At 58.1% G+C, this 55,664-nt stretch carries 58 protein-coding genes, 1 tRNA gene and 1 pseudogene (1 of these 60 running past the window's edge); 19 read left to right on the forward strand and 41 right to left on the reverse strand.

All coding sequences use genetic code 11. The features are described 5' to 3' along the window. Window positions 1-1,451: 1,451 nt before the first annotated feature. From rnhA to GC177_03435, 9 genes are read right to left on the reverse strand one after another with little or no spacing between them, the layout of a single operon-like run. Window positions 1,452-1,907, reverse strand: coding sequence for a ribonuclease HI (gene rnhA / locus GC177_03395; GenBank protein MBI1274999.1), 456 nt, complete (start codon window positions 1,905-1,907; stop codon window positions 1,452-1,454). Beyond that, window positions 1,894-2,841, reverse strand: a complete 948-nt coding sequence (thrB, locus tag GC177_03400) for a homoserine kinase (protein ID MBI1275000.1) — start codon at window positions 2,839-2,841, stop codon at window positions 1,894-1,896. Before thrB ends, rnhA begins: the two co-directional genes overlap by 14 nt. Window positions 2,842-2,860: 19 nt before the next feature. Beyond that, a complete protein-coding gene (locus tag GC177_03405) occupies window positions 2,861-3,595 on the reverse strand; it encodes an SDR family NAD(P)-dependent oxidoreductase (protein MBI1275001.1) in 735 nt (244 codons plus the stop codon). Next, window positions 3,513-5,006, reverse strand: coding sequence for an amidophosphoribosyltransferase (locus GC177_03410; protein ID MBI1275002.1), 1,494 nt, complete (start codon window positions 5,004-5,006; stop codon window positions 3,513-3,515). The genes GC177_03405 and GC177_03410 overlap by 83 nt, the downstream gene beginning before the upstream one ends. Further along, window positions 5,003-6,058 (reverse strand): hypothetical protein, encoded by a 1,056-nt coding sequence (locus GC177_03415; GenBank protein MBI1275003.1) that lies wholly within the window; start codon window positions 6,056-6,058, stop codon window positions 5,003-5,005. The genes GC177_03410 and GC177_03415 overlap by 4 nt, the downstream gene beginning before the upstream one ends. A 19-nt stretch (window positions 6,059-6,077) precedes the next feature. Continuing rightward, window positions 6,078-6,638, reverse strand: a complete 561-nt coding sequence (locus GC177_03420) for a hypothetical protein (GenBank protein MBI1275004.1) — start codon at window positions 6,636-6,638, stop codon at window positions 6,078-6,080. Window positions 6,639-6,672: 34 nt separating this feature from the next. Further along, window positions 6,673-7,665, reverse strand: coding sequence for a hypothetical protein (locus GC177_03425; protein ID MBI1275005.1), 993 nt, complete (start codon window positions 7,663-7,665; stop codon window positions 6,673-6,675). Between the two features lie 54 nt (window positions 7,666-7,719). After that, window positions 7,720-8,205: an outer membrane protein assembly factor BamE gene (bamE, locus tag GC177_03430; protein MBI1275006.1), complete on the reverse strand. Its 486-nt coding sequence runs from the start codon at window positions 8,203-8,205 to the stop codon at window positions 7,720-7,722. After that, the gene (locus GC177_03435) at window positions 8,186-9,331 is read right to left on the reverse strand and encodes a 2-dehydropantoate 2-reductase (GenBank protein ID MBI1275007.1); all 1,146 of its coding nucleotides are present in this window, start codon (window positions 9,329-9,331) and stop codon (window positions 8,186-8,188) included. The genes bamE and GC177_03435 overlap by 20 nt, the downstream gene beginning before the upstream one ends. Here GC177_03435 and GC177_03440 point away from each other — a divergent pair. The 3 genes from GC177_03440 to GC177_03450 all read left to right on the forward strand — a co-directional run bounded on the left by GC177_03440 (window position 9,304) and on the right by GC177_03450 (window position 11,619). Beyond that, window positions 9,304-9,380, forward strand: a tRNA-Arg gene (locus tag GC177_03440). The two genes, GC177_03435 and GC177_03440, sit on opposite strands and share 28 nt — an antisense overlap. Window positions 9,381-9,472: 92 nt before the next feature. After that, window positions 9,473-10,828, forward strand: coding sequence for an oxygen-independent coproporphyrinogen III oxidase (gene hemN / locus GC177_03445; protein MBI1275008.1), 1,356 nt, complete (start codon window positions 9,473-9,475; stop codon window positions 10,826-10,828). A gap of 59 nt (window positions 10,829-10,887) precedes the next feature. Next, on the forward strand, window positions 10,888-11,619 hold the full coding sequence (locus tag GC177_03450) for a cyclic nucleotide-binding domain-containing protein (GenBank protein MBI1275009.1): 732 nt from the start codon (window positions 10,888-10,890) through the stop codon (window positions 11,617-11,619). A 3-nt stretch (window positions 11,620-11,622) separates the two neighbouring features. Here GC177_03450 and GC177_03455 read toward each other — a convergent pair whose 3' ends face one another. The 4 genes from GC177_03455 to GC177_03470 all read right to left on the reverse strand — a co-directional run bounded on the left by GC177_03455 (window position 11,623) and on the right by GC177_03470 (window position 14,521). Continuing rightward, window positions 11,623-12,915: a hypothetical protein gene (locus tag GC177_03455; protein ID MBI1275010.1), complete on the reverse strand. Its 1,293-nt coding sequence runs from the start codon at window positions 12,913-12,915 to the stop codon at window positions 11,623-11,625. Then, a complete protein-coding gene (locus tag GC177_03460) occupies window positions 12,890-13,417 on the reverse strand; it encodes a PAS domain-containing protein (protein MBI1275011.1) in 528 nt (175 codons plus the stop codon). Before GC177_03460 ends, GC177_03455 begins: the two co-directional genes overlap by 26 nt. Window positions 13,418-13,467: 50 nt before the next feature. Continuing rightward, on the reverse strand, window positions 13,468-13,716 hold the full coding sequence (locus GC177_03465) for a hypothetical protein (GenBank protein ID MBI1275012.1): 249 nt from the start codon (window positions 13,714-13,716) through the stop codon (window positions 13,468-13,470). 196 nt (window positions 13,717-13,912) lie between these two features. Beyond that, a complete protein-coding gene (locus GC177_03470; protein MBI1275013.1) occupies window positions 13,913-14,521 on the reverse strand; it encodes an outer membrane beta-barrel protein in 609 nt (202 codons plus the stop codon). A gap of 123 nt (window positions 14,522-14,644) precedes the next feature. Between GC177_03470 and GC177_03475 the strand changes: the two genes are divergently transcribed. Beyond that, a complete protein-coding gene (locus tag GC177_03475) occupies window positions 14,645-14,887 on the forward strand; it encodes a DUF465 domain-containing protein (GenBank protein ID MBI1275014.1) in 243 nt (80 codons plus the stop codon). Window positions 14,888-14,911: 24 nt separating this feature from the next. Here GC177_03475 and ccoS read toward each other — a convergent pair whose 3' ends face one another. The 20 genes from ccoS to hisB all read right to left on the reverse strand — a co-directional run bounded on the left by ccoS (window position 14,912) and on the right by hisB (window position 28,991). Beyond that, complete coding sequence (ccoS, locus tag GC177_03480; protein MBI1275015.1) at window positions 14,912-15,085, reverse strand: cbb3-type cytochrome oxidase assembly protein CcoS; 174 nt, start codon at window positions 15,083-15,085, stop codon at window positions 14,912-14,914. Then, on the reverse strand, window positions 15,086-17,254 hold the full coding sequence (cadA, locus tag GC177_03485; protein MBI1275016.1) for a cadmium-translocating P-type ATPase: 2,169 nt from the start codon (window positions 17,252-17,254) through the stop codon (window positions 15,086-15,088). Then, window positions 17,251-17,745, reverse strand: a complete 495-nt coding sequence (locus GC177_03490; protein ID MBI1275017.1) for a hypothetical protein — start codon at window positions 17,743-17,745, stop codon at window positions 17,251-17,253. The genes cadA and GC177_03490 overlap by 4 nt, the downstream gene beginning before the upstream one ends. Before the next feature lie 3 nt (window positions 17,746-17,748). Beyond that, window positions 17,749-19,149: a cytochrome c oxidase accessory protein CcoG gene (ccoG, locus tag GC177_03495; GenBank protein MBI1275018.1), complete on the reverse strand. Its 1,401-nt coding sequence runs from the start codon at window positions 19,147-19,149 to the stop codon at window positions 17,749-17,751. Window positions 19,150-19,156: 7 nt separating this feature from the next. After that, window positions 19,157-20,092 carry a cytochrome-c oxidase, cbb3-type subunit III gene (gene ccoP / locus GC177_03500; GenBank protein ID MBI1275019.1) on the reverse strand — a complete coding sequence of 312 codons (936 nt, stop codon included), beginning with the start codon at window positions 20,090-20,092 and terminating at the stop codon, window positions 19,157-19,159. Beyond that, a complete protein-coding gene (locus GC177_03505; GenBank protein MBI1275020.1) occupies window positions 20,079-20,345 on the reverse strand; it encodes a CcoQ/FixQ family Cbb3-type cytochrome c oxidase assembly chaperone in 267 nt (88 codons plus the stop codon). The genes ccoP and GC177_03505 overlap by 14 nt, the downstream gene beginning before the upstream one ends. Then, a complete protein-coding gene (ccoO, locus tag GC177_03510; protein MBI1275021.1) occupies window positions 20,233-20,964 on the reverse strand; it encodes a cytochrome-c oxidase, cbb3-type subunit II in 732 nt (243 codons plus the stop codon). The genes GC177_03505 and ccoO overlap by 113 nt, the downstream gene beginning before the upstream one ends. Then, window positions 20,957-22,396, reverse strand: coding sequence for a cytochrome-c oxidase, cbb3-type subunit I (gene ccoN / locus GC177_03515; GenBank protein MBI1275022.1), 1,440 nt, complete (start codon window positions 22,394-22,396; stop codon window positions 20,957-20,959). Before ccoN ends, ccoO begins: the two co-directional genes overlap by 8 nt. Beyond that, entirely contained in the window at window positions 22,397-23,065 is a 669-nt protein-coding gene (locus GC177_03520) for a hypothetical protein (protein ID MBI1275023.1), read from the reverse strand. A gap of 71 nt (window positions 23,066-23,136) precedes the next feature. Next, window positions 23,137-24,057 (reverse strand): cation diffusion facilitator family transporter, encoded by a 921-nt coding sequence (locus tag GC177_03525; GenBank protein MBI1275024.1) that lies wholly within the window; start codon window positions 24,055-24,057, stop codon window positions 23,137-23,139. A 2-nt stretch (window positions 24,058-24,059) separates the two neighbouring features. Then, window positions 24,060-24,347 carry a hypothetical protein gene (locus tag GC177_03530; protein MBI1275025.1) on the reverse strand — a complete coding sequence of 96 codons (288 nt, stop codon included), beginning with the start codon at window positions 24,345-24,347 and terminating at the stop codon, window positions 24,060-24,062. A 22-nt stretch (window positions 24,348-24,369) separates the two neighbouring features. Beyond that, window positions 24,370-24,594 (reverse strand): hypothetical protein, encoded by a 225-nt coding sequence (locus GC177_03535; protein ID MBI1275026.1) that lies wholly within the window; start codon window positions 24,592-24,594, stop codon window positions 24,370-24,372. 16 nt (window positions 24,595-24,610) lie between these two features. Next, entirely contained in the window at window positions 24,611-24,982 is a 372-nt protein-coding gene (locus GC177_03540) for an HIT domain-containing protein (GenBank protein ID MBI1275027.1), read from the reverse strand. A gap of 3 nt (window positions 24,983-24,985) precedes the next feature. Then, window positions 24,986-25,303, reverse strand: coding sequence for a phosphoribosyl-ATP diphosphatase (locus GC177_03545; GenBank protein ID MBI1275028.1), 318 nt, complete (start codon window positions 25,301-25,303; stop codon window positions 24,986-24,988). 20 nt (window positions 25,304-25,323) lie between these two features. Further along, window positions 25,324-26,082, reverse strand: coding sequence for an imidazole glycerol phosphate synthase subunit HisF (hisF, locus tag GC177_03550; protein ID MBI1275029.1), 759 nt, complete (start codon window positions 26,080-26,082; stop codon window positions 25,324-25,326). Window position 26,083: 1 nt separating this feature from the next. Beyond that, window positions 26,084-26,815: a 1-(5-phosphoribosyl)-5-[(5-phosphoribosylamino)methylideneamino]imidazole-4-carboxamide isomerase gene (hisA, locus tag GC177_03555; protein ID MBI1275030.1), complete on the reverse strand. Its 732-nt coding sequence runs from the start codon at window positions 26,813-26,815 to the stop codon at window positions 26,084-26,086. Beyond that, complete coding sequence (locus GC177_03560; protein MBI1275031.1) at window positions 26,812-27,327, reverse strand: GNAT family N-acetyltransferase; 516 nt, start codon at window positions 27,325-27,327, stop codon at window positions 26,812-26,814. The genes hisA and GC177_03560 overlap by 4 nt, the downstream gene beginning before the upstream one ends. Window positions 27,328-27,340: 13 nt before the next feature. Further along, entirely contained in the window at window positions 27,341-27,979 is a 639-nt protein-coding gene (gene hisH / locus GC177_03565; protein ID MBI1275032.1) for an imidazole glycerol phosphate synthase subunit HisH, read from the reverse strand. A 2-nt stretch (window positions 27,980-27,981) separates the two neighbouring features. Next, a complete protein-coding gene (locus GC177_03570; GenBank protein ID MBI1275033.1) occupies window positions 27,982-28,404 on the reverse strand; it encodes a DUF2628 domain-containing protein in 423 nt (140 codons plus the stop codon). Next, entirely contained in the window at window positions 28,404-28,991 is a 588-nt protein-coding gene (gene hisB / locus GC177_03575; protein ID MBI1275034.1) for an imidazoleglycerol-phosphate dehydratase HisB, read from the reverse strand. The genes GC177_03570 and hisB overlap by 1 nt, the downstream gene beginning before the upstream one ends. 98 nt (window positions 28,992-29,089) lie before the next feature. Between hisB and hslV the strand changes: the two genes are divergently transcribed. Both hslV and hslU read left to right on the forward strand, forming a co-directional pair. Further along, entirely contained in the window at window positions 29,090-29,656 is a 567-nt protein-coding gene (hslV, locus tag GC177_03580; GenBank protein MBI1275035.1) for an ATP-dependent protease subunit HslV, read from the forward strand. An 11-nt stretch (window positions 29,657-29,667) separates the two neighbouring features. Continuing rightward, window positions 29,668-30,981 (forward strand): ATP-dependent protease ATPase subunit HslU, encoded by a 1,314-nt coding sequence (gene hslU / locus GC177_03585; GenBank protein MBI1275036.1) that lies wholly within the window; start codon window positions 29,668-29,670, stop codon window positions 30,979-30,981. Window positions 30,982-31,496: 515 nt separating this feature from the next. On the opposite strand, the pseudogene GC177_03590 reads toward hslU, so the two are convergent. Next, window positions 31,497-32,921, reverse strand: a pseudogene (locus GC177_03590) (amino acid permease). Between the two features lie 114 nt (window positions 32,922-33,035). Here GC177_03590 and yejB point away from each other — a divergent pair. The 6 genes from yejB to GC177_03620 all read left to right on the forward strand — a co-directional run bounded on the left by yejB (window position 33,036) and on the right by GC177_03620 (window position 38,550). Continuing rightward, window positions 33,036-34,127 carry a microcin C ABC transporter permease YejB gene (yejB, locus tag GC177_03595; GenBank protein MBI1275037.1) on the forward strand — a complete coding sequence of 364 codons (1,092 nt, stop codon included), beginning with the start codon at window positions 33,036-33,038 and terminating at the stop codon, window positions 34,125-34,127. Between the two features lie 2 nt (window positions 34,128-34,129). Further along, entirely contained in the window at window positions 34,130-35,155 is a 1,026-nt protein-coding gene (locus tag GC177_03600) for an ABC transporter permease subunit (GenBank protein ID MBI1275038.1), read from the forward strand. Window positions 35,156-35,157: 2 nt separating this feature from the next. Continuing rightward, on the forward strand, window positions 35,158-36,753 hold the full coding sequence (locus tag GC177_03605; protein ID MBI1275039.1) for a dipeptide ABC transporter ATP-binding protein: 1,596 nt from the start codon (window positions 35,158-35,160) through the stop codon (window positions 36,751-36,753). 49 nt (window positions 36,754-36,802) lie between these two features. Beyond that, window positions 36,803-37,570 (forward strand): hypothetical protein, encoded by a 768-nt coding sequence (locus GC177_03610; GenBank protein MBI1275040.1) that lies wholly within the window; start codon window positions 36,803-36,805, stop codon window positions 37,568-37,570. An 86-nt stretch (window positions 37,571-37,656) separates the two neighbouring features. Continuing rightward, a complete protein-coding gene (ssb, locus tag GC177_03615) occupies window positions 37,657-38,133 on the forward strand; it encodes a single-stranded DNA-binding protein (protein ID MBI1275041.1) in 477 nt (158 codons plus the stop codon). An 84-nt stretch (window positions 38,134-38,217) separates the two neighbouring features. Beyond that, window positions 38,218-38,550, forward strand: a complete 333-nt coding sequence (locus GC177_03620) for a divalent cation tolerance protein CutA (protein ID MBI1275042.1) — start codon at window positions 38,218-38,220, stop codon at window positions 38,548-38,550. Here GC177_03620 and GC177_03625 read toward each other — a convergent pair whose 3' ends face one another. After that, on the reverse strand, window positions 38,551-41,145 hold the full coding sequence (locus GC177_03625; protein ID MBI1275043.1) for a hypothetical protein: 2,595 nt from the start codon (window positions 41,143-41,145) through the stop codon (window positions 38,551-38,553). It abuts the gene before it with no gap. Between the two features lie 60 nt (window positions 41,146-41,205). Then, window positions 41,206-42,159: a tRNA (adenosine(37)-N6)-dimethylallyltransferase MiaA gene (miaA, locus tag GC177_03630; protein MBI1275044.1), complete on the reverse strand. Its 954-nt coding sequence runs from the start codon at window positions 42,157-42,159 to the stop codon at window positions 41,206-41,208. 20 nt (window positions 42,160-42,179) lie between these two features. On the opposite strand from miaA, the gene serB reads away from it, so the two are divergent. Further along, entirely contained in the window at window positions 42,180-43,091 is a 912-nt protein-coding gene (gene serB / locus GC177_03635) for a phosphoserine phosphatase SerB (GenBank protein MBI1275045.1), read from the forward strand. Here the strand turns inward: serB and GC177_03640 are convergent. Beyond that, window positions 43,088-44,308: an EAL domain-containing protein gene (locus GC177_03640; protein MBI1275046.1), complete on the reverse strand. Its 1,221-nt coding sequence runs from the start codon at window positions 44,306-44,308 to the stop codon at window positions 43,088-43,090. The genes serB and GC177_03640 overlap by 4 nt on opposite strands. A gap of 145 nt (window positions 44,309-44,453) precedes the next feature. Between GC177_03640 and GC177_03645 the strand changes: the two genes are divergently transcribed. Both GC177_03645 and GC177_03650 read left to right on the forward strand, forming a co-directional pair. Then, a complete protein-coding gene (locus tag GC177_03645) occupies window positions 44,454-45,203 on the forward strand; it encodes an electron transfer flavoprotein subunit beta/FixA family protein (GenBank protein MBI1275047.1) in 750 nt (249 codons plus the stop codon). 8 nt (window positions 45,204-45,211) lie between these two features. After that, entirely contained in the window at window positions 45,212-46,144 is a 933-nt protein-coding gene (locus tag GC177_03650; protein MBI1275048.1) for an electron transfer flavoprotein subunit alpha/FixB family protein, read from the forward strand. An 89-nt stretch (window positions 46,145-46,233) separates the two neighbouring features. Here the strand turns inward: GC177_03650 and GC177_03655 are convergent, their stop codons facing one another. Continuing rightward, window positions 46,234-46,890 (reverse strand): OmpA family protein, encoded by a 657-nt coding sequence (locus GC177_03655; GenBank protein ID MBI1275049.1) that lies wholly within the window; start codon window positions 46,888-46,890, stop codon window positions 46,234-46,236. Between the two features lie 93 nt (window positions 46,891-46,983). Here GC177_03655 and GC177_03660 point away from each other — a divergent pair, with 93 nt between their 5' ends. Together GC177_03660 and GC177_03665 are read left to right on the forward strand one after the other, a co-directional pair. Beyond that, window positions 46,984-48,645 (forward strand): NAD+ synthase, encoded by a 1,662-nt coding sequence (locus tag GC177_03660; GenBank protein ID MBI1275050.1) that lies wholly within the window; start codon window positions 46,984-46,986, stop codon window positions 48,643-48,645. A 31-nt stretch (window positions 48,646-48,676) separates the two neighbouring features. Beyond that, on the forward strand, window positions 48,677-50,011 hold the full coding sequence (locus GC177_03665) for a glutamate--tRNA ligase (GenBank protein MBI1275051.1): 1,335 nt from the start codon (window positions 48,677-48,679) through the stop codon (window positions 50,009-50,011). A 12-nt stretch (window positions 50,012-50,023) separates the two neighbouring features. Here GC177_03665 and GC177_03670 read toward each other — a convergent pair whose 3' ends face one another. The 3 genes from GC177_03670 to GC177_03680 all read right to left on the reverse strand — a co-directional run bounded on the left by GC177_03670 (window position 50,024) and on the right by GC177_03680 (window position 53,153). Then, window positions 50,024-52,039, reverse strand: a complete 2,016-nt coding sequence (locus GC177_03670) for a DnaJ domain-containing protein (GenBank protein MBI1275052.1) — start codon at window positions 52,037-52,039, stop codon at window positions 50,024-50,026. After that, window positions 51,999-52,469 (reverse strand): hypothetical protein, encoded by a 471-nt coding sequence (locus tag GC177_03675; protein MBI1275053.1) that lies wholly within the window; start codon window positions 52,467-52,469, stop codon window positions 51,999-52,001. Before GC177_03675 ends, GC177_03670 begins: the two co-directional genes overlap by 41 nt. A 123-nt stretch (window positions 52,470-52,592) precedes the next feature. After that, on the reverse strand, window positions 52,593-53,153 hold the full coding sequence (locus tag GC177_03680; protein ID MBI1275054.1) for an OmpA family protein: 561 nt from the start codon (window positions 53,151-53,153) through the stop codon (window positions 52,593-52,595). Between the two features lie 220 nt (window positions 53,154-53,373). On the opposite strand from GC177_03680, the gene GC177_03685 reads away from it, so the two are divergent. Continuing rightward, complete coding sequence (locus GC177_03685; protein MBI1275055.1) at window positions 53,374-54,891, forward strand: UDP-N-acetylmuramoyl-L-alanyl-D-glutamate--2,6-diaminopimelate ligase; 1,518 nt, start codon at window positions 53,374-53,376, stop codon at window positions 54,889-54,891. Continuing rightward, window positions 54,833-55,664: the 5' portion of a UDP-N-acetylmuramoyl-tripeptide--D-alanyl-D-alanine ligase gene (murF, locus tag GC177_03690; GenBank protein MBI1275056.1), read on the forward strand. The gene runs 629 nt beyond the window's last position; only the first 832 of its 1,461 coding nucleotides appear in the window; it begins with the start codon at window positions 54,833-54,835; its stop codon lies beyond the right edge, outside the window. Before GC177_03685 ends, murF begins: the two co-directional genes overlap by 59 nt.

A 55,664-nucleotide genomic window follows, 5' to 3' on the forward strand; every position in this document is an offset into this window, starting at 1 on the left:
GGCCGACATCATGCTACGCACCATGCAGACGGCGGATGCCGAGCGCGCCGATAGCGGCCTGCCGCCCGCCAGCTTCCAGATGCACGGCATGGAGAGTGTGTTCCATTATCTGCCGGAGAATGATCCGACCCGCCAGGCCATTCTGGCCTATGCCGAGCAGGGGCGTCTGATGTTCCAGGCGGAATATGCCGTTACGCCTCCTTATGACATCAACGGCCATATTACCGGCAACGGGTTGTCGTGGGATCAGGCCGTGTTTCCGGGCGATATCGCGACCAAGCCGCTGGTGGATGCCTCGCTGGATGCAGGTGTGCCGGTGAACATGCTGGTGCCGCCGCTCGAGTTTTATCAGGGCGCGAATGAAGAGGCTGCCTATGCGCAGTTTGCTGCCTATATGACGCAAGTGGCGCAATATGGTCTTTCGCACACTCCTCCGGTGGCCACCATTCCGACGCTGAACCCGAATGATCCGACGATTGATCATTCCACTTATCCGCTCAGCTATTTCCTGTTTGGCGACCAGATTGACAACGGCCTGACGGCTTCCGGTCGCGATGGCTGGTATGCCCGCTTCTGGCAGGAAAATGACGCCCTACGACAGCAGATGCTGAACACGCTGCCGGAGGGCTCGCTGCTGCGTGGCGATCTGCCGGCCAGCTATGCTGCCTCGCTGGATCAAAAGGTACAGCTGGATGCGGCGCTTGACCGTATGGGCATTCATCTGCGCGACCGCGTGTTCCTCGGCAATGATGGTATTTTTGCCCAAGTGGCAGACGGTCGCGTGGTGCCGACGACGGAAGCTGTGACGGCCTATTTCCAGGATCTGGCAAACCGTGGTTTCATTTCCATGGATAGCGACGCGGTGAAGCTTGCCATTCAGCTGCTGCCGGTCAATCCTTCGCTGGCTAGCGAATATACCGGCCGTGAAGCTGCGCCCGCAGCAGAGCCGGAAGTCGCTGCTGCCACGCTGGTGGCGCTGGATACAGATGCCAAACAGGCTGCGTTCAGTTGGCTTGCCTCCAATGTGAATTACATTCTTTCCGCCAGCGGCGTGAATGAGCGCTTGGCGCTGACCGCTGACGGCCAGGTGGATGTAACGGCGCTTGCCGCCATCTTGACGCATGACCCGATTGCCGGCCACAGCTATGCCCAGCAAATTGTGGACCATGTGAACGCCATTCAGCCGGGCTGGAGCTTGACCGATGGGCGTATCACCGCACCGGTTCAGGCGGCCAGTTATGAGCATGACCTTACGGTTTCCGTGTTCGGCCATGACATCACCATTCCCACGGGTACGGCTCTTTACGACGTTGCCAGCAACGTCTTCCAGACCGTGCCGGTTGTGGCACAAGCGTTGAACGTACAAACGGACGATATCCAACGCGCATAACAGCCTCTTTAGAGGTAAAGCCCTCCAGGCTTTTGGGGCGGTGCTTCGGCACCGCCCTTTTTTATTGGCTTTTTTTGCCGAAATCCTCGGCGGCGTTGGAGGCCAGCATGTCTGCCTCCTCGTTTTCTGGATGGCCGCTATGGCCTTTCACCCATTCCCAGGTGATGCGGTGACGTTTGGTTTCTTCCAGCAGTAATTGCCAGAGGTCGGCGTTTTTCACGGGTTTTTTGTCGGCGGTTCTCCAGCCGTTCTTCTGCCAGCCATGCACCCATTCGGTGATGCCCTTGCGTACGTACTGGCTGTCGGTCGTCAGGATGACAGTGCAGTCGCGTTTGAGGGCTTTCAAACCTTCGATGGCGGCCATGAGTTCCATGCGGTTGTTGGTGGTGTCCTTCTCGCCGCCACTCAGGGCTTTGCGATGCTCGCCAAAAACCAGCACAGCGCCCCAGCCGCCAGGGCCGGGATTGCCCTTGCAGGCGCCATCGGTGAAGATGTGGACGATGTCAGCGCTCTGCATAGTGTTTCCATTTCAGCCAGTATTCGATGGGGTCTTTTTTGGTGACCAGCACGCCTGCGGGCGTGTGCAGCCAGTCATAGGCGCGGGTAAGGAGGAAGCGCAGGGCCGCGCCGCGGCAAATGGTGTTGAAATGTTGCCATTCGGTTTCCGGCAAGGGGCCAGCGGCGCGGTAGGCCTGCATCAGCGCATCACCGCGCGCGGGCATGTAGCGGTGGTTGCCATCGAAGCACCAGGCGTTGAAAACGATTGCCAGATCGTAGAGGCAGCTGTCGCGGCAGGCAAAGTACCAGTCGATGATGCCGGAGATGCGGTTGCCCTGCCACAGGATGTTGTCGATGAACAGGTCGGCATGGATGATTGCGCTGGTGAGGTTTTGCGGCCAGTGCTGCTGCAGGAAAGAGAGTTCCAGCCGGAGCATGACGTTGAGGCCGGGGATGATGCTGTCGGCATGGGGTAGAAGGTTTTCGGCGAGTTGTTGCCAGCCGGAGAGGCTGAGGTCGTTCGCGCGGTTGAGTTGCGGGAGCTTCTGGCCTGCGAGGTGGAGCTTGGCGAGTGTGACGCCAAGCTCGGCCATGTGCGCGGGTGTAATATCGTCCAGGCTTTTGATATCGCTGCCTGGCAGGCAGTTGACGATGCAGGTGGCTTTGCCGTTGAGCTGATGGATGGGGGTGCCGTTGTCCGATTGTTCGGGGCGTGGCACCGGGAGGTTCTGGCCGGCGAAGCCCTGCATGACCTCCATGAAGAAGGGAAGTTCGGCGGGCTGGATGCGTTTCTCGAACAGGGTGAGGACGTAACGGCCGGTATCGGTGGTGAGGTAGAAATTGGAATTCTCGATGCCCTGGGCGATGTCCTCGATCAATTGCAAGCTGCCGATGGTATAGTGTTTCAGCAGGTGTTGGGCTTCGGCTTTGCTGACAGGGGTGTAGACGGCCATGAGGTATTCTCTCCAGCCGTTATGCTAGCGCTTCCAGGAATTTGGGTACAGCGCTGGATGGGTGGGGCAGGGTGTCCAGCCCGATGCCAGGGAAGGCGACTTGATGCAGGCCGGTGCCCAGGGGGCCGGGGTCGATGAGGGAGACTCGCAGCGGGTATTTCTCGGTTTCGGATGCATAGCTCATGGCCAGCGCTTCCAGGCCTTTTTTGCTGCTGGCGTAGGTGCCCCAGAAGGCATCGTCCCGCGCCAGGCTGCAGGTGACGAAGATGGCGCGGCCCGCTTCGGACTTGCGCAGAAGGGGATCAAGGCTGCGGATGAAGCGCATGTTGGCGGTGAGGTTGGTGTTCATCGTGCGTTCCCAATGCGCGGGCGGGATGTGGTGCGCAGGCGCCAAGGAGTGCATGCAGGCGGCGTTGGCGACGAAGCCGTCCAGCCTGCCGAAACGTTCAAACAACTGCGCGCCGAGCTGGTCGATCAGCGCGAACTGGGTGATGTCCATCGGCACCAGCGTGGCGGCTTCACCGCCTGCGGCCTGGATGGCATCGTCCAGTTTCTCCAGTTCCTTTTTGGTGCGGGCGATGGCCACTACATGCGCGCCCTGTTCGCCGCAGGCTTTGGCGATTTCAAAGCCCAGCCCACGCGAGGCGCCGGTGACGAGGATGATGCGGCCTTTAAGCACGTTTGGCCGCGCTGCGTTTGGCGATGACCTCGGGGGAGTCGCCGCAATTATTGCCGGCCAGGCCTTTTTCAAAATCGGTCAGGCGGATGGCGTAATCACCGGTGAAGCAGGCGTCGCAATATTGCGGGCCATCATTGTTGCGCTTCGCTTCGCCCATGGCGCGGTAGAGGCCGTCGATGGAGAGGAAGGCGAGCGAGTCCACGCCGATCATCTGGCGCATCTGTTCCACGGTGTAATTGGCAGCCATCAGCTCCTCGCGCGTGGGGGTGTTGACGCCATAGAAGCACGGGTGCGTCGTCGGCGGGCTGGCGATGCGCATGTGCACTTCCTTCGCACCGGCCTCGCGCACCATGGCGACGATCTTTTTGCTGGTGGTGCCGCGCACGATGGAATCATCCACCAATATCACCCGCTTGCCTGCGATGCTGGCGGGGTTGGCATTGTGCTTGAGCTTGACGCCAAGGTTGCGCACCTGCTGCGTGGGTTCGATGAAGGTGCGGCCGACATAGTGGTTACGGATGATGCCGAGATCGAACGGGATGCCGGAGGCATCGGCATAGCCGATGGCGGCGGGCACGCCGGAATCCGGCACAGGGACGACCACATCGGCATCGACGGGGTTTTCACGCGCCAGTTCCGCGCCGATCATCTTGCGGGATGCATAGACGCTTTTATCGTCCATCACCGAATCGGGGCGGGCGAAGTAGATGTATTCGAACACGCACTGGCGGGAGCCCACCTGCGTGAAAGGAAAGCTGGAATGCACGCCCTTGTCGTCGATGACGACCAGCTCACCCGGTTTGACATCACGGATCTTGCGCGCGCCGATGATGTCCAAACCGCATGTTTCGGATGACAGGATATAGGCGCCGTCCAGTTGACCGAGCACGAGGGGACGCACGCCGTGCGGGTCGCGCACGCCGATCATGGAGATGGGAGTGAGGCAGACGAGCGAATAAGCGCCTTCTACCTTGAGCAGGGTTTCGACCAGGCGGTCCTTCAGCGAGGTTTTCTTGCTGGTGGCAACCAGGTGAATGAGCACTTCGGAATCCATGGTGGACTGGAAGATGCTTCCCGTCTCAATCAATTGATTGCGCAGCAGGGTGCCGTTGGTAAGGTTGCCGTTATGGGCGATGGCAAAGCCGCCGAGGGCGAGTTCGGCATAGATGGGCTGCACGTTCCGGAGCACCGTTTCGCCGGTGGTGGAATAGCGCACATGGCCGATGGCGGCATCGCCGCGCAGCTGCGCCATCATGGATTCGTTAGTGAAATTATCGCCGACCAGACCAAGGGCCTTCAGGTTGGTGAATTTGCCCTCACGCGTGCAGGCCACGATGCCGGCAGCTTCCTGCCCGCGATGTTGAAGCGCGTGCAGGCCCAGCGCGACATGGGCGCTGGCGTCGTCGTGACGAAACACGCCGTAGACGCCGCATTCATCGCGAAAAGCGTCGGTCTCGTGCTGGATGTCTGGTTCGGTTTGCATCATTCGTTGGTGCCGGCAATGGGCGGAGGGGCGGAAACGGCAGGCGTTCCCTCGCTTGTCGCGGGCGATGTATGGCTGGTTTTGTTAAAAATGTAAATCAACTTTTCTTCCAGCTGGTTCAGCTCCGGCTCATCGGGCAGGGTGGGTTCCGCCGGGGCGGGGTTGTTGGGGTCCGGCTTGGTGGTAAGTTTCTTGTATTCCAGCTGCTTGTGCAGGCGTACGATGTTGATGAGGCGATTGGCGGCTTCCTGCGAGGGAAGGTTGGAAGGGCTGGTTTTATCGGTAACGGCGATGGGGGGCACATCGTCCATGATTTGACGCAGTTTCTTGCGGTCGGTATCGCTCAGGGCCGCGAAATCCGGCCGGATGAGAATGGCGGCGAGGAAATTCTGTTTATCCGACTTTGCTTTTTCCTCGGGATTGGTGGCGGCTTCCGGCGCTGGTTCGCCTTTTTTGCCCATGACGTCTTCTTTGACCTTCTGGCCGAGCTGCTGCATGTCCTCAGCAACGCTTGGGGCGCTGTCGGTCAGGATGCCTGCTGAGAGTTTCACCAGCCGTGCGGTGACGGCGTTTTTGATGGTATCGGGCTCATTGGCTTCCGACATGACGGTGGAAAACATCAGGTAAGCCAGGGCGACGAGGAACACGCCGCGAAAGGCGCCAAAGGCGACGCCCAGCGAGCGGTCCACCGAACCCAGATGCGTGGCGCGCACAAGGCGCACGATCAGCAGATTGAGAATGGAAAAGGAGATAAGGCTGACGATGAAGGTGCCGCCGATGGCCGCAGCCAGGGCCACGTTTTCGCTTTCCACGTTGGGGCGGATGATCTGGGCGACTTCCTTGTAGCAATAGAAGGTGATGATGGTGGATCCGATCCACCCTACCAGTGACAGAACCTCACGCACAAAACCCCGCAGCAGGCCGATGAGGGTGGAAAGTACGACCACCGTGATGACGGCGAAGTCAAAACCTGTGAATTGCAGCGCGGCTTCGGTAGCGGCAGGTTCCATGGCGAGCTCCGTTAGGAATATGCCCCCCCTCATACCGCCATGCATGGCTTGCGGCAAGGTGGAGCTACAGATTCTTATAGTCGCAATAGATGCAGTCTTCGCCGAAATGGTATTGTTTTATCATGTATTCCCGCAGGGTTTCCCTGGGCATGCCGTCTGCCCGGGCAAGGAGGAAGGCCAGGTGATCGGTGGGGTTAAAGCGGTTTTCGGTGGCGATTTGCTTCAAGATGCCGTCCATCCGGTCCATCATCACGCCGATATAGGCATAACGCGCGGGTGCGCCTGCCGGCTGGCTGGAAATGAAGAAACAGCAGGAGATTTCCTTGAGGTTGAGCTTGTCGGCGGCGGAGAGACTGTCGCGTTCCGCAAGGATGCGTTCATTGGTGTGGCGGTCGATGACCTCGTGCCGCTCCATGCGGGAATCATAGGGTTTGTTGACAATGGCGCCGTAGTTGGCCAGGGTTTTGCGGCAGGCGATCAGGCGTTCAAGATTTGAAACATAGATATGCGCAGACCCCAGCCGGACGAAATCAATGCCGACCATCGGGTAATCATGGCCCTGCTTGTATTCGTCCAGCTTGAAGGGTTCATGTTGGGATGGGTTGAGATTGTCCTGCCAAGCCATGATAGGGTTTTAGGCGGATTTGCTTAACTATTGGTTAGGCAGCTTTTCCGAGACCCTTCTCCAGGTCTTTTGTCGCGCCTTTGATAATCTCCAGTTCCGGCATTTCCGGTGTGACCTTGGCTTCTTGGGGTTTGGCGTCTTCTGGCTTGTTTTGAGGTTTTTGTTTTTCTTCTTCCGGGGAAAGGATTTTCGCAACGGCAACGAATGTGCCCAATGCTGCGGTAAGCGCCGTCAGCCCCGCCGCCACGGCATGAAGTCCCTTGGCACCTTTTGCCTGTTCAAGTGCCGCTAACGCCTTGGTGGTGCCCTGCAGGCCCGTTTGAAGGGCGGAGACGCCGACAGAGAATCCTTCTATCAATTGCTTGCCGGTGATGCGCTGGCGTTCCTTTTTTTCACTGGTATCGTGGTCTGTGGCCGTGGCTTCCGCTTCTGCTTCCGGTTCGACATCCATATCCGCCAGCAGGCGTTGCAGTTTGGACGAGAGGGAAGGCGGTTTGGGCGGATGGTTTATGCGGTCTTCACGAAAGGGTTGCAACAGCGAGTCAAACTGCTCATTGGTTTGCGATGCCGTTTGGCAATCTTTTCCAAATTTTCTGGTGTAGGCCACCAGATCGTGAATGGGCTCGATGGATTGCCCGTCCTGGCTCACCAGATAGGCTTGGCCTTGATCCACCAGAACCGTTTCCATGTACTGGTTATTGCCAATCAGGAATTCCACGTTGGAAGTGTTACCGAGGAGAGAAAAAGCGATTTCCGGCGGCATGCGGAAATTCATTTCCAGCTCCTGGCGGACCGAGGCATCCATGGGAGGTTGAGAACCCGGTTTATCCGCCCCGGTCTGCACCCATTGCATCAATGCGGGGATGGCCGTTACCAACCCACAGGGCTGGCCGGTGCCGGCGGCTTCGCCGATTGCTTCGAAAACAATGTTAAGGATTTGGCGCGATTGTTCCGTCGGGCAATGGCTCAATACTTCCAGAAAGGCCGAGCTAAGTGTATCCGCAATCGGTGATGTATTATTTACCATAATATGCCCTGCAATTTGACAGAGCATAGTTTAATTTATTAACTTTTCGGTTAATTAACGGCCGCCGGTCGGGATGCTGGAGCTGGCGGAGGCGGCATCCTTACCATCCTTGTTAAAGCGGCCGAAATTGCCGATGAGTTGCTCCATGGCGCTGAAGCGGTTGCCTTCGGACGGGGTTTCGCGTTTGACGACATCGATGTCGTTCATGTCGCTCAGGTTGCGTTTTTCGATTTTGCCGACCTTGCCCTCGCCGTCAAATTCCACGGTTACGACTTCGTGCTCTTCCACGGTTGGGTCCAACACGCTGACTTTGCGCGCTTTCTGGCCGATATAGTGCCAGCGCTCCACTTCAAAGTCCGAGCGAAGGGAGGGGCTGCCTAGAGTTTGCAGCACATCCGCCTGGGTGGATTCGCCCTGCTTGATTTTGCCGAGGGTGGCGTCATTGAAGATATAGCCGCGCTGGACCTCCTCGCCCGAGCAGGCGGCAAGGCACAGGCTGGCGATGAGGGCAATTCCGTATTTACGCATGGGCCATGGCATGATCCTGCTCCTTCGCTTCCTGACGGATGTCGATTTTCTGGCGCATGAGACCGTATAGCATATCCAGGCGGGGGGTGGCCAGCCTGTGACGTTTGGCCAGCTCCACCACGGCGCCGAGAATGGTTTCCAGCTCAAGGGTGGCGTCCTTTTCCCAGTCCTGCAGCATGGAGGTTTTGTGCGCGCCGAGCTTTTCAGCCACGCTCAGGCGCTCTTCCAGGTTGGTGAGGGCTGTAATGCCCATGCTTTCGGCCACCAGGCGGATCTCTTCCATGATACCGATGATGATGGGGCGGGTATTCGGGTCGGTCGCAATGCGGTTCATGGGGGCGCGGGTGATGACGCTGACGGGGTTGTAGGCGGCATTTCCCCACACTTTATGCCATACTTCGGCGCGAATATCGGCTTTCGCCTGCGCATCGATACCGGCGGCGGTCATGGCGTTCACCAGGGTTTCCAGCCGTGCGGAGGTGGGGGCAGCTGGTTCGCCAAACCGGTACCAGGACTCGAACCCCACATGGATGTGGCCGGGCCGTTCGATGCTGGAGGCAATGTTGGTCACGCAGCCGATGGCGCGTTCCGGCCCAAGTGTTTTCCAGATGCGCCCGCCTGGGTCCACGCTGTCCAGCCAGGGCTGGTTCCATGCGGGTTGCACACCGTAACCGTACCACCAAGGAATGCCGTTGACGATGCTGGAGACGGCGGTATCGGGCTTGAAAAGCGGCAAAAGGGACGGTGCGATATCCGGAATCAGGTGAGATTTGACGCCAAGCAGCACATAATCCGCCTTGGGAAGCTCTTCGGCCCTGTCGCTGGCGGCATGAATGGGCGCCTGCACGGTTTTGCCGTTTGCAATGGTCAGTTCCAGTCCTTGCCGCTGCATGGCCTGCAAATGGGCGCCCCGGCGGCCAAGCACGCTGACACGGTGCCCGTTAAGCGCCATTTTAGCGGCGATATAGCCACCCACCGCACCCGCGCCAACCACGCATATGTCCAAAATCCGTTCACTCATTCGCCCTACATAGTGCCAATGGCGGCCTTGGCCAAGGCTTTTTGCGCTTGCCTTTTTGGCAAACCATCGTAAATAAGACACCCCTGTGCGCACCCATAGCTCAACTGGATAGAGCATCTGACTACGGATCAGAAGGTTAGGAGTTCGAATCTCTTTGGGTGCGCCAGCGTTTAGCCGGGCATGCCCGGCTTTTTTATTGCCGGAGCAGATTGACCAAGGTCAAGGCCGACGGGGGCGATAAAGCTTAGCCTTTGCCTCATGACACATAACGGATCATCCCTTTCATTGCTGGCGCATGCCAGGCAGGTGCCGCGTTACACCAGCTACCCCACGGCGCCACATTTCGTGCCTATGGGTGCGCAAACCCATGCGGATTGGCTGGGCAGGCTCGGTCCCGATCCCGTATCGCTTTACGTGCATGTGCCTTATTGCAAACAGCTTTGCTGGTTTTGTGGCTGCAATACGAAAATCACGGAGCGCTATGCCCCGGTTGAAGATTATCTGCATGTGATGAAACGTGAGATGCGGCTGGTGGCGGATGCAATCGGCAGGCGGCAGCCTGTTTCTCATCTGCATTTCGGCGGTGGATCGCCCACCATGCTGACGCCGGATGATTTTGCCCGTTGCATGGGGTGGATAAGGGAATGTTTTGACCTGGTGCCAGCCGTGGAAATTGCGGTGGAGGCAGATCCGCGCGGTATGACGGAAGCCAAAATCGCGGCTTATGCCAAGGCCGGTGTCAACCGCATCAGCCTGGGCGTGCAGGACTTTGAGGTGGAGGTGCAGCAGGCGATCCATCGTGTGCAGTCCTTTTCCACCATTTATGATGCCGTGCGGCTTTGCCGTGATTACGGCATTGAGCATATCAGTTTCGATCTGATGTACGGCCTGCCCCGGCAAACACCCAACAGTATGCGCAGAAGCATTGAATTCGCTCTATTGTTGAATCCAAACCGGATATCGCTGTTCGGCTATGCGCATGTGCCATGGAAGAAGAAAAACATGCGCCTGATCAAGGACGAGGAACTGCCCGATGAGGCGTTGCGCCTGGCATTATTTGAACAGTCGGCCCATCTGCTGGCGGAAGCAGGTTATGCGCAGATAGGGCTCGACCATTTTGCGCTGCCAGGGGACGAGATGGCGGCTGCGGTGAAGGCAAAAACACTTCGCCGGAATTTTCAAGGCTACACGACCGATAAGGCCGATACGCTCATCGGCCTTGGTGCTTCCGCCATCAGCAGTTTTGAACTGGGCTATGTCCAGAATAATCCGCTGACGGATCAATATGAAAAGGCGGTGATGCATGGCAGGTTTGCGACCGCCAAAGGCGTGACCCTCACCGATGATGATCGCCTGCGTCGACGAATCATTGAGCAGCTGATGTGCTATTTTGAAGCGGATGTGAATGGTTTATGCGCTGGGCTGCGTATGCCAGCGGCCATGTTTGATGAGGTATTTACGATGCTGAAGCCTTTGGAGGCGGATGGTTTTGTTTCTATCCAGAACGGCCATGTACGTGTTAATGCCGATTATCCGCAGGCCGTCAGGCTGGTGAGCGCGGCATTCGATAGATACTTCATACCGGAACAGAAACTTTACAGCCGCGTGGCTTAAGTCGCTGGTATGCTGATATTTTATATGTTATGGCTAGCCCGTTTTAAACGGGTGAGGCCATGGCATTAGCTAAACCGACCAGTACCAGTATTTTTGAGGAACATGCGCTTTTCAAAGGCCATCCCGGCGCATGGAAGCATATGGCGCCGCTCATGCGGACCCGTCATTTTCGTAAGGACGATGCCATTCTTTGTCATGGCGACAAGGCGGATAATCTGTGGGTTGTGGTCAGCGGCTGGCTCAAGCTTACACGGCAAACGCCGGATGGGAAGGAAACCATCATCGGGCTGTGCACCGACGGCGATATTCTTGGCGAGGCAGCGCTTTTCGCCCATGCGCAATATCCCTACCATGCGGAGGTGCTGGGAGCCGAAGCCACGGTGGTGGTGCTTCCGGCCGATGTGGTGCGCAATCTGGTGAAGGAGGACAGTTCCTTTTCCGCCAGCATCATGCACCTGCTGAATGAGCGGATGTTTCAGGCGCAACTGAAGCTTGAACATATGAGCACCATGTCCGCCGCGCAACGGCTGGGCTGTTTTCTGCTGCGCCTGTGCCATAGCCAGGAACATGGCAGCCGTGAGCTTGATATACCCGTGGAAAAACATATTCTGGCGGCGTTTCTCGGCATGAAGCCGGAGACGCTTTCCCGCAGTCAGCAGCAGCTGAAAGAGGCGGGGGTGGTGGTTAAAGGCCAGCATATTGTTATCAATAACATCACGGCATTGCGGCAGTATGTCTGCAATAGCTGTTCAGAATCCGGCGCGTGCGATGCCGAAGCGGATGATGAATAATTCCTAAGCCGCCGCGCCGAGGCTTTCGATGAAGCGGGTGATGTTGCTGTTTAGCGCGTTGGAAGCACCCGACAGGGTGGTGGAGGATGTGCTCACCAGTTGAGCGGCTTCCTTGGACTGGGCAGCCGATTTTGTTACCGCTTCCACGGATGCCGAGAACTGGCGCGCGGCATCGGTTGTGGCCTGAAGGTTGCTGGATATTTCCTGCGAGGTGGCCGTCTGTTCTTCCACGGCGGAGGCGATGACGCAGGATACCTGGCTCAAGCCGCCCAGGCGGTCCAGTATGTGCGATATGGTTTCGCTGGTCTGGGCGATCTGTTCCTGAATCTGGTTGGTGTATTGCTCCACTTCGGAGGTGGCCTGGGTGGTGCGGGTAGCAAGATCTTTGACCTCGGAAGCCACCACGGCGAACCCTTTGCCGGCTTCGCCCGCATGCTGGGCTTCAATGGTGGCGTTCAATGCCAGCAGCGTTACCTGGGAAGCAATGCCGGTGATGAATTTGGTAATCTCCCCGATGCGGCTGGAACTGTTCATCAGGTTTTGAATGACGGCGCGCGTACGTTCGCCTTCCGCCACCACTTCGCGCGAGAGATCGTTGGCGTGATTTACCTGATAGCTGATTTCCCGAACGGCTGTTGCCATGGCATCCATGGCTGTGGCGATGTTGCCCATCTTCTCCAATGTAATGGTGCTGGAATGGGAGAGCGATACGGCCTGCACGTCGTTTTGCCGTGCAACCTCACTCAGCGAATTCGAGGTGTTCATCAGTTGTGTAATCGAATTATTGAGCATGGCGATGGTTTGCATCACGCTTTGTTCCAGCCTGGCGCCCGCATCTTTGGCGGTTGCGATGAGATTTTGCCGGACCTTGTGTGATGAACTGTTCAATCCTTCCGACGCCTGTTTCCATGTGCCGCTCAAGCCGGTTGTCATGATGTTGCGGTAGAAAAGGCCGCGCGCCGCATGTTCAGCGCTTGCACCGGATTCACGGATGTAGGCATCCGCCACATCGATAAAACGATTGACTGCATAGACAAGCGAGCGCATTTCGCCTTGGGATGCAGGCAGTATGATGCGTTGTTCAAGGTTGCCTGTGGCGCATTGATTGGCAATGCGGGTGATCTGGCGGATTTCCCGCTGATGAAGCGATGAAAAATAGAGGGCTAGCGTAAGAAGCGCCAGAATAACGCCGTGTATGGCAAAGAGATAAGTATGCATTAAAAATGTAGAGAGCTCCAACCCTATGCTGAGGCTCGTGCAGAGCATGAATCTAGAGGGATAAGATAATTTCGTCATAATTGCCGCCCTGTTCTTTTACCCATGTCTGCATCGCCTCATAGGATGCGTTCAGTCCCGCGGTTGTTGTGCCGTGCTGTTTTTCAATTTCCAGGAGTTGACCGTAGAGGGATTGAACTTTCGTTACAGTTTCCGGGTTTGGACGACGCCGATTGGAATGGTACCCCACGATATTACCCGCCGAGTCATAGCTTGGGGTAACATGCGCCATAACCCAATAATGATCGCCATTTTTGCAGCGGTTCACCACATATGCGAAAATTTCATTACCGGTTTTTATACGTTCCCACAAAAGACGGAAAACGCATTTTGGCATCCGTGGGTGTCGAATAAGATTGTGAGGCTTGCCCAGAACTTCTTCAAGTTCATAACCCGCAATGCGGAGGAACACATCGTTGGCATAGGTGATGATGCCACGGTTATCTGTTTTGCTGACAATGAACTCATCTTCGTCGAAATGTCGTTCTATGCCGGTTAGTTGAAATGTGCGGTTGGTATTCATGCTTCCTATTGTAATTTAAAGAGGAAAGCGTGCTTTGATCTATGTCAAATTTATGACACTGAAAAAACGTGATTTAAGGCCTGGATCATCTGTTCCTGGCTGGTCGGCTGGTTGAACCAGGATGGCATAAGGGGGTATTGGATTTCCGCTATGATACGGCACGAGGCGTCGGGGGTGAGTATAGAATGCAGCCATGCCATGTCGCCGGGGCTGCCGATAAGCACCAGCCTGTCAAACTGCTGAAGGTGCATGGCGTCCTCCATTCTGTTTTGAAAATCAGCAATGGTAGGGAAGACCATTGTGTTTTCTTTAACGGGTATGGGGACCAGGCCTGAGGATTTTTGATTGAACAAGGAAATGCGTCCTTCGCATGCGGCAATGACCCATATACGCGAAGTGTTGGCGCACCCAGCCTCTGAACAGCATTCGGAGCAAGCTTTCTCAAGCTTGCTCCTCTTGCCTTTGTAGGAATGGATGTCCTGACAGTTGGACATATCAGAACCGGTAGCCGATACCCACGCCGATGAGCCAGGGATCGATATCCACATCAGCCACTACGGCGCCGCCGTTGAATTTGGCGGTGGTGTCAATGAAGACCTTCTTCACGTCGACGTTGAAATACAGGTTGTTTTGAATCGGAATATCCACGCCGACCTGCAGCGCGCCGCCGAAGCTGTTATCGTAATCGACGGAAGAAAGGGTGCCTGGGTCTTCGTTATAAAACATGGTGTAGTTGATGCCGGCGCCAACATAGGGCTTGAAGCTCTCGAAATTGGTGAAGTGGTATTGCAGCGTCAGCGTGGGTGGAAGAAGCCAGGCGCTTCCGACATCGGTGCCGCTGGTGGTTTTGACATTGTGCTTGGTGGTGGCCAGGATGAGTTCGGCGGCAATATTAGGCGTGAAGAAATAGGAGAAGTCCACCTCGGGCACCACGCTGTTATCCACATCCACTTCGCCCCCGATGTTGAGGGTGCTGTTTTCATCGGGTACCACGCCAAGTGCACGAGCGCGAATCATCCAATTGCCGTCATACTGGCCGGAAGCGGCCATCGCGCTGCCTGCGGAGAGGATGGTCAATAACGAAGCGGTCAGTAGTTTCCTCATGGGTAGGTCCTTTATCAAAGAATGTTTCATCCTTTGTAATTCCAGGCGATGATGTGCATCTTGACCTGTATCAAGCTGACATGGCGCCGGGCGGGTATCATGATGGAAGAAAAAGGAGGAACCATGAGTCTGGATCAACATAGCCTTGTGCAGGAATTTCCCGAGTTTAAGGAACGTATTCACCTGCTAAAGCAGAATGACGGCCATTTTTCCCGTCTTTTTGCGGATTATGACCGGGTGGAGCATACCATTCACCGCATTGAAGCTGAAAATGAAGCCGCGGGTGACGAGCGCATGGAACAGCTCAAGAAAGAGCGACTGCGCCTCAAGGACGAATTATATGCCATGCTGAAAGAAGCCGCCTAAGCATACAGGGGAGGCGGGCCGCGTTCAGACTTTAGGCCCGGGCGCGGCTTTTTCTTTTTCCTCTTCATCCTGCAATATGCGGTATGCTGCGCCGTCCAGATCTTCAAACTGACCGTTGCGCATGGCCCAGAAGAACCCGGCGAGCCCGGTCAGGCCAAGCCCGAATGCAATGGGAATGAGGTATATGAGGACATCCATCTAGACCTCCTTATGAAGATTCAGGCGCATGGCGTTGGCAATCACCAACAGAGACGAGCTGGACATGGCAATGGCCGCTACCAGCGGCGTTACCATGCCAGCCATGGCCAGCGGAATGGCAATGATGTTGTAGAGCACGGCCAGGATGAAATTTTCCTTCACCAGCACCTGAGACAGGCGGGCGATGTTCCATGCCGTCAGCACCGGTTGCAGCTTATCCCCCTGAAAGACGATATCGGCGGCATTTTGGGTAATGTCCATGGCGGTGGAGGGGGACATGGACACATGCGCGGAAGCAAGGGAAGGGGCATCGTTCAATCCATCGCCGACCATGAGCGTGCGGGCGCCCTGCTGCTTCATTTCCTCCAGGAAACGGCATTTCTCCACGGGTGAGAGGGCTGCTTCCGCATGGGCAATGCCAAGCTCGTCTGCAACCCGATGGACGATTTCCTCCCTGTCACCGGAAAGCAGGCTGGTGGCGATGCCCGCCTGATGGAGCCGTAGCACCACCGCTTTGGCATCGCTGCGCAGCCTGTCGTTAAAATGGAAGCATAGGGGCTTTTTCCCTTCCACGGAGAGCCATAATTGCATGGTCTGCGAGGTTTCGGCTTGCTTGACGCCACACCAGCTTTGTTTGCCGAGGCGCAGGGTTTTGCCTTTAGAGACGGCCTCCAACCCTGAACCGGGGACTTCCCGAACGGTCATGGCAAGCAGCGGGCCATCATAGGCCCGACAGACAGCGCGTGAGAGCGGATGCCTGCTGTGTGACGCAATAGAGGCGGCAAGCTGCAATGTTTTGGTGTCATACAGGTCCTCTTCCTGAAGTTCAGGATGGCCAACCGTGAGGGTGCCCGTTTTATCGAATACCACGTTGGTGATGCCGGCCAGGCGTTCCAGCGCGCTGCCGGATTTGATAAGAATGCCACGTCGCATCAGAATACCGCTGGCGAGGACCTGTACGACAGGAACCGCCAAACCCAGTGCGCAGGGGCAGGTGATGATGAGTACCGTGGCGGCATACAGCAGCGCCTGCTGCCAGGCGATGTGGCCGAATAAAAACCAGCCGAGAAAGGTGGCGGCTGCAAGCGCATGCACGGCGGGTGTGTACCAGTGGGAGATTTTATCGGCGATCGCCACATAGCGGGACTGCGACTGCTCGGCATGTTCCATCAGCCGGATGATCTCGGCCAGCAGGGATTGGCTGTTGGGTTTGGTAATCTGAATTTTCAGCGGGGCGGAGATATTCAGCGTGCCCGCGAATACCTGGCTGTGCTTTTGGGCTTTTACCGGTAATGTCTCGCCGGTAATGAGGCTGGTGTCGAGTTCGGACACGCCCTCGGTCACGATACCATCGGCACCGATTTTTTCCCCTGTGGCTACCAGCAGGGTCATTCCTTCCTGTAGATCCGACAGCAACATGGTGCGCGTTGTGCCATCGGCATTCAGGACGGTGGCGCGGCCAGCCATCATCTGCAGCAGGTCGCTGGCGGCGCTGCGCGCCTTGCCGCGGGCACGGGCATCGAGGTAACGCCCGATAAGCAGGAAGAAAAGAAGCATCACGCCGGAATCAAAATAGGCATGAAGGCCGTGCGTGACGGTTTCAAACAGGCTCATGGCGGTGGCAAGGATGACGGCAACCGAGATGGGCACATCCATGTTGGTGCGGCGGTCCTTCAGCGCGTTCCAGGCGGAGCGGTAAAAAGGAAGACCGGCATAGGCGATGGCCGGAATGGCGATTAGTGCTTGGATCCATTGGAACATGGTACGGGTGGCAACGCCCATTTCCACGCCATCCGACGTCCAGAGGGGGATGGAGAAGAGCATGAGGTTTCCGCTGGTAAAACCGGCCACGGCCAGGCAACGCAGCAGGAATTTCTCTTCCTTCTGTGAGAAGGTTTCCGACGTTTGCGGGTCAAACGGCACTGCCTGATAACCCATTCCCTGAATGAGGGCTATCCACTTCTCCGCCAGTTCGGCGGGGCCCTTCCAGGCGAGGTTCAGGCGTTTGGTGGAAAGGTTGAGGCGCGCCTGGGTTATGGCGGATTGTTTTTTCAGCGCGCCTTCAATGGCCGCCACGCAGGAAGGGCAATGCATGCCATCCACCAGCAGATTCAATGAATGGCCATGGTCGGCGGATGTTACGACAAAACGGCTGAGAGAGGGATTCATTCCACAACGAGCCTGATGGCGTGCTGGTAGGTTTCGTTGCCGCGATCGGCATATGCACGTAATTCCCACAACCCTTTTGCCGGGAACGTTATTGCGGAACTATAGGTACCAGCCGATATTTCCTTAAGCTCCACGGAGAAATCCATTCCATCCTGACTGGGGCGCATGATGGCAAGGTGGGTTCGCGCTTTGTCTATCGGCGAATCATTTCTGTCGGTAAGCCGTATGGTAACGGTTCCCTGAGAACCGGCTTGGGCCTTCCATTGTATTGTGCTTTTCCAACCGAGCCTGGCCTGTGCATCCGCAGCGGCCACCACTTTGTTATAGGCAAGGCCTTTTTCATAGGGATGGTCCGTGACGGTTCCGGTCTGGCTGGTGACGGCAAGCGTTACCATGGTGCCGTCGATCAGGACGAGAGCGAGGAAAAAAAGAACAAAATACCAGGGGATAATACGGTCACGCAACGGGGCTGTGCTGGACGGGGATTTCATGCATCACTCCCTTTCGCTGACAAAAATACTGCTGTCGCTTTCACGGATATTATTCTGGGTATCGGTGACGATAAATTCAATATGCTTTCGCGCTTCGGCTTGTTTGGGCGCGGTCAGGAAAACCCGAAAGTGGCCGACGCTGTCGGCAAACACATTCAGCGCATCGGGCGATAGGTCCTGACTGGCCTGAACGCGAATGTTTCTGGTGTCGATGCCTTTGATCTCGAGCTTATATTGCCGGTCTGTGTGATCCTTGTTGATCAGGCTGATGTTGTAGCCGTTGCGGATATCGCCGTCGGAGAGGGTGACGAAGATGGGGTTGCGGTCGTGCAATACGGTGATTTCAAGCGGGGATCGGGTCAGTAAACTATAGAGCATCAGGCTGCCGACTGCTGACATGATGCCGATGTACCAGAATGTACGCGGGCGGAAAAACCGGAAGGTGGAAGCTATGCCCTTGTCATGAGCTTCGGCCGTATCGTAACGGATAAGACCGTGGGGCAGGCCGATTTTGTCCATCACGTTGTTGCAGGCGTCCACGCACAGGCCGCAGGCGATGCATTCCATCTGCAGGCCGTTGCGGATGTCGATGCCCATCGGGCATACTACCACGCAGGAATCGCAATCAATGCAATGGCCACGGTTTTCCCAGCCGGTGCCCGCCTTGTGTTTTCCACGCGGTTCGCCGCGCCTTTCGTCGTAGGAGATGACGAGGGTGTCCTTATCAAACATGGCCGACTGGAAGCGTGCATACGGGCACATGTAGGTGCAGACCTGCTCACGTGCGAACCCGGCCATCACATAGGTGGAGAAGGTGAGGCCAAGGATCCAGCCGCCGACTGACCATGGCACGTCGGCATGGAGGATCTGGTCCATCAGTGTGGGGGCATCGTTGAAGTAAAAGACCCAGGCACCGCCCGTGCATAAACCAATGAGCAGCCATATAAGATGCGTCAGGGTTTTTTTGCGGATTTTTTCAAAATTCCAGGGTGATTCATCCAGCTTTTTACGGGCATTGCGGTCGCCCTGCACAATGCGTTCCACCCAGATGAAAAGATCCGTCCAGACGGTTTGAGGGCATGCATAGCCACACCAGACACGTCCTAGCAGGCTGGTGACGAAAAACAGCCCCACCGCCGCCAGAATCAGTATGCCGGTGATATAATAGACTTCCTGTGGCCAGATTTCGATGCCGAAGAAATAAGCCCGCCGATGTGGCATATCGATCAGAATGGCCTGGGATGGCATGTATTCGCCCCGGTCCCAGCGAATCCAGGGCGTCAGATAATAGATGCCCAGCAGGACAACCATCGCTACCCATTTCAGCTTACGGTATTTTCCCCATACGCGACGCGGATAAATGGTGCGTTGTTTGGCGAAAAGCTGGATGGGCTGTTCTGGCATATTTTACCTATCGGCCAGCCGGTTCCTTGGCGGAGGGCTGTGTTGGAGCGGCGGCTGGCATGATAGCGGGCGCTGCTTCACCGCCACCCAGCGAATGTACATAGATGGCCAGCTGCTTGATGGTGGTATCAGGCAGGCGGGCTTCCCAGGTGGGCATAACGCCATGGCGCGGGCTGTTGACCTGCCGCACGATGCTTGCCTTGTCACCGCCATAGAGCCAGATGGCATCGGCCAGGTTCGGCGCGCCGAAATCACGGCCGCCCTTGCCATCGTTGCCATGGCAGGAGGCGCAGTTGGTCGCAAAGAGGGTTGCGCCTTCCTCCGTGCCGCCCTGGTGGGTGGAGAGGCTCAGCACATAATCCGCCACGCTGGATATCTCGGCCGCTTTGAGAATGCCGTCCTTTCCGAAGGCGGGCATTGCGGAATCACGCGTTTCGGCATGGGTGGAGCGTATGCCGTGTTTGATGGTGGTATAGATGGCATCCAGATCGCCGCCCCAGAGCCAGTCATCATCGTTCAGATTCGGATAGCCGGGGCGTCCTTCGGCGCCGGTGCCGTGGCAGGCGGCGCAGTTTTCCTTGAACATGGTTTTACCGCCGGCGATGGCGAAGGCATAGAGCTCGGGATCGCTCTGGATGTCCTGCAATGAGGCAGTTTTGATCTTTTCGATATAAACGCCTCGCCTTGCGGTGATTTCGGATTGTTCATCGGCAAGCTTTTTATATTGCGTCCAGTGTTTGCTGCCTTGCGTATTGCCGTTAAGCGTCGGCCAGGCAGGATAGACCAACCAGTAACCTACGGCCCAGATGCAGCATAGAAAGAACACCCACAGCCACCAGCGCGGGGCGGGGTTATTCAGTTCCTTCAGTCCGTCCCATTCATGGCCGGTGGTTTCCACACCGGTGACGGTATCTTTTTCTTTAGGGGTATTAGGGTCGGCCATCATGGCGATCCTCCAGTGGGATATAGGCTAAGGCTTGCAGGTTCTGTTTGGCGCCGGGGCGTAATACCCACACCAGAATTCCAAGGAATACCGCCATGAAAAACAGCATTCCGATGGTGGGCGCGTGCTGAAGCAGGAACTCAATCATGTTGTTGCTCCGCGGGTTTGTAATCCTTGATATTGGCCAATGTGCCGAGCATCTGCAGATAGGCCACCAGGGCATCCATCTCAGAGACCATTTGCGGCTGACCATCAAAATCACGCTGGTTGATTTTTTCGCCGTAGCGTTCCTTCAGGCCGGTGGCGTCCGTTTCCGGATGCGCCTGGGCCATGGCATCGTTATAGGCATGTTCGATCATGGCATCGGTGTAAGGCACGCCCACGGTGCGTAGGGTTTTCATGTGCTTGTCGATATCGTCGATCGCGGCGCCGTTATGCAGCAGGAAGGCATAGGGAGGCATTATGGATTCAGGCACCACGTCCTTGGGGCGCTTGAGGTGCATGGTGTGCCATTCGTCCGAATATTTGCCGCCCACACGCGCCAGGTCGGGGCCGGTGCGTTTGGAGCCCCAGAGGAACGGATGATCGTACATGCTTTCGGCGGCGAGGGAGTAGGGGCCGTAGCGCTCGACCTCATCGCGCAGCGGCCGAATCTGCTGGCTGTGGCAGTTGGCGCAGCCTTCGCGGATGTAAATGTTCTGGCCGGCCAGCTCCAGCGGGGTGAGCGGACGCATGCCGCTGACTTTTTCGATGGTGGTCTCGATGCGGAAAAGCGGGACGATCTCAATCAGGCCGCCGATGGAAATGGCGATGATGATGCCGATCAGCAGCCAGATGGAGTTTTTTTCCAGTTTGCCATGATGCTTAAGCATGAGCGGACTCCAGATTGCGCGTTGCCTGGCTGGATTCTGCGCCGCAGATGGTTTTCCAGCAGTTATAGATCATGATGACCATGCCGCTGAGGTAGAGCAGGCCGCCCAGCGCGCGGATGATGTAGTAGGGGTGCATGGCGGCGACGGTTTCCACGAAGGAATATTCCAGGAAGCCCATGCTGTCATAGGCACGCCACATCAAACCCTGCATGATGCCCGCCACCCACATGGCCGTGATGTAAAGCACGATGCCGATGGTGGCGACCCAGAGATGGGTGTTCACGAGGCGCATAGAGTAGAGCTCCCTGCGCTTCCAGAGTATTGGCACAAGGTGATAGATGGCGCCGAAGCTGATGAAAGCCACCCAGCCGAGCGCGCCGGAATGCACGTGGCCGATGGTCCAGTCCGTATAGTGCGAGAGTGAATTCACCGCCTTGATGGACATGAGCGGACCTTCGAAGGTGCTCATGCCATAGAAGGCCAGGGCGATGATCATGAAGCGGAGCACCGGGTCATCACGCAGTTTGTTCCATGCGCCCGAGAGGGTCATGATGCCGTTGATCATGCCGCCCCAGCTGGGCATCCAGAGCATGATGGAGAAGGTCATGCCGAGCGTTTGCGCCCAGTCAGGCAGGGCAGTGTAATGCAGGTGGTGCGGACCGGCCCAGATGTAGATAAAGATCAGCGACCAGAAGTGCAGGATGGACAGGCGGTAAGAATAAACCGGGCGATTGGCGCGTTTGGGAATGAAGTAATACATGATGCCGAGGAAACCGGCGGTGAGGAAAAAGCCCACGGCATTATGGCCATACCACCACTGAATGAGCGCACTCTGCACGCCACCCCACACCGGATAGCTTTTTGTGCCGAGCAGGGAAACCGGGACCGATACGCCATTGACCAGGTGAAGCACGGCCACGGTGGCGATAAAGGCGAGGTAGAACCAGTTGGCCACGTAGATATGCGGTTCTTCGCGGTTTTTCAGCGTCATCAGAAAAATGGCGAGGTAGGCGACCCAGACAACCGTCAGCCAAAGGTCGGCATACCATTCCGGCTCGGCATATTCCTTGCCCTGGGTCACGCCGGTAACATAGCCAAGCGCGGCCATGACGATGAAAATCTGGTAACCCCAGAAGGTGAAAAGGGAGAGACCGTCGTTCCACAGGCGCGTGCGGCAGGTGCGCTGCACGACGAAGTAGCTGGTGGCGAAAAGCACGTTGCCGCCGAAAGCGAAAATCACCGCGGATGTGTGCAGCGGGCGAAGCCTGCCGAAATTGAGATATTCACCGAAATTGAGTTCCGGAAACGCCATTTGTAGCGCAATGAACAGCCCCACAGCCATGCCCACCACACCCCAGAATAATGAGGCGATGGTGAAGAGCTTGACGATGTCGTCGTTGTAAGCCGGGAGTGGTCGGGCGGTTTGCATGATTTACCTCGCTACTAATCTTTCGGCCATCACAAGGAGTGCGACGCCGTTGAATGCCATGACCGCGCGGCCGAGCTTCTGCATGAAAAACTGCCATTTGCGCGAAAGAAGTTCGGTGCCGATGCTGGCAATGAACAGGGCGGGAAGCGTGCCCGCAAAGAAGAAGAACATGGCCAGCATGGCCTTAAGCGGATTGGCCATGGTGGCTGCCATCATCAAGGCGGCATAAAGCAGGCCGCATGGCATAAAACCCAGAAAAAGGCCGCGAAGGTAGGTCAGCCGGCCCGTGGAGAAAAAACCGATATGCCGGAAAAACGGCAGGCCGCTTGCCAGAAACATGAACCCCGCCAGCATCAGCATGGCCGCTGAAACCCATGGCCAGTAAGGCGAGGCCGCAATCTGGCTGGAAAGAACAGCCGCCGCACCGCCCAGCAGCATGTAGGTGGTGGCGCGGCCGAGATGGTAATTAACGCCAAGACTGCGAGCAATGGTGCGGCCGGTGCCGCAGCTGCCGCAGCGGCTGCAGGCGGCGGTTTCGGCGCCAACCAGTGGGCCGCACATGGGCATGCAGTGGGTAAAACCGCCCGTAAGGCCGCCCAGAAAAAATACCAGGTAGAACGGCAGATTGCCGGAAGCGAACAGACCCGTGCAGTGCGTGATTAGTGCATTCATTGATTACCTCAATATGCACTAAATGATTTTTCGCGGTGTCGGGCATTGATTTAGGTCAAGCGGTGAAGGACTTAGTGGCGGTGCTTGACGGAGCCCGCGCAATTGTTGCTATGGTTACAGCCGCTTAGTTCAAACTGGAAATTGGTGTGGTGAATATTGTGCTGTTCGGCAACGTGCTGCGCCTTTTCCAGCAAATGATTGTCGGTAGGGAGTTGCTTGACGACCAGGTGCGCGGTCAGGCTGTTCTGGCCGCTGGTAATGGCCCAGACATGCAGTTCATGCACATCCTCCACGCCGGGCAGGGTTTTCAGATCATCCATGAGGGATTGCATTTCCATGCCGGAAGGGACGCCGTCCAGCAGGATATGGACGGATTCGCTAAGGAGCGCCCATGTGCGCGGCAGCACCCACAGGCCAATGAGCACGGCCATGACGGGGTCCACCTGCTGCCAGCCGGTGAGCTTAATGATGATGGCGGCCAGGATGACTGCCGCCGAACCAAGCATATCGGCCATGACCTCGGCATAGGCGGCCTTGAGGTTGAGGTTATCGTGCCCGCCCTGCAGCACTTTCATGCTGATGAGGTTGACCACGAGACCGAGTACGGCAATGACGAGCATGCCGGTGGAGGCGATTTCCGCCGGATGAAAGAAGCGCTGCCAGGCTTCATACAGGATGTAGAAGGCAACAATGAAGAGGGCGGAAGCATTCAGCGCGGCGGCCAGAATCTCGAACCGGCGATAACCGAAGGTGCGTTTGAAATCCGCCGGGCGTTCGCCGATTTTGGTGGCAACCAGCGCAATCACCAAGCCCATGACATCGGTCATCATGTGGGCTGCATCCGACAGCAGGGCAAGGCTGTCGGTGATGAGGCTGCCCACGACTTCCGCCACCAGATAGCCACCCGTGAGCATTAGTGCGATGGTCAGGCGTCTGGCGTTTGTAGAACCGGTGTGGTGATGGTGAACGTGGTGGTGATTCTGCCCGGCCATGCTTATTGCTGCCGTTCGCTCGCCGGTTCAAGCCATTCCTGCTTGCCGGGAATGACGAATTGAAGGAAAGACTGCTGGCCTTTCAGGCACTGGTTGTAGAGGATCTTGTTGTCCCAGTAACGGCGCATGCAGTCGTCATGCACGGTGGTGCCGTTGGGCGTGTCTTTCAGCAGGCGCTGCATGGGCAGGGTGCGTTGCTGATCTTCGGTGTTCATCTGATGTTCGGCAGCCTGCGCGATAAGGGCAACGGATGCCAGGAGGGTGGAGATGAGTAGTGCGCGGGTAAGCATGATGGGCCTCTTTTGCTGAAGGTTATTTCTTGTCTTCATTCAGGCATTGGTAATAGGCGAATTTATTGTCCCAGTATTTGCGGATGCATTCATCGTGCTTGGTGGTGCCGTTTTGGGTGCCTTTGGCTTCTTCATGCACGGGGTTGGGTTTCGGCTGGTCCACCGGGGTGGGCTGGGTGTCCTCGGCATAGGCGTTAACATAAGCCAGTGTACATAAGAGAGCGGCGAAGGTGGCGAGGCGTTTCATTGCATCCTCCTGGGGGTTAACGTGTGTGTGCATCGCCCGGCAGCAGACCGCCGAGCGGCTTGCCGGCCAGGATGTGCATGTGGAAATGCGGCACGGATTGCGAGGCGTCCGGGCCATGGTTGGCAATCAGACGGTATCCTCCCTGCACCAGGCCGAGCTGGGCGGCGATTTTCTGAATCGTGGCGAAGTAGCGCGCCACAGTCGCCGCGTCCGCTTTCTGCACAAAATCATCGAACGAGACATATTCGCCTTTCGGCACTACCAACACATGCACCGGGGCGGCGGGGGTGATGTCGTGAAAGGCGAGCACATGCTCGTCCTCGTGCACGGTTTTGTTGGGTATTTCCCCACGCAGGATACGGGCGAAGATATTGTTGCTGTCGTACATGCGTTATCCTTTGCGGCTCGCTTTTTCCTCAATGCCGGACTGGCCGGTGCGGCGCGCCAGTTCGGCCTCCACCTCCTGAAGCGAAATGCCCGAGGCTTCCAGCGCCACCAGCAGGTGATAGATCACGTCGGCGGCTTCGGCGATGGTGTGCCGGTCATCTTCCTGAATGGCGGCAATGGCGAATTCGAAAGCCTCCTCGCCGAATTTTTTGACGCAGGCTTCCGGCCCCCTGGCGAGAAGGCTGGCGGTGTAGGATTGCTTGGTGTCCGCCAGTTTTCGGTCGGCGATGGTGGCGGCCAGTTGGTGGATGATGGAATTCATACAGACCTTCGCTAACGTGCCTAGAGCCTGACGGGAATGCCCGCCTGTTGCATCGCCTGTTTTACCTCGCCGATGCGGTAAGTTCCATAGTGAAAGACGGATGCGGCCAGAACGGCGCTGGCATGGCCTTTCTGCACGCCGTCGATGAAATGCCGCATCTCTCCTACGCCGCCGGAGGCGATGACGGGAATATCCACCGCATCGGCCACGGCGGCGGTGAGCGGCAAGTTGTAGCCTTGTTTGGTGCCGTCACGGTCCATGGAGGTGAGCAGGATCTCGCCCGCGCCGAGAGATTGCATTTTTTTGGCATATTCCACGGCATTCAGGCCGGTAGGATTGCGCCCGCCGTGCGTGAAAAGCTCGTAAGTTCCGGGTGCGGTCTCTTTTGCATCGAGTGCGACGACGACACATTGGGCACCGAATTTCTCGGCGGCCTGTTTCACCAGATCGGGGTTGGTGATGGCGGCGGTGTTGATGGCGACCTTGTCTGCCCCTGCCAATAACAGGCGGCGGAAATCCTCCACCTCACGCACGCCGCCGCCGACAGTGAGCGGCATGAAACAAGCTTCCGCCACCTGGCGGACGACATCCAGCATGGTGCTGCGGCCTTCATGCGAGGCGGAGATGTCCAGGAAGCAAAGTTCGTCGGCGCCTTCGGCATCATAGAGGCGGGCCTGTTCGACCGGGTCGCCGGCATCGGTGAGGCCAACGAAATTCACGCCTTTCACCACGCGGCCGTCTTTAACGTCAAGGCAGGGAATGATGCGTGTTTTCAGCATATCAGGCGGCTTTGGCGCGGCTGAAGCGCCCGATGGCGGTGGCCAGGTCCACCGCGCCGTCGTAAAGCGCGCGGCCGACGATGACGCCGTGAATGGAGGGATGGCCCGCCAGTGCTTCCAGGTGGCCCATATTGCCGACGCCGCCTGAGGCGATGACCGGAATGGCGGTGTGGTCGGCCAGGGCGACGGTTTCCTCGATATTGGGGCCTTGCAGGGTGCCGTCGCGGCCGATATCGGTGTAAATAATGGCGGCGACGCCCGCGTCTTCAAAACGGCTGGCGAGCTCCAGCGCGCTGAGGTCGGAGGTTTCCGCCCAGCCTTCGGTGGCCACCATGCCGCCGCGGGCGTCGATGCCGACGGCGATCCTGCCGGGGAATGCCTTGCAGGCTTCCTTGACAAGCGATGGGTTCTTAACCGCCACGGTGCCGAGAATAACGCGGCTGATGCCCGCTTTCAGCCAGGATTCGATATGGGCCATCTCGCGGATGCCGCCACCCAGCTGCACCGGCATGCGGATGCGCTGCAAAATGGCTTCCACCGCCACACGGTTGACCGACTGGCCCGCAAACGCGCCGTTGAGATCCACCACATGCAGCCATTCGCTGCCTGCTTCGGCAAACGTCTCGGCCTGATCGGCCGGGTGGCTGGAAAAGACGGTCGCCTTGTTCATGTCACCTTGGTAGAGGCGCACGCATTGGCCGTCTTTCAGGTCGATGGCGGGAAAGATGATCATGTGAGGTTTTTGAAAAAGAAGTGGCCGGCGATGTAGGCGCCGCCGATACGCTCATGCCGGGGGAGAATGCCCCAGCATTCGTACCCTTGGGTTTCATACAGATGGATGGCGGCCTTCTGCGTGGCGCGCACGGAAAGGCGGATCTGCTCGTAGCTTTGCTGCTCGCCGGAGGTTTCGGCCGCCTGCAGCAGCGATTTTGCAAGGCCGTAGCCGCGTGCCCAGGGTGCGACGAAATGCTCCATGATGGTGGCGGCAAAAGAGGAGGTTTCCTGCCGTTTGCTGGGTTTCACCAGTTGCACGGCGCCTGCGATCTGCCCATCCAGACGGGCGAGGAACAGCTCGCGCTCGGGAATGACGAGGACGCCGTTCCAGTATTGTTCAAGCACTTCGCGGCCGGGAGGGTTGGCCCAGTTGAAGCCGATACCGTCGCGCACCGCTTCCTCGGTGGCTTCGCATAATTGCTCAAGCTCGCTGATTTTCAGTTTGTGGCAGCGTTCGATGACAAAGGGCATGGCGGCGTTCCCGTTAAGGCTTCCAGCGAAGGAAGTTTTCCAGCAGCTTAAGCCCCGTGGCCTGGCTTTTTTCAGGGTGAAACTGCGTACCCAGCCAGTTATCCCGCCCGACGATGGCCGTCAAGTTTTTGCCATGCTGCACCGTGGCAAGGCAGTGGGGGGGCAAGGCGCCATTGCTGCCTGTCATGTGGTAGCTATGCACAAAATAGGCATGGTCGCCGGTATGAATGCCTGCCAACAGGGGGTGAGGGAGTTGGATATTGAGGTTGTTCCAGCCCATGTGGGGAATTTTGATGCCGGGGGCGGGCGGTATTGGTTCCACTATCGCGTCAATCCATCCTAATCCTTGGTGAATGCCATGTTCATGGCCTTCTTTTGCCAGGAGCTGCATGCCCACGCAGATGCCGAGGAATGGTTTTGCCTCTTTTTTTACTGCGTTGTTCAACGATGCTTCCATATCCGGGATGGCTTTAAGCCCCGCTATGCAATCCCCGAATGCGCCGACGCCGGGAAGGACAATATAATCGGCTTTCTGAACGGTGTTCACATCGCTGCTGATGGCGATTTGCATACCTGCCGGAGCCACGCGTTCGCAGGCTTTCTGAGCGGAGCGGAGGTTGCCCGATCCATAATCGATAATAACGGCCTTCATCATCAGACCAGCACGCCCTGGTTGGGATGATAGACGGACTGGTCGTGGAACCAGCGGTCAAGAAAACGGCGTTCGGCTTCCATATGGCCTTTGCCGGTGACGACATCGGCAAGGGTGTAGCCGCGGGACTGAAGATAGGCTTCGCGCCAGTCGTTGGCGCTGATGCCGATATAGACATCCCAGCAGAGTTTGAGTGCCATGATGAGGCTGGGATCCGCCAGTTTGTGCTGCATGGCCCACCAGGTTCCGGTTTCCACCAGCACCAGCAGGGCGGTGATGAACCACAGGCGGTGATAAAGTGACCAGAGAATGGGGAAAATGAGCGCCGCCCAGTTGAAACCCTGCGGCACATACTGCATTTCCTCCAGCGGTTTATTGCTGCGGGTGGGACGGTAGACGGAATAGAGGTTCAGACGGCCGAACATCAGAGTACCCCTTTGGTGGAGGGGATGCTGTCGGCCTTGCGCGGATCAATCTCGATAGCCTGGCGCAGCGCACGGGCAAGGCCCTTGAAGCAGGATTCGATGATGTGATGGTTGTTGACGCCGTAGAGGTTCTCCACATGCAGGTTCATGCCAACCGCATGCGCGAAGGCATAGAACCACTCCCGGAACAGTTCGGTATCCATCTCACCGAGTTTGGCCTGGCTGAATTTCACGTTCCACACCACATAGGGGCGGTCGACCAGGTCGATCACCACGCGGGAGAGGGTCTCATCCATCGGGATATAGGCATGGCCGTAGCGGGTGATGCCCTTGCGCTCGTCCAGCGCCTTGCGCACGGCTTGACCGATGGTGATGGCGGAATCCTCCGTGGTGTGGTGGCCGTCGATGTGAAGATCGCCCTTGGCGGCGAGGGTGATGTCGATCAGGCTGTGGCGGGAGAGCTGCTCAAGCATGTGATTGAGAAAGCCAATGCCGGTATCCACCTTATAAACGCCGCTTCCGTCCAGGTTGACGGTGGCGGCGATGCTGGTTTCGCTGGTCTTGCGTTCGACGGTAGCTTTGCGCATGGCACGTATCCTTGAATTTGCCGTTTTTATAGCATGGCTGCCTTTAAACGCATTAACTTTACCACTATATCCAGCCTGAACACGGAAAGGACGCCCCCATGAGCGAGGAATATAAAGCGGATAACGGCCTGCCAAGCTGGCATGGAACCACGATTTTATGCGTCCGCAAGGGCGATAAGGTGGTGATGGCGGGGGACGGGCAGGTGTCGCTCGGGTCCACGGTGGTGAAGGGCACGGCCAAAAAAGTGCGCCGTCTGGGTGCCGGGGGCCATATCATCGCCGGGTTTGCGGGGGCGACGGCGGATGCGTTTACCCTGTTCGAGCGGCTGGAAGCCAAGCTGGAGAAGCATCCCGGCCAGTTGACGCGTGCCTGCGTGGAGCTGGCGAAGGACTGGCGGACGGACCGTTACTTGCGCCGTCTGGAGGCCATGATGGCGGTGGCGGACAAAAATGCCGCGCTGATTCTGACCGGGAATGGCGATGTGCTGGAGCCGGAGGACGGAATCATCGGTATTGGATCGGGCGGGACCTATGCGCTTTCCGCCGCGCGAGCGCTTGCACGTAATACGGATCTGGATGCCCGTACCATTGCGGAGAAGGCGATGGCGGTGGCGGCTGAGATTTGCGTGTATACCAATGGCAATTTGACGATTGAAGAAATATAGAAAGAAAAATCATGTCTGAATTATCCCCCCGTGAGATTGTTTCCGAGCTCGACCGCTTCATCGTCGGCCAGAAGGATGCGAAGAAGGCCGTGGCGATTGCGCTGCGCAACCGCTGGCGGCGTCAGCAGCTGGAAAGCCCGCTGAAAGAGGAAGTAGTGCCAAAGAATATTCTGATGATCGGGCCGACGGGCTGCGGGAAGACGGAGATATCCCGCCGTCTGGCCAAGCTGGCCAAGGCGCCGTTCATCAAGGTGGAGGCGACCAAGTTCACGGAAGTGGGCTATGTGGGGCGCGATGTGGAATCCATCATTCGCGATCTGATGGAAGTGGCGCTGCACCTGACGCGTGAGCGCATGCATGAGGACGTGCGCGCCAAAGCCGAAACCGCCGCCGAGGAACGTTTGCTGGATGCGCTGGTGGGACAAAATAGCGGGGCAGAGACGCGGCAGAAATTCCGTCAGAAGATTCAGAAGGGCGAGCTGGATGCTACCGATGTGACACTCGACCTGGCTGATGGCGGCAACAGTTTCATGAATGCCTTTGACATTCCCGGCATGCCGGGAGGGCAGATGGGCGTGCTGAACATGAGCGACATGCTCTCCAAAGCCATGGGTGGCGCGCGCACCAAAAGCCGCACGCTGAAGGTAAAGCAGGCCCTGCCGCTGCTAATTTCAGAAGAGAGCGACAAGCTGGTGGACCAGGAAGCGATCATTCGCGAGTCTATTCAGGCGGTGGAAAATCACGGCATTGTGTTTATCGACGAGATCGACAAGATCGCCTCGCGCAGCGAATATCGCGGTGCGGAGGTGAGCCGCGAAGGGGTGCAGCGTGATTTGCTGCCGTTGATCGAAGGTACTACGGTGATGACCAAGCACGGCCCGGTGAAGACAGACCATGTGCTGTTCATTGCTTCCGGTGCATTCCATATGGCTAAGCCTTCGGATCTGCTGCCGGAACTGCAGGGGCGTTTGCCTATCCGCGTGGAGCTTCAGCCGCTCAGCGAAGAGGATATGGTACGCATCCTAAAAGAGCCGGAGGCTTCGCTTATTCGCCAGTATGTAGCCTTGATGGCAACGGAAGGCCTGGTGCTGGATTTCAAGGACGAGGCGATCAAGGCCATTGCCGATATCGCTACACGGGTGAACCGCGAGGTGGAGAATATCGGCGCGCGCAGGCTGCATACCATTATGGAGAAGCTGGTGGAGGAGATAGCCTTTACCGCTGCCGACCGCAATGGAGAGACCATCGTCATTGATGCGGATTACGTGAGCGGCAAGCTGGAAGATGTGGCTTCCAACATGGATCTGTCCAAGTTCATTCTGTAGAATGGCCGCAATAAAAAACGCCCGCTGCATGCGCAGCGGGCGTTGTCGTTTAAACCGTCAGAGGGTTACTTCTTTTTCGGTTTGGCTTTGGCAGCCGGTTTTTTAACGGGAGCCTTTTTTGCCGGAGCTTTTTTGACAGCAGCTTTTTTAACCGGAACTTTTGCTGCGGGCTTTTTAGCGGCGGGAGCCGGTTTTTTTGCCGGAGTCACTTTCTTCACCGTTGCCCGTTTGGCCGGTTTGCCTTTCGCGGCGGGTGCTACAGGTTTTGCCGGGGCAGCCGGCGCAGGTTTCTTTTCAGCGACAGGCGCTGGTGCGGCAGGCTTCGGTGCTTCCACCGGCTTGGAAACGACCACGGCCGTGGCTGCGGCGCCTGCCGGGGCTACCGGCGGCTGCGTCACAGGCTTATAGGGCGCTGCGGGAGTTGGGTTGTAGGGAGCAGGCGTATGCGGGCGCGGCATGGTGTGCTGCGGCAATGCGGGAGCTACCTTGGGCGCTGCCGCGGCAGTGCCTTTGGCCACTTTGCTGTTTTTATAGCCATAGAAGAAGTAGAAAACCATGCCAATGGCCAGCCAGGTGCCCATGAGCTTGTAGATCTCCGTCGGCAGGCCGTACACCAGGTACAGGCAGAATACGATACCGAGAATCGGCACCAGCGGGTAGCCGGGTGTGCGGAAGGGGCGGACCAGGTTTGGCTCTTTCTTGCGCAGGTACATGACGCTGAAGCACACAACGGCGAAGGCCATCAGCGTGCCCATGCTTACCAAGTGACCCAGCGTGCTGATGGGGGTCAGACCGGCGGCGGTGCCGATGAGAAAGCCAACCAGCAGGGTGTTAATGTGCGGTGTTTTGAAGGTGGGATGAATGCGGGAGAAGATGCTCGGCAGCAGCCCATCGCTCGACATGATGTAGAAGATGCGCGTCTGGCCATACATCACCACCAGGATTACCGAGCTGAGGCCGGTAATGGCGCCGATTTTTACCAGGAAAGAGAGCCAGGGCAGGTTCATGGCATCCACGCCGATGGCCATGGGATCGGGCACGTTCAGCTTGCTGTAATGCACGATGCCGGTGAGGACTGCGGACACAATGATGTAAAGGATGGTGCAGATGACCAGCGAGCCGAGGATGCCGATCGGCATATCACGCTGCGGGTTCTTAGCTTCCTGAGCAGCGGTAGAGACAGCCTCGAAACCAATATAGGCAAAGAAGATCATGCCAGCCGCGGCGAGGATGCCTGAATAACCGAATTTACCCTCGGAGATTTCCGGCGGGATGAAGGGGGTCCAGTTTGCCGTGTCTATATGAAAGACGCCGAAGCCAACGAAGAGCAGGATCACGGCCAGTTTGATGGCTACGATGATGTTGTTGACGTTGGCGGATTCCTTTACGCCGATGGTGAGCAGGATGGCCACCAGCATGGCAATGCAGAAGGCAGGCAGGTTGAAGATGGGCTCAACGGTGCTGCCATCGGCCAGGGTAACCGCGCCGCCATAGGTCGCATGTGCCCATTCCGGGGGTATCATGATGTGCATGCTTTCCATAAGGCTGACGAAATAGCCGCTCCAGCCTACCGCCACCGTGGAAGCCGAAAGGCCGTATTCAAGCAGCAGTAATAACCCCATGAACCAGGCCATCAACTCCCCGAGCGTGGCATAGGCATAGGTGTAGGCGCTGCCGGAAACGGGCAGCACGGAGGAAAGCTCCGCATAGCAGAGGCCGGTAAAGGCGCAGGCGATGCCCGCAAGGATGAAGGCAAGCACGATGGCGGGGCCTGCATGCTCAGCCGCGGCGGTGCCGGTGATGACGAAGATACCTGCGCCGATGATGGCGCCGATGCCGAGAGAGATGAGGTTGAATGGGCCTAATGAACGCTTGAGGTGGTTGCTCTTGCCTTCCGCCTGGATGGCAGCAACGGATTTTTTCACCAACAATCGTGACATGTGAAGCCCCTGAATTTTTTGCAATCCGCAAACTGCTAGCACAGCCGCTTGCTGTTTGGCAATCTTGTTCTTCCTCTACCCATTTGAGGGGGAGTAGGTTATGGTCGCCGCATGATCTGGAATTACCTGCTCAAACGTGTGCTGCTGATGATACCCACTTTGCTGGGCATCATGCTGCTGAACTTCGCGGTGGTGCAGGCCGTGCCGGGCGGGCCGGTGGACCAGATGATCTCGCAGATCAAGAAGGGGGGCTTCGGCCACGGAAACGGCGTACTGGAGCGTGTGACTTCCGGCGGGGCCGATATGCCCGTGCAGGGCGGGCAGGATGCCAACCGCGGCGCGCAGGGGCTCGACCCTGAGCTGCTGGCGCAGATACGAAAGCTCTATGGTTTTGATAAGCCCGCGCCGGAGCGGTTTCTCCAGATGCTCAAGCAGTATGCAATGTTTGATTTCGGCGAGAGTTTTTTTCGTTCCGCCCGCGTGAGCGAACTGATCGTTCAGCGTCTGCCCGTGTCCATCTCTCTCGGGTTATGGTCCACTCTGCTGATCTACCTGATTGCCGTGCCGCTTGGCATTGCCAAGGCCGTGCGTGACGGTTCGCGGTTTGATGTGGCCACCAGCGTGATGCTCACCGTCTGTTACGCGGTGCCTTCCTTCCTGTTTGCCGTGGCGCTGGTGGTGCTGTTCGCCGGCGGCAGCTATCTGGACTGGTTTCCCTTGCGCGGGCTGGTATCGGAAAACTGGCACGACCTTGCCTGGCCTGCGCGCATACTGGATTATTTCTGGCATATCGCCCTGCCGGTGCTGGCGATGGTGATGGGCGGGTTTGCCAGCCTTGCCATGCTGACCAAAAACAGCTTTCTGGACGAGGTTCGCAAGCAATATGTGCTTACCGCGCGCGCCAAAGGTTTAAGCGAAGGGCGGGTGCTGTGGGGGCATGTGTTCCGCAACGCCATGCTGCTGGTGATATCGGGGTTGCCCGCCGCATTTCTGGGCGCGCTGTTTACCGGCGCTTTGCTGATCGAGGTGATCTTCTCGCTCGATGGATTGGGCCTGCTCGGGTTTGAGGCGGCGATGCAGCGGGATTATCCGGTGATGTTCGGCACCTTGTATATTTTCACGTTTCTTGGGTTGATTGTTGGGCTTATCGGTGACCTGACCTATCGATGGGTTGACCCGCGCATTGATTTCGAAAGGCGAGGGTAGGCATGTTATCCGCCGTGACACGCCGACGTTTTTTCCAGTTTCGCGCTAACAGGCGCGGGTGGTACAGCCTATGGATTTTTCTGATTTTGTTTCTGTTCACGCTGTTTGCGGATATCGTCGCCAATGACAGGCCGATTGTTGCGTATAGCCATGGGCATTTTTATATGCCGATTCTATGGGATTATCCGGAAACGGATTTCGGCGGCGTGTTCGAGACGCCCGCCGATTACCGCGACCCGGCGGTGCAGAAGCTGATCAAGGATGAGGGCTGGATGATCTGGCCGCCCATTCACTACCGTTATGACAGCATCAACTGGAACCTCGGCGCGCCTGCGCCCACGCCGCCTTCGTGGGAGAACTGGCTGGGCACGGACGACCAGGGGCGTGATGTACTGGCGCGGCTGCTGTACGGGCTGAGGGTGTCCATCCTGTTCGGTCTCGCCTTGACGGCGGCAACGCTGGTGATCGGCATTTTCCTCGGCGCGGTGCAAGGATTTTTCGGCGGATGGGTGGACCTGGTCGCGCAGCGGTTGATTGAGATATGGTCAGGCATGCCGATCCTCTACCTGCTGTTGATTCTGGCGAGCCTGGTGCAGCCCACGGTGAGCTGGCTTCTGCTGCTGATGCTGCTGTTCAGCTGGATGGGCATTGCCGGGTTGGTGCGTGCGGAGGTGCTGCGCGCGCGCAATTTCGATTATGTGCGCGCGGCGCGGGCGCTTGGCGTGCGCGAGCGCACCATCATGTTCCGCCATGTGCTGCCGAATGCGCTGGTGGCCACGGTCACCATGCTGCCCTTCATGCTGTGCGGGGCCATCACCACGTTAACGGCGCTGGATTTCCTCGGTTTCGGTCTGCCGCCGGGCTCGGCATCGCTGGGTGAATTGCTGGCGCAGGGCAAAAATAATCTTCAGGCCTCATGGCTGGGGCTGACCGGTTTTATCGTCATGGCCGTGTTGCTGAGCCTGCTGGTGTTCATCGGCGAGGCGTTGCGTGACGCGCTGGATCCTCACCGCAAGCGGGGTGCATAGCCATGCCGCTGCTGGAGATAAAAGACCTCACCCTTCGCTATGGAAGCCAGGAGCTGATCACATCGGCCAGCCTCAGCATCAAGAAGGGCAGCACGCTGGCGTTGGTGGGTGAAAGCGGATCAGGCAAGAGCCTGACCGCGCTCAGCATCATGGGGCTGCAGCCTGCATCGATGCAGATAGATGCGGAAAGCAGCATTCGCTTTGACGGGCATGAGCTGGTGGGCATGCCGGAAGGTGAAAAACGGCTGATGCGCGGCAAACAGATGGCCATGATTTTCCAGGAGCCGATGACGGCGCTTAACCCGCTGCACAGCATCGGCAGGCAGATCGGCGAAGCGCTGCTCGTTCACCACCGTTACACACGAGAGCAGGTGAAGCGCGAGGTCATCAACCTGTTGAAGGAAGTCGGGCTGGATGCATTAACGGAGCGGCTGGGGGCTTATCCTTATGAATTGTCCGGCGGGCAGCGCCAGCGGGTGATGATTGCCATGGCCATTGCCAACCGCCCGCAATTGCTGATTGCCGACGAGCCGACCACGGCGCTGGATGTGACGGTGCAGGCGCAGATACTGGCATTGCTCAAGGAGCTTCAGCAGAAATACGGCATGGCGCTGATGCTGATCACGCACGATCTGGGGCTGGTGCGGCGTTACGCGGATGACGTGGCCGTGATGAAGGATGGCGAGGTGGTGGAACGCGCAAGCGTGGCGACCCTGTTTGCCAAGCCCAAGCATGCCTACACGAAACTGCTGCTGGCGGCGGCGCCCAAGGGCGAGAACTTCAACATCGTGGATGAGAGCGGTGCGCCACTGCTGATGGCCGGGCCGATTGAGGTGAAATTTTCGCGCCGCAAGAACCTGTGGGGTAAAACCATCGATGAGCTGATTGCCGTGGATGGCGCGCGGGTTTCCATCCAGCCGGGCGAGGCGCTTGGGCTGGTGGGGGAGAGCGGTTCGGGCAAAAGCATGCTGGCGATGGCTTTGCTGCGCCTGGTGCCTTCCAGCGGGCCGGTGAGTTTCATCGGGCGCCGGCTGGATAACCTGCCTGCCGGGGAGTTGCGGGCCATGCGCCGCCAGCTACAGCTGGTGTTTCAGGACCCCTATGGCAGCATGAACCCCCGCATGACGGTGGGGGATATTATCCTGGAAGGAGCCAGGCTGCACGGCATTGGGGCAGATGATGCCCAGCGGCAGGAAATGGCGGCCGCGCTGCTGAAGGAAGTGGGATTGAACGGCGATATACTCGAGCGGCACCCGCATGAGTTTTCCGGCGGGCAGCGGCAGCGCATCGCGCTGGTGCGGGCGCTTATCCTCAAACCCAAGCTGCTGGTGCTGGATGAGCCGACCTCCGCGCTGGATGCCGCCACGCAGATGCAGATGGTGGACCTGTTTCGCAGGCTTCAGGGCAAATATGGCCTTTCCTATCTGTTTATCAGCCATGATCTTCGCGTCATCAAGGCGCTTTGCCACCGGGTGATGGTGATGAAAGACGGCAAGGTGGTGGAGGATGCGCCGATGGGCAAACTTTTTGCCAAGCCGAAATATGTTTATACCAAGGCGTTGATTGACGCCGCTTTTCCAGAGCCGATGGACGCATAAGCGTCAAAATGTCACATTTTTTCCTTAAGGTTCCTCCCCGGAGGAAGCCATGAGTCTTTTATCGCAGGATGTCTGGGAACATCACTTCAAACCCATGTTCAACACCTGGCGCGAGTTCGTGCCGATGGTGGGCGCGGTTCCCTGTTCCGTGCTGCCGATCAAGGAGGTAACCAAAACCATTGCCGATATGCAGGGGCTTTTTCATCTGGAGGGTGTTCCGCAATCTCTGAATGAGGCGCTGGAAACGGCGAGCGGGTTTTCAGAGGATCGTTTAAAACAGGCGATTGCCTCGCTTGCCGCGCAATGGGACTATTATTTTCATGCCGCATGTGAAAACCTGCGTGATACATGGCTTCAGACCGGGCTTGGCGGGGACATGCCCGAACAGATTACGGAAAGAGCGCAGCGCTTCATTGAGGGTGCTTACGGCGAACCGCTGGTATTCCTGTTCCTTGGCGCTTTTGCTGAGGCCTGCGGCATTTATCCGGAAGATATTGATGTGGGCGGACTGAGCCTCGCGGATTATATCGCAGAGGAACATGCACGTTTTGATGATTTCGCCAGTGTATATCATGACGCCCATTTTATTTTTGATACGGATAATCCGGAGCCTTCCCGCATGCAGGCGCGTCGGCGATTTGAACGAACGGCAGGTACTTTTACGGAGTTTGAATCCCTGCGAACCGAACGTGACGATATTCTTTTGAGTACATTCGGCGAGGCGGCTTTGAGAAGCCCCGAGCAGATATCCTGCCGCATTACCATCCCTATGGCGCTGGAGCAGGCGCGGGCGGAAGCCCAGCAAAGGTTTGCCTGAGCCGTTAAAATCCCCTTTGCCTTTCCATGGCAGTCCGCTAAATTAACACAAAGTTTACCGTTAAGCCGATTAGCATGGAGTGAGTGATGGCAGGCAGCGTAAATAAAGTGATTCTGGTCGGCAATCTCGGGCGTGACCCGGAAATTCGTTCCACACAGGACGGCAAGGAAATCGCCAATCTGGCCATTGCCACGTCCGAATCCTGGAAGGACCGCAACTCGGGCGAGCGTAAGGAACGTACCGAGTGGCACCGCGTGGTGATCTTCAACGATGCACTGGTGAATATCGCCAAAAACTACCTGCGCAAGGGCGCGAAAGTGTATATCGAAGGCGCGCTGCAAACGCGCAAATGGACCGACCAGGGCGGAATGGAACGTTATTCCACCGAGGTGGTACTGCAGGGCTTCAACGCCACGCTGACGATGCTGGATTCCCGCCGTGGCGAAGGCGAGCGCGACAATGATTACGGCAGCGGCTCCTCTTACAGCGCACCGTCCTCCGCGCCCAGCCGCCAGCCGCAGCCTGCCATGGCCGAAGCGCTGGACGACGATATTCCGTTCTAGGGCTTGGGGTAAAGATGAAAGCGGGTTTACCGGACGGTAAATCCGCTTTTTTTATATCCGAGCAAACCATTACCGGGGAATGCCATGCTGCGCCTTATCTATGCCACGTTTCCAACCATGGAGGATGCCAAACGCATGGCGCGCATGCTGGTGGAGCGCAAGCTGGCCGCCTGCGTCAACCTATTGCCGGGGGCTGCGTCCATCTATCGCTGGGAAGGGAAGATGGAAGAGGAGCAGGAGGTGATCATGGTCACCAAAAGCACCGCGGCCAAGTGGTCGGAGATCGAGACCCTATTTGAGGAGGACCATCCGCATGATGTGCCTGCGCTGGTGTGCGTGTCCACCTATGCGGCCTTGCCGGTGTTTGCGGATTGGGTGATGCGGGAAACGGAGAGTTTTCCGTCGGATTCGGAGTGATTATTTTCCCGTGCTATGCTGCTGGCCATTGGCCTGGCCAGATATGCGCTGGATGAAATTATCCAGCCCCTCGCCGAAGGCGTGTTCGGCGGCGCGCACAAGCTGGTTGTCATGCTGTTTCAGCTCATCCAGCGACAAGGGCTTTTCCAGGTGCACGCTCAATACTTCTTCCAAGGGCAGGGGTTGCAGGCCGACCTTGACGGCGATGTCGTTCATGCCGGCCAGCATGCGTTCGCGCCGTTCCAGCCAGAGGGGTTCCACCTCATGGCCGATATTGCCTTTCAGGTGGTTCAGCACCTCACGGTAGTTGCCCTGTTTATGCTGGGCGATGGTTTCCTGGAAGTGGTGATCCATCACGCGGCGGGCTTTGTCGTCAAACTGGTCCCATTCCGCCGTGGCGGCATTGGCGAAGGCGTAAAAGATTTTATAGCCACGTTCGATCTGTTTGCTTTTTTCCTCAGCATTGCCACGCACCCGCTGGAACACGCCGAGAGATGCCTGCAACAATGGCAGGCCGACTTTTTCAAAAATATCCACGATCAGCCGTTCGCGATTGAAGGCGAGCGAAGCCAGAAAGCCCGGCGCGCCGCTGAGGGCATCCCTGGCCAGCCCCTTGAATTCGACATTTTTATTGAGGATGTCGATGTTGTTTTTAAGCCGTTCATACACCAGGCTTTGGAAGGCCTGCACGAAAGTGAGGAATTCCTGCTGGTAACGCTGCATGACATCGGCTTCGAAATCCTGCTTGAAGCGCTGGAGCGAGTCGCTCTCGATGCGGTGGTTCTGATAGCCTTCGATGAGCTGATCGGCGATATCGGGCGTGGGGGTGGAGGAAAGGCCCAGCCTGTCGCCATTGACGATCATCTGCGAGGAGCCCGGCGCGCCTTGCCTTCCTGCACGGCCGCGCAGCTGCCATTGCACGCGCCCGGAAGCGGGCAGCAGGGCGGGTATGACATGGAGGCCGCCCGCGTCCAGCACCTCCCTGGTCGGTTTGATGTCGATGCCACGACCGCCAAGGATGGTGGTAAGGGTGATGGCGCCGGGTTTGCCTGCCTCGGCAATAACCGAGCTTTCCTGCTCAGGCGTGAGGCCGTCGAGCCGTTTCACATGGTCCATGCCCTGCTGGGCGAGATGGGCTGTAAAGCGGTTGACATCGTCGATCGATTCCAGCGCCACCAGCGAGGGGCGGCCCTGACGGGCCATTTCCACCAGCTGATCGGTGAGGGTGGAGAAGAAGCCTGTTTCACCGCCCTGGGTGATGAGGGTCGGCAGGTCTTGCCGTTTGCTGATGTTGTGCGGGGGAATGAACACCGGGGCGAGGTGAAAACGCGCGTGCATTTCCTCCAACTCCACCCGGTTGCCGGCGGTGCCGGTCATGCTGTTGAAATCCGCATATTGCCGCACGAACTGGGCCAGCGTCATGGAGGGAGCGGCGGTGCCTTCCTCCTCCACCGGGAAGCCAAGCCGCGCATGCAGGAACTGGTGAACGCCCTGCGACCAGCGAGAGGATTGTTTCAACTCGCCGCTTTTATCCTTGTCCACCACCACAGCCTGATAGGCGGGGCGGCCGGGCTTGCTGAAGGCCGGGCTGGGCTGCACCACATAGTCGCGGTCTTCTTCCAGCTGGCCGGCGCGATGGGCGGAGTTCAGCCATTCCATCAGCAGGGAATCATCCCAGCCCGCAATGGTTTCCCGCTGCTCGGGGGATTCGTTCAGCAGCCATTGGCGGGCTTTCTGGGCCCATGCCTCGTTCGCTTCTGCCGAGGCGGGGAAGCGTTCGATGAAATGATTGAGGCTGTAATAGACCCAGGCGATGTCGCTTTCCCGGGCGCTGCTGGTGGAGATGCGGTAGCTGCTCAGGCTGTCCATCAGAGCGTAATCGGCCTCGTCCAGCAATAATGAATCGTATGGACGAAAGCCACGTGAGGGCTGGCCGTAATATTGTTCCAGCAGGCTGTCGAACACGCCACGGTCGATCGGGGCGTAGATCACATCGCCCGCATAGCCCGCACGGCGGCGGTTCTGGTCATGTTCATCGTCGCCGGGCGGGATGCTGGCCCGCAGCCCCAGATCGTTGAACATGCTGTTGAAGAACTGCGCGCCTTCCTCGGAGAGGTAATGGCTGGTGGTCATGACATCCACCTTATGACCGCCTGCCGCTTTTAACCCAGCGAGCAGGGCGAAGATAAGGGTCTTGCCTTCGCCGGTTTTGACCTCGGCCAGCACGCCTTCCTTGCTCTGGATGTGCCAGAGGGCGGTGAGCATCTGTTCGGCATTGGCATAGATGGGGCGAGGGCGGTCGGCTGTTTTGCGGAAAATCCATTCACGCGAGATGGCGAGCCAGGCGATCTGCAGGCCTTCCTGTCCGGGATCGGCCCGCATTTTCGTCATGATTTCCCCGGCGGAGCGTTTCAGCTCGGCATCGCTGGCCTTGGCGCAGAATTGCTCCATGTTGGACAGGGTGTTCCAGCCGGTTGCCAGTTTCGTGTAGGCTTGTTCCGGCAGCATCTCCCGACCGGGGCCCGCGCGCAGGCGGCCGATGCGCTCGGCAATCGGCATGTCGTCTGGCGGTGGGGTCGGGCGTTTGGTGCTCATGAACCGCGTTGGCTAGAATTTCAAGAGGATACAAAATAGCAGAGAAGCATGGCAAATTTATTAATTTTTTAATGACTCCGCGCCTTCACGCACGGTTTCCCAGGCGATTTCGGGCGAAAGCCAGGTGATTTCCTCAATCTGGTTGCGCAGCCAGGTCAATTGGCGCTTGGCGTAACGCCGGGTGTTGGTCTGGGTGTCGGTAATGGCGGCCTCCAGGGGCAGCTCCCCGGCCAGATGGGCGGTAAATTCCCTCACGCCCTGGCCTTTCATCACCGGCAGATGGCCGGAAAGGCCACGTTTCATCAGGTGTTTCACCTCTTCCAGGGCGCCGTCGCGCACCATGTCATGCACCCGGTCATCGATGCTTTTGTACAGTTTCGGCCGAAGCGGCATGAGGGCATAGGCCAGGATTGTGGCCTCCGGAAAGGGAAGGGCCGTGTTTTTTTGCCATATGCGGATGGACTGGCCGGTCAGTTCCAGCATTTCCCACGCGCGCATGAGGCGCTGAGGGTTCTGGGTGTCGATGGTGCCTTCCAGCAGCGGGTCCCGTTTGAGCAGGGTTTCGGCAAAGGCGGGCAGCCCTATCCGTTCCAGCAGGGCATAGCCCTTTTGGCGGAGTTCCATTGGCGCGGCGGGCATTTCGGCCATGCCATGCATCAGGGCCTTGATGTAAAGCCCCGTGCCGCCGGTGACGATGGGCAGCACGCCCTGTGCCCAGCAGGCTTCCAGCACATGGGTGAGTTCGCGCAGCCAGTCGCCGGTGGAGTAATTGGCAGCGCCGTCGATATGGCCGTAGAGGTGGTGGGGTACGAGGGCGGTGTCGCGTTCCGGCGGGCGGGCGGAAAGCACGCGCAGATCCTTGTAGACCTGCTGGCTGTCGGCATTAATGACCGCACCGCGATACCCCCCCGCCACGGCCAGCGCGAGGGCGGATTTTCCGCTCGCGGTCGGGCCGGTGAGGATGAGGATGGGGTTTTTGGCCATTGCCGGAAGGATGCCGATATGGTTAATCACCCTATCCCATAGGATCACTCATGCCTGCAAGCAATCACGAAGATCGCTACGCCCTGGTTCTGGCCTTTACGCAAGCGCCCGAACCCGCCATTCATGATGCATTGAACCTGTGCCGTGACGAGCAGGCCGTGTTGCACGGGCAGCGCTGGCTGGAAGAACCACAGGCCTATGAGCTGGACCTGAGCGTGAGGGATGCCGCTGCGTTGCGTGCCAGGCTGGCCGCATTATCAGAGAAACATGCATGCGACGCGCTGCTGGTGCCGCAGAAAGGCCGTTTGAAGAAGCTGTTGGTGAGCGACATGGATTCCACCATGATCATGCAGGAATGCATCGATGAAATGGCGGATATGCTGCATATCAAACCACAGATATCGGCCATCACCGAACGCGCCATGCGCGGGGAGCTGAATTTTGAGGCGGCCCTTAAGGAGCGTGTGGGGCTGTTGAAAGGGCTGCCGCTTGAGAAGCTGGAAGCTGTATGGGCGGAACGCATCACCGCCATGGCCGGTGCATCGGAACTGATTGACGCCATGAACGACATGAAGGTGCCGAGCGTGCTAGTGTCCGGAGGGTTCACCTTTTTTACCGAACGTGTGGCTAAACTTCTAGGGTTTCAGGCGCATTTCAGCAATGTGCTGGAGATAGAGAATGGCGCGCTCACCGGCAGGGTGAAGGAACCCATATTGGGAGCGGATGCCAAGCTGCAAACAATGCTGGAATGGTGCGAAAAGCTTGGCATTGGGCCCGAAGACGTGATGGCGCTCGGCGACGGCGCCAACGATCTGCCGATGTTGAAGGCCGCGGGGATGGGAATTGCCTACCATGCAAAGCCGCATGTGCTGGCCGAGACGGATTATCACATCATCCGTACCACATTGAAAACGGCGCTTTGGGCACAAGGTATTGCAACGGGTGAACGTGTTCCCGCTTAGTTTACCACCTTGCTGTCGGGGTTGATCAGCGTATCCAGATAACGCCCCTGGAACAGGCTGATGCCCATGGACTGACCGTGTTCCACGGCTTCGCGCGTGTCGCAGCGGCAGAGGATGAGGCGCGTGGGGCCGCAGCGTTCCACCGCTGTGCGCAGGATGCGCTCGCGCTCCTCCTTGGGCATGCCGGTTTTGATGGCGCTGTTCCATTGGAGTTTGGCAAGGTCGAAACCGAGGGCGGCGCGGTCCAGCTGGGTGAAGCTGAGATCGGTCAGGCCATCGAGGCACACGCGATAACCTTTTTTCTGTACCATTTCCTTGGCGAAAATGAAGCCCTGCATGTCGGCGAATACATCCGACACCTGAATTTCGATGACGACGGAGACGCGCAGCTGCGGTTTCATGGCGGCGTCGAAGGCGCTGAATTTATCCGACAGAAGACTGCTGACATTGAGGTTGAGGCTGAGCGGCGTATCGAAATAGGCGGCGGGCTGTTTGCGCAGCATGTCGAGCATCTTGCCGTCGAGAATCTGTGTGAGGTAGGCGAACAGATTGCGGTTGGCCGTGAGGTCCACATTGCTCATGATGAGCTTCCGCAGGTGCGGAATGTTGATGTAGAATTCATCGAACACGCGGCGCACCGGTTTGCCGGGAACCAGCGCGCAAATGGGCTGGCGGCGCATGACGCGGCTGAGATCGGCCGCGAGGATGTCGGATTCGATGGAGGAAAGGCGCGAGGGCGTGAGCGGGCGGATATCCTCCTCACCCGGCTTGGTGACGGTTTTCGCCGGTACGGCCGGATTGGTGTTGGCCGCAGCATTCTTTTTGCGCCGGGCAATTTCCACCAGAGCATCGTCGCCAAGGGAGAGGTCGTGAATGGAACTGAAATTCGGGTTCTCGGAACCTTCGGTATCGTAGGCCAGGGGGTCGTCCGTGTAGAGATAGCGCAGGCGGAAAATCATTTTCTCCAGCTGGGATTTGGTGATGCCCTTGCAAAGCAGCACGATGTCCCGGTCCTTCAGAATGAAAATGGAGCCTTCGCCATCTTTGACATAATCCTGAACGACATTGATGGCGATTTTGGTCTGGTAATCGTTGCGGTGATGCTCCAGCAACTCGGAAAAACGAAGATGGACGGAGCGCCAGCTGGCGAGATCGCCCGCGATGGAATTAAGGAATTCCACCAGTTTGATTTCACTGTCTTTCGTGACGAGCTTCATTCAAAACCTTTGCGCTACAGGTCTTTATGCACAGTAATGGTGGTTTTGGCCTCGTGCAACCACAAGTGATGGCGATTTGAACTGGAACCAACCTATTCAACCCGGCTATATTAACCACCGTGTTTCAATAGACTTGGATGATGCCATGAAGCTGCTGGTGCCGGTCAAACGGGTGATAGATTACAATGTGCGTGTGCGGGTGAAGGCCGACCAGAGCGGCGTGGACCTGGCCAACACGAAAATGGCCATGAACCCCTTTGACGAGATTGCCGTGGAAGAAGCGGTGCGCCTGAAGGAGAAGGGCGTGGCCACCGAAGTGGTGGTGGTGAGCATGGGTGTGGCGGCCAGCCAGGAAACCATCCGCACCGCAATGGCGCTGGGTGCGGATCGCGGCATCCTGGTGCAGACGGATATCGAACTGCAGCCGCTGGCTGTGGCCAAGATGCTGGCCAAGCTGGTGGCGCAGGAGGCGCCGCAACTCGTGATCATGGGCAAGCAGGCGATCGATGATGACTGCAACCAGACGGGCCAGATGCTGGCCGCGCTGCTGGGTTGGCCGCAGGCGACATTCGCCTCCGCCGTTGCATTGGAAGGCGGCGAGGCCGTGGTGACGCGTGAAGTGGATGGCGGACTGGAGACCATCGGTGTGAAGCTGCCCGCGGTGATCACTACCGACTTGCGTTTGAACGAGCCGCGCTATGCGGCGCTGCCCAACATCATGAAAGCGCGCGCCAAGCCGATGGCCACCATCACGCCGGAGAGCCTGGGCGTGGATGTGGCCCCGCGCATTGCCACGCTGAAGGTGGAGGAGCCCGCCAAGCGCAAGGGTGGCGTGAAGGTGGCCAGCGTGGAAGAGCTGGTCGCCAAGCTGCGCAACGAAGCCAAGGTTATCTAGGAGAGATTATGGGCGATATTCTGATTCTGGCCGAACATGACGGCAAGCAGCTTTCCCCGGCTACGGCGCATGCGGTCAGCGCGGCGTCCGAGCTGAAGCAGAAGGCGCATGTGCTGGTGGTGGGCAGCGGCGTGGATGCCGTGGCCAAGCAAGCCGGCAGCCTGAATGGCGTCACCAAAGTGCTGCTTGCGGATGCGCCGCATCTGGCCGCGCAGGGCGCGGAAGATGTGACCGGCGTCATTATGGGCATTGCTGCGAATTACGGCTATGTGCTGGCAACGGCCACGAGCTTCGGCAAGAATATCCTGCCGCGCGTGGCGGCGCTTTTGGATGTGGCGATGATCTCCGATGCGATTGCCGTGATTGACGGCACCACCTTCAAGCGGCCCATTTATGCGGGCAATGCGATTGCCACGGTCCAGACGAAAGATAAGGTGGTGGTGATGTCTGTGCGCAAGACGGCATTTGAGGCGGCAAAGCCTGCTGCCGCGCCTGCGCCGGTGGAAGCGGTGACGGCGCCTGCCGCAACGGGCCTGTCACGCTTCATCAAGCTGGAAGCAACCAAATCCGAACGGCCGGAGTTGACCAATGCCGGCCGGGTGGTATCCGGCGGGCGGGCGATGGGAAGCCGCGAGAATTTTGCGCTGATTGAGGCATTAGCCGATAAGCTGGGGGCGGCCATCGGCGCCTCGCGCGCGGCGGTGGATGCGGGCTATGCGCCCAATGACTGGCAGGTGGGGCAAACGGGCAAGGTGGTTGCGCCCGAGCTTTATGTAGCGGTAGGTATTTCCGGTGCCATTCAGCATCTGGCCGGGATGAAGGACAGCAAGGTGATCGTGGCCATCAACAAGGATGAGAATGCGCCGATTTTTGAAGTGGCGGATTACGGGCTGGTGGCGGATCTGTTCGATGCGGTGCCTAAATTGACGCAGTCCATATAGGTATTTGTCTGATTGCGTCTCTTGCGGAAGTCACTAAATAAAAAAGGCCGCCCCGAGGGGCGGCCTTTCCTTTTTCCAATCGGTTCAGGTTACTGAACGTATTGGATTTCGATTTCCACGCGGCGATCCGGTGCTTTGCACTCGATCAGCTCTTTGCGTTTCTTGATGCCATCGCAGTTGGCAACCGGGTTTTGCGGGCCGAAGGCACGGACTTCCGGGGTGGTTTCGCCCAGGTAGCCCCGCTTGTGGATGTAATCTTCCACCACTTTGGCGCGTTTCTCGGAGAGTTTCTGGTTGTAGCTGTCCTTGCCGATGGAATCGGTGTAGCCAACAATTTTTGCGCCTTTTACCGTCACGTCCTGTTTCAGCAGGTCGGCCAGGCGGTCGAGCTTGCCGGTGGATTCGCCGGTCAGGTTGGATTTATCGAAATCAAAGTACACCGTCAGGTCGCCCTTGCGCAGTTCCTTGGTCGGGGCTTCCACAACCACTTTTTTCTGCACGGTTTCCACTTTCTCGATTTTAGGAGCCGTGGCGCCGCACACATCGTTGGGGTTGTCCCATTTGGTGCGTACGCAGTTGCCGCGCGCGTCAATCACGCGTCCGCCAAATGCATCCGACACGGCATCGTTAGTGCTGCCTGCATGGGCAGCGATGGGCAGGGCCAATGTCGCAGCAAGCGCGAGCATGGAAATCGTTTGGCGAAGCATGGTTTCTTCCTTTGCTTGATTGAACGTAAGGAGCGGCATACTAAGTTAAGCGGCCAGTCTCATCAATCTTTTCTCGCCGCTGGGGGATAGTTTTTCGATTATTCCATGGCGCTTTTACATTAAAAATCCGTAATGAAACAAACGCTTTCCATTGCTCTTATTCAGCGCAACCCATATGTGGGCAGGCTTGCGGCCAACCGGGCGATGCTGGTGGCTGCTTATGAACAGGCATTAACCGCCGGAGCGGACCTGGCGGTGACCAGTGAAATGGCGCTGACCGGCTACCCGCTGGAAGATCTTGTGCTGCGTGGGGCATTTCAGCAAAGCGCGGTGATGGAGTCGGCCGCACTGGCCAGACATGTGAAAGGCACACCCCTGCTGACGGGCGGGCTATGGATGGCGGGGGCGAAACGCTATAACAGCGCGCTATGGATGGAAAAGGGAAGCATCACCCGTCATTTTCATAAGCACGCGCTGCCGAATTTTGGTGTGTTTGATGAAATGCGCCATTTTGAACCAGGGCCGAAGCCCGAGATAATGGAATTTCAAGGCCTGCGCGCAGGCGTGCTGGTGTGCCAGGATGTGTGGGACGAGGCAACGGTGCGCCATGTGGCACGGCAAAAACCGCACTTGCTGATCGTCATTAACGGATCTCCGTTCGATTTGCCCAAACATGCGGAAAGGCTGGATGTCGCGCGGCGGGCGGTGAAGCTGACCGGTGTGCCCATGGTGTATGTAAACCAAGTGGGCGGGCAGGATGACCTGGTGTTTGACGGGCGCTCCTTCGTTATGAATGCGGACGGAGAGGTAGTGATGCAGCTGCCTGCATTCGAGGAAGCGCAGGAGAGGGTGCATTTCGACCTGCGGGATGAGCGACTGATTCCTAGTAAAGGGACCATGGCCCCTGAGCTGGAAGATGCGGAGGCGATCTACCGCGCCCTGGTCACGGGGTTACGCGATTATGTGCGGAAAACCGGGTTTTCCAACGTGGTGCTGGGGCTTTCCGGCGGAGTGGATTCCGCCCTGGTGGCTGCGATCGCCACGGATGCTCTGGGAGCGCAGAGGGTGAGCGGGGTAATGCTGCCTTCGCGCTATACATCCGATGAAAGCAAGGAGGATGCCACCACCTGCGCCAGGGCGCTGGGCATTGGGCTTGAAACGATTCCCATCATTCCGGCGGTGGAGGCCTTCTCCGGCATGCTGCATATGCCGTTCAAGGGGTTGGCAGCGGATGTGACGGAAGAAAATATCCAGTCGCGTATTCGGGGTGTTACGCTGATGGCGCTTTCCAACAAGCGGGGTAGTCTGCTGCTTTCCACGGGGAACAAGTCGGAAATGGCCACCGGCTATGCCACGTTGTATGGCGATATGAACGGGGCGTTCAATCCGCTCAAGGATATCTACAAGATGATGGTTTATGCGCTGTGCCGGTGGCGGAACGCGCATATTGCGCCTGGTTTTGCCGGGCCGAAGGGGCCGGTGATACCGGATGCCATCCTCACCAAGGCGCCGACGGCGGAACTCCGGCCCGGGCAGAAGGACCAGGACAGTCTGCCGCCCTATGAGGTGCTGGACGGCATCCTGGAGCGGCTGATTGAGCGGCAGGAGAGTGCGGAAACCATTGTTGCGGCAGGGTTGCCGGGCATGGATGCGGCAACGGTGAAGCGGGTGGAACGAATGCTTTATTTGTCCGAATACAAGCGCCGCCAAGCCGCGCCCGGGACAAAGATCACCCGCATGGCCTTCGGGCGGGACCGGCGCTATCCCATTGCCAATGGGTATCTCCTAGGTTAGACACGGTTTTACCTAATTTTCCGGACGTTTTATGACCAAAGTACGTTTTGCCCCCAGCCCGACCGGCTATCTGCATATCGGCAATGTGCGCACCGCGCTGGTGAACTGGCTGTTTACCAAAAAACTGGGTGGTGAGTTTTTGCTGCGTTCGGACGATACGGACGAGGAACGATCGACCAAGGAATATGAGGAAGCCATTTTCGAGGATATGAAATGGCTCGGCCTCACCTGGGACAGTTTCGCCCGCCAGAGCGACCGCTACGAAAATTATGAGAAGGCCAAGCAGCATCTGATTGCCACGAGCCGTCTTTACCCCTGCTACGAGACGCAGGAAGAACTGGAGACCAAGCGCAAATTCCAGCTCAGCAGCGGCAAGCCGCCGATTTATGACCGTGCCGCGCTGAAGCTGAGCGATGCCGACCGGGCAAAGCTGGAAGCCGAAGGTCGCGTGCCGCACTGGCGCTTCAAGCTGGTGCCGGGCAAAATCACCTGGGATGATCTTGTGCGCGGCAGCAGCAGCTTCGATGCCGACCATCTGGGCGATCCCATTCTGCTGCGCGCCGACGGCAAGCCGACCTACACCATGTCATCCGTGGTGGATGATGCCGAACTGAGCATCACGCATATCATCCGCGGTGAAGACCATGTGACCAACAGTGCAGCGCAGATTCAGCTGTTTGAAGCGCTGGGCGCTAAGCCGCCACAGATGGCCCACCTGGCGCTGATCAAGACGGCCGAGGGCGGCATGTCCAAACGCGATGGCGGGTTTGACGTGCGCGGGTTGAAGGCCAAGGGCATTGAGGCCATGTCCATCTGTAGCCTGCTGGCGCGTCTGGGCACGTCCGCACCGGTGGAGCCGCGCATGACGCTGGCCGAGCTGGTGGAGCATTTCGACATCAAGCATTTTGGCCGCGCACCCGCGAATTACGATGAAAAGGAATTGTGGCGCCTGAATGGCAAAATCGTGTCGCATTTCTCCTATGCCGAGGTGAAGCCGCGCCTGGGTGAGCTTGGGCTTGCCGAGGTGGATGAGGCCTTCTGGCTGACCGTACGCACAAACATCCAGACAGTGGCGGAAGTGGCGGAATGGTGGCAGGTGTGCCGCCAGCCGCTGAAGCCGGTGATTGCCGATGCGGGCTTCACCGCCCAAGCCGCCGAGCTGCTGCCCGCCAATGACTGGAACCAGCAGACCTGGAAGGAATGGACGCAGAGCCTCTCCCAAAGCACGGGCCGTAAGGGCAAGGAGTTGTTCATGCCGCTGCGTCTGGCGCTGACGGGCCGTGAGCACGGGCCGGAGCTGGGCAACATGCTGCCGATGATCGGGCGGGAGAAGGTGGTGCGCCGGTTGAAGGGCGAGGCGGCTTAAGCAGCGTAGCTATCAGGTAAAGGGATTTCCATCGTTCCTGGCGCTGGTGAGCGCGGCCATGTTGGCCTTAGTGGCCGCATTTTCATTCTTTTTCTGCATGGCTTCAGGGGTGGTCGGGGCGCCTGCTTTTACCGTGACGCTATTCATGTTAACATCTTCAAGCAGAGAACCTTCCGGAGCTTGTTCCTGCTGGCCGAATTTGGCGAAGAGCTGGCCAGCCAGGCTGTTATCCTCCGGTGTGACGGCAATGGCGTCGCCCGGGCCGAGTAGTCCGGCCACTTGCGGCATGCCCGAGCCAAGTTGCGGCGCGTTGGCGCCTTGCCCGGCGGGAAGCAATTTGGCTTCCATGGCGGCTTCCTGGGCATCGGCCTTCAGGTCAGCCGCGACCATGGCGGCGCCATGCCCGGCGGCCATGCTGGTTTGTTTTTTCTTGTTCTCTTCTTTCTGAAGAAGCTGGGCACTCTCGTCTTTTTCCTCTTTCCCTTCCTTTTTCTGGCCGCCTAACAGGCCAAAGGGGTTGGAGAGGAAATCCGCCGCACTGGTCACGGTGTTTTGAAGGGTATTGGCGACATTCTTGACGGCATTGACCGTGTTGCCCACGGGATCCTGCAGGAATTTGGCGGCGCTATCCAGGCTTTTGGTGAAGCCCAGCACCTTGTCGGCTGCTTTGAAAAGGCCGCCGACGATGGGGAGTTCCTGGGCAAGTTTGGCCCCGCTTTCGGCGGTTTGAATCACATCGCCCGCCAGCTGGTCGACCCGCAGATCGGTTACATCTGCTGCAATGTTGGCAAGCCCCGTGCTGGCGTCTACTAAGTTCCCATTAACCTTCATTTTTTTCAAGGTTGCTCCGACACCAGCCGTTGCGCCATGAACAATATCTCCATGTGCGATGGCGGATTGGGCGGCTTCACCGGCTATTTCCACGCCGTCGCCTGCCACCTGTGCCACTTGTTCGGTTGTTTTGTCGCCCGTTGCGGCGGCGGATTTTTTGAGGATGCTGCTGATGCCTTTGGCGGATTGCTTCAAATCGTTGACGTTGGCCGCAAGGTTCAGGCCTTCGGCCACCAGCCCCGATGCCTGATTGATGGTTTGCACCGTTTTTTTGGTATCGGCGGTGTTTCCGCCAAAGGTCGTGACAAGGCCGGATGTCAGGTTGCCGATGTTTTTGGATAATTTGGCCGAGGCGCGCATGGTGGCGGAGGCTTCATGGTCGGTTTTCGCAGCGGGTTTGGGCGCCGCATCGGGGGCATCGCCGGTTTCGGCGGTTTTTCCTGCCGGTTTTTTGCCGTGTTTTTCCGCATGGCGGTCGTTCAATTGCCGGGTGACGGCTTCGCCCAGGCCATTGAAGCCGCCATCCGCTCCAAACGCCTTGTCGGCGATATCCTGCACAAAACTACCCAGGATAGCATGTCTGTCCTGAGGTTTTTTGCTGTTTTTGTCCAGCGTATCGATGATGCCGCCCAGGCCATCATGGGCGGTGGCTGCGCCTTGTTTGATGCCCTGGAACATCCGGTCCAGCCCGTTGAGCGCGCCGTGCATGAAGCCGCCCATGCCGAAGTCGCGGTCGCCGGTGGTGGCATCCTGCTCTACATCCGGGCTGAAGGGAGGCATGGACGGGCTGTTATCCTGTTGCATGGAGGGATCCATGCCCGGTGTGCCCAGGCCGGTGCCCTGGCCCTGGCCGATTCCGCCGGGGAGGGAAGGGGCTGTCAATTCGCCATAGGCCAGGTTTACCTGCGCCATGGTTTCCTGGGACTCGGGGGAGTTGCCATTGGCATCGGGGTGAACAAGGCGGGCAAGCTGACGGTAGGCCTGTTTGGCCGTATCCATGAAGTCGGGATTGTTGGCGGGAGATGTTTCATCGGCCGAGAATCCGCGCAGGTTCTGGGCAAGGCTGGAAAGCCTGTCCGTCACGGCCTGTTTATCCGGCATGGCGCCGTAGGCGTCCACGGCCTTGTCCATTTCGGTCAGCATGGTGGTCAGGGCATCATGTGGCGACATGGGCGTTTCCTTTGCCGCTGTCGGCATTCAGCATATTTACCTTGCGCAACATGGCGAAAAAAATGATGGGCTGCGGGTTTTCAAAAAATTCCACGTAAAGCTTCTCAGGCGAGACATAGACAAAGGCATCCTGACCGGCGGACTGGGAGAAGTCGCCTTCCGGAAACATGGTGGAGGCCAGATGAAAGGCCGCCCTGCAATGAGTCTTATCAAAAAACCCATAGGCTTCCATGGCTTTTACGAACTGATCAAACCCTGCCTGGTTATCCTTGAAATCCGCATAGCAGGATTTGCCGCCACCTTCGGAAAAGAGCATGCATTCGCCAAAACTCTCGTAAGGGCGGCGCAATCCGTCGTAATTTTCTTTGTTCATGAGCATGGGGGCAATGTTATCCAGCCCCCAGTGAGCGCTGGTTTGCGATGTACGGCCGTTGCTGCTCAGGAAATTATCAAGCATGCCATTCTCCCATTGTCATTGTAACCCAGGCGCATTGCCAATTTGTTACCATGCCGCCCTGGCTGCGTAAGCATAAAAAAAGGGCGCCCCGAAGGGCGCCCTCGCATTCGAGCTGAGTTACAACTATTTGCTGTAAACCAGTTCCACTTCCACGCGGCGATCGGGTGCCAGGCACGCGATGCGCTCTTTGCGCTTCAGGTTTTTCGGGCAGGTAGCGCGGGCGCTTTTCTCACCGAGGGCGCGAACATCGGCCACACTGGTGTTGATAACGCCTTTGGAAGCCAGGTAGTAAGCCACGGCTTCAGCGCGACGCTTGGACAGCATCAGGTTGTATTTGGCATCGCCGATCGGGTCAGCATAGCCAACGATGCGAGCGCCGAGAACGCTGCGGCTACCGGTGATTTGGCCGGAAAGGCGGTCCAGTTTCGCTTTGCCTACGGCATCCACCTTAGCGGAGTCGAAAGCAAAATAAATGGTGCGCTGTTCCAGGGAGAGGGAGTCGGCGCAGCTAGCATCGCCACCTTCCCACTTGGTGCGGACGCAGCCGCCGTTGGTGTCGTAAACGGGGAGACCGTCTTTGGTGCGAACCACGTCCTGCGTGATGAGCTGGGCGTTGGCTGCGGATGCTGCAATAGTGCTGCACAGGGCAGCAGCCATCAGCGTATTCAATAGGTTACGTTGCATTGGTTACCTCATATCATGGTTATGGCATGACCATGGCCGCAATCTGTCCTTCTGGAGTTAAAAAACCATAAAAAAATGGGATTTACTCATGGAAGCGGCTACAATCTCCCTGCTCGTGGCATAAATGCAACAGTTGCATGGCAGGGGTGTCATTAATTTTTGCTTGCGCGCGGCGCTGGCTGGGGCATAAGTGAATCATGCTATATATAGGGTTTAAGGCATGTTATTGCCACAATTAGTAGAGGGGATCGCCATTGATGTAGCGCGTCCAGGCTCCGCAACCTCAGATATAGCTTGGCTGACCGATGATTCACGCCAGGTAAGGCCTGGTTCCCTGTTTGCCGCCATGACAGGCAGTACACATAAAGGCCAGGATTATGTCCGGGATGCCGTTCGCTATGGGGCCGTGGCTATTCTTGCGCACCGGGACGTTATCGAGGATATCATTCCGCTGGTGCCGGACGGGGTAACCCTGCTGGCCGCCGATGAGCCACGGATGGCGCTGGCTCAGTTGGCCGCGCGTTTCTATGCTCCGCAGCCGGATTATGTTGCGGCGGTGACGGGAACCGACGGCAAGACATCGGTTGCGCATTTTACCAGCAGCCTGTGGGAATGGCAGGGTAAAAAAGCGGCATCCTTCGGTACCGTTGGGGTTCGGGGGGGGAATCTGCCCGTTGAGCTGACGGATATGGCCATTGCCAACACCACACCGGGCAGCGTGGCATTGCACCAGCTCCTGCAGGCGTTAGCGCGGCATGGGGTGCAGCATGTAGCGATGGAGGCTTCCAGCCATGGGCTGCATCAGTACCGTCTTGACGGGGTGAGGCTATTTTCGGCAGCATTCACCAACCTGACGCAGGATCATCTGGATTATCACGGTACGCTGGAGGCTTATTTTGAGGCCAAAGCCAGGTTGTTCAAAGAATTGCTGCCGAAGGACGGCACGGCGGTGATCAACCTGGAGGATGCCCTGGGCGAGGCGCTGATAGCCGCGTGCCGTGAGCGGGGTATACGCCACTGGGGGTATGGGCATATTAAAGGAGCCGAGCTGGAGCTGGTGGAGTGGCGGCCGCATGTCAAAGGGGCCGAGGTGGTGCTAAACCTGTTCGGCACGGTTTATACCACCGACGTGCCGTTGCTTGGCCGGTTTCAGGTGATGAACCTCCTGGCGGCGCTCGGCATGGTGGCTGCAAGCGGGGAGCCGGTTGATTCCCTGATTGGCTACCTCCCAAAGGCAGAAGGCGTGCCGGGGCGGATGCAGCGCGCGGTGGTGACGCCGCAAGGGGCGGTGGTTCTGGTGGATTATGCGCATACGCCCGGTGCGCTGGAGCAGGTGTTGAAGGCTGTAAGGCTGCATGCCGAAAACGCCCGGGTGATTGCCGTGTTCGGCTGCGGCGGGGACCGGGACCCGATCAAGCGGCCCTTGATGGGCGAGATTGCCGGGCGGCTTGCGGATGTGGCCATCCTGACGGACGATAATCCGCGCACGGAGGACGCCGCCAGCATTCGCGCCGCAGTCAAGGCGGGAATGGGGCACGCTGTGGCTGAAGTGCATGATATTGGCGGAAGGGCAGAAGCCATCCAGGCCGCCGTGCGCATGGCCCGCGCGGGGGATGTGGTGCTGATTGCCGGGAAGGGGCATGAGAAAGAACAGATTATCGGCACGGTGAAGCATCCGTTTGACGATGTGCAGGTGGCGCGGGATGCGGCAAACGCAAAGGAGGCCGCACTTGGCTAAGGTGCTTTGGACAGCGGAGGAAGCGGCAGCGGCCACGGGCGGCACCTGCGCCGATAACTGGCAGGCAAGCGGCGTGTCGATCGATTCGCGCAGCATGGGTAAAGGCGATCTCTTCATTGCCTTAAAGGGCGAGCATCTGGATGGGCATGCTTATGTGGCCGCCGCTTTTGAGAAAGGCGCCGCCGCGGCCATGGTGCAGCAGGCGCTGGAGGCGAAGAGGCCGCAATTGCTGGTGGCGGACAGTATGAAAGGTATGGAGGCGCTCGGCAAGGCGGCGCGCGCGCGCATGAATGGAAAGGTGATCGGCATTACCGGCAGCGTGGGTAAAACCTCCACCCGCGCCATGATGGCGGCGGCGCTCGGCGCCTATGGCAGCATGCATGCCACGCATGGTAACTATAATAACCATTACGGTGTGCCGCTAACGCTGGCGCGCATGCCGCGCGAGACGGACTATGGCGTGATTGAAATGGGCATGAACCATGCGGGCGAAATTGCCACGCTTACGGTTCAGGCACGGCCGCATGTGGCGGTGATCACGGCGGTGGAGGCCGTGCATCTGGAGCATTTTGCCTCGGTAGAAGGGATCGCCGATGCGAAAGCGGAAATCATGCAAGGGCTGGAGCCTGGTGGGGTGGCGGTGCTGCCGCGTGATAATCTTCATTTCGAGCGGCTGAAGAAACAGGCGGATAAGCGCGGGGCAATGGTAGTGTCGTTCGGGACGGATGCCAAAGCCGATGTGAGGCTGCTGGATGCCTATGCGCATGGATGGC

The organism is bacterium (assembly GCA_016124905.1).
Lineage (GTDB): Bacteria > Pseudomonadota > Alphaproteobacteria > Rickettsiales > RI-342 > RI-342.

What these genes read in the sequence shown, in the direction of transcription:
- rnhA (MBI1274999.1), bottom strand. Translation starts at nt 1,907, where the DNA reads ATGCAGAGCGCTGACATCGTCCACATCTTCACCGATGGCGCCTGCAAG.
- thrB (MBI1275000.1), bottom strand. Translation starts at nt 2,841, where the DNA reads ATGGCCGTCTACACCCCTGTCAGCAAAGCCGAAGCCCAACACCTGCTG.
- GC177_03410 (MBI1275002.1), bottom strand. Translation starts at nt 5,006, where the DNA reads ATGATGCAAACCGAACCAGACATCCAGCACGAGACCGACGCTTTTCGC.
- GC177_03415 (MBI1275003.1), bottom strand. Translation starts at nt 6,058, where the DNA reads ATGCATGGCGGTATGAGGGGGGGCATATTCCTAACGGAGCTCGCCATG.
- GC177_03420 (MBI1275004.1), bottom strand. Translation starts at nt 6,638, where the DNA reads ATGGCTTGGCAGGACAATCTCAACCCATCCCAACATGAACCCTTCAAG.
- GC177_03425 (MBI1275005.1), bottom strand. Translation starts at nt 7,665, where the DNA reads ATGGTAAATAATACATCACCGATTGCGGATACACTTAGCTCGGCCTTT.
- bamE (MBI1275006.1), bottom strand. Translation starts at nt 8,205, where the DNA reads ATGCCATGGCCCATGCGTAAATACGGAATTGCCCTCATCGCCAGCCTG.
- GC177_03435 (MBI1275007.1), bottom strand. Translation starts at nt 9,331, where the DNA reads ATGCTCTATCCAGTTGAGCTATGGGTGCGCACAGGGGTGTCTTATTTA.
- hemN (MBI1275008.1), top strand. Translation starts at nt 9,473, where the DNA reads ATGACACATAACGGATCATCCCTTTCATTGCTGGCGCATGCCAGGCAG.
- GC177_03450 (MBI1275009.1), top strand. Translation starts at nt 10,888, where the DNA reads ATGGCATTAGCTAAACCGACCAGTACCAGTATTTTTGAGGAACATGCG.
- GC177_03455 (MBI1275010.1), bottom strand. Translation starts at nt 12,915, where the DNA reads ATGACGAAATTATCTTATCCCTCTAGATTCATGCTCTGCACGAGCCTC.
- GC177_03460 (MBI1275011.1), bottom strand. Translation starts at nt 13,417, where the DNA reads ATGAATACCAACCGCACATTTCAACTAACCGGCATAGAACGACATTTC.
- GC177_03465 (MBI1275012.1), bottom strand. Translation starts at nt 13,716, where the DNA reads ATGGTCTTCCCTACCATTGCTGATTTTCAAAACAGAATGGAGGACGCC.
- GC177_03470 (MBI1275013.1), bottom strand. Translation starts at nt 14,521, where the DNA reads ATGAGGAAACTACTGACCGCTTCGTTATTGACCATCCTCTCCGCAGGC.
- GC177_03475 (MBI1275014.1), top strand. Translation starts at nt 14,645, where the DNA reads ATGAGTCTGGATCAACATAGCCTTGTGCAGGAATTTCCCGAGTTTAAG.
- ccoS (MBI1275015.1), bottom strand. Translation starts at nt 15,085, where the DNA reads ATGGATGTCCTCATATACCTCATTCCCATTGCATTCGGGCTTGGCCTG.
- cadA (MBI1275016.1), bottom strand. Translation starts at nt 17,254, where the DNA reads ATGAATCCCTCTCTCAGCCGTTTTGTCGTAACATCCGCCGACCATGGC.
- GC177_03490 (MBI1275017.1), bottom strand. Translation starts at nt 17,745, where the DNA reads ATGAAATCCCCGTCCAGCACAGCCCCGTTGCGTGACCGTATTATCCCC.
- ccoG (MBI1275018.1), bottom strand. Translation starts at nt 19,149, where the DNA reads ATGCCAGAACAGCCCATCCAGCTTTTCGCCAAACAACGCACCATTTAT.
- ccoP (MBI1275019.1), bottom strand. Translation starts at nt 20,092, where the DNA reads ATGGCCGACCCTAATACCCCTAAAGAAAAAGATACCGTCACCGGTGTG.
- GC177_03505 (MBI1275020.1), bottom strand. Translation starts at nt 20,345, where the DNA reads ATGGTCAGCCGCAAATGGTCTCTGAGATGGATGCCCTGGTGGCCTATC.
- ccoO (MBI1275021.1), bottom strand. Translation starts at nt 20,964, where the DNA reads ATGCTTAAGCATCATGGCAAACTGGAAAAAAACTCCATCTGGCTGCTG.
- GC177_03520 (MBI1275023.1), bottom strand. Translation starts at nt 23,065, where the DNA reads ATGAATGCACTAATCACGCACTGCACGGGTCTGTTCGCTTCCGGCAAT.
- GC177_03525 (MBI1275024.1), bottom strand. Translation starts at nt 24,057, where the DNA reads ATGGCCGGGCAGAATCACCACCACGTTCACCATCACCACACCGGTTCT.
- GC177_03530 (MBI1275025.1), bottom strand. Translation starts at nt 24,347, where the DNA reads ATGCTTACCCGCGCACTACTCATCTCCACCCTCCTGGCATCCGTTGCC.
- GC177_03535 (MBI1275026.1), bottom strand. Translation starts at nt 24,594, where the DNA reads ATGAAACGCCTCGCCACCTTCGCCGCTCTCTTATGTACACTGGCTTAT.
- GC177_03540 (MBI1275027.1), bottom strand. Translation starts at nt 24,982, where the DNA reads ATGTACGACAGCAACAATATCTTCGCCCGTATCCTGCGTGGGGAAATA.
- GC177_03545 (MBI1275028.1), bottom strand. Translation starts at nt 25,303, where the DNA reads ATGAATTCCATCATCCACCAACTGGCCGCCACCATCGCCGACCGAAAA.
- hisF (MBI1275029.1), bottom strand. Translation starts at nt 26,082, where the DNA reads ATGCTGAAAACACGCATCATTCCCTGCCTTGACGTTAAAGACGGCCGC.
- hisA (MBI1275030.1), bottom strand. Translation starts at nt 26,815, where the DNA reads ATGATCATCTTTCCCGCCATCGACCTGAAAGACGGCCAATGCGTGCGC.
- GC177_03560 (MBI1275031.1), bottom strand. Translation starts at nt 27,327, where the DNA reads ATGCCCTTTGTCATCGAACGCTGCCACAAACTGAAAATCAGCGAGCTT.
- hisH (MBI1275032.1), bottom strand. Translation starts at nt 27,979, where the DNA reads ATGAAGGCCGTTATTATCGATTATGGATCGGGCAACCTCCGCTCCGCT.
- GC177_03570 (MBI1275033.1), bottom strand. Translation starts at nt 28,404, where the DNA reads ATGTTCGGCCGTCTGAACCTCTATTCCGTCTACCGTCCCACCCGCAGC.
- hisB (MBI1275034.1), bottom strand. Translation starts at nt 28,991, where the DNA reads ATGCGCAAAGCTACCGTCGAACGCAAGACCAGCGAAACCAGCATCGCC.
- hslV (MBI1275035.1), top strand. Translation starts at nt 29,090, where the DNA reads ATGAGCGAGGAATATAAAGCGGATAACGGCCTGCCAAGCTGGCATGGA.
- hslU (MBI1275036.1), top strand. Translation starts at nt 29,668, where the DNA reads ATGTCTGAATTATCCCCCCGTGAGATTGTTTCCGAGCTCGACCGCTTC.
- GC177_03600 (MBI1275038.1), top strand. Translation starts at nt 34,130, where the DNA reads ATGTTATCCGCCGTGACACGCCGACGTTTTTTCCAGTTTCGCGCTAAC.
- GC177_03605 (MBI1275039.1), top strand. Translation starts at nt 35,158, where the DNA reads ATGCCGCTGCTGGAGATAAAAGACCTCACCCTTCGCTATGGAAGCCAG.
- GC177_03610 (MBI1275040.1), top strand. Translation starts at nt 36,803, where the DNA reads ATGAGTCTTTTATCGCAGGATGTCTGGGAACATCACTTCAAACCCATG.
- ssb (MBI1275041.1), top strand. Translation starts at nt 37,657, where the DNA reads ATGGCAGGCAGCGTAAATAAAGTGATTCTGGTCGGCAATCTCGGGCGT.
- GC177_03620 (MBI1275042.1), top strand. Translation starts at nt 38,218, where the DNA reads ATGCTGCGCCTTATCTATGCCACGTTTCCAACCATGGAGGATGCCAAA.
- GC177_03625 (MBI1275043.1), bottom strand. Translation starts at nt 41,145, where the DNA reads ATGAGCACCAAACGCCCGACCCCACCGCCAGACGACATGCCGATTGCC.
- serB (MBI1275045.1), top strand. Translation starts at nt 42,180, where the DNA reads ATGCCTGCAAGCAATCACGAAGATCGCTACGCCCTGGTTCTGGCCTTT.
- GC177_03640 (MBI1275046.1), bottom strand. Translation starts at nt 44,308, where the DNA reads ATGAAGCTCGTCACGAAAGACAGTGAAATCAAACTGGTGGAATTCCTT.
- GC177_03645 (MBI1275047.1), top strand. Translation starts at nt 44,454, where the DNA reads ATGAAGCTGCTGGTGCCGGTCAAACGGGTGATAGATTACAATGTGCGT.
- GC177_03650 (MBI1275048.1), top strand. Translation starts at nt 45,212, where the DNA reads ATGGGCGATATTCTGATTCTGGCCGAACATGACGGCAAGCAGCTTTCC.
- GC177_03655 (MBI1275049.1), bottom strand. Translation starts at nt 46,890, where the DNA reads ATGCCGCTCCTTACGTTCAATCAAGCAAAGGAAGAAACCATGCTTCGC.
- GC177_03660 (MBI1275050.1), top strand. Translation starts at nt 46,984, where the DNA reads ATGAAACAAACGCTTTCCATTGCTCTTATTCAGCGCAACCCATATGTG.
- GC177_03665 (MBI1275051.1), top strand. Translation starts at nt 48,677, where the DNA reads ATGACCAAAGTACGTTTTGCCCCCAGCCCGACCGGCTATCTGCATATC.
- GC177_03670 (MBI1275052.1), bottom strand. Translation starts at nt 52,039, where the DNA reads ATGCCGACAGCGGCAAAGGAAACGCCCATGTCGCCACATGATGCCCTG.
- GC177_03675 (MBI1275053.1), bottom strand. Translation starts at nt 52,469, where the DNA reads ATGCTTGATAATTTCCTGAGCAGCAACGGCCGTACATCGCAAACCAGC.
- GC177_03680 (MBI1275054.1), bottom strand. Translation starts at nt 53,153, where the DNA reads ATGCAACGTAACCTATTGAATACGCTGATGGCTGCTGCCCTGTGCAGC.
- GC177_03685 (MBI1275055.1), top strand. Translation starts at nt 53,374, where the DNA reads ATGTTATTGCCACAATTAGTAGAGGGGATCGCCATTGATGTAGCGCGT.